The 41,875-nt window shown below is 72.3% G+C and carries 27 protein-coding genes and 3 pseudogenes; 11 read left to right on the forward strand and 19 right to left on the reverse strand.

The window, feature by feature from the left end:
- The 4 genes from VR45_RS10825 to VR45_RS10840 form a co-directional block, all read right to left on the reverse strand.
- Nucleotides 1-1,509: polyketide synthase (locus VR45_RS10825; protein ID WP_234325928.1), on the reverse strand; the 1,509-nt coding region annotated here is incomplete at its 3' end.
- The gene (locus tag VR45_RS10830) at nucleotides 1,502-4,762 is read right to left on the reverse strand and encodes a non-ribosomal peptide synthetase (protein WP_045939488.1); all 3,261 of its coding nucleotides are present in this window, start codon (nucleotides 4,760-4,762) and stop codon (nucleotides 1,502-1,504) included. The genes VR45_RS10825 and VR45_RS10830, both read right to left, overlap by 8 nt.
- The gene (locus tag VR45_RS10835) at nucleotides 4,759-6,030 is read right to left on the reverse strand and encodes an MFS transporter (protein WP_045939489.1); all 1,272 of its coding nucleotides are present in this window, start codon (nucleotides 6,028-6,030) and stop codon (nucleotides 4,759-4,761) included. The genes VR45_RS10830 and VR45_RS10835 overlap by 4 nt, the downstream gene beginning before the upstream one ends.
- A 1-nt stretch (nucleotide 6,031) precedes the next feature.
- Complete coding sequence (locus tag VR45_RS10840; RefSeq protein ID WP_159394175.1) at nucleotides 6,032-6,814, reverse strand: aminoglycoside phosphotransferase family protein; 783 nt, start codon at nucleotides 6,812-6,814, stop codon at nucleotides 6,032-6,034.
- Between the two features lie 327 nt (nucleotides 6,815-7,141).
- Here VR45_RS10840 and VR45_RS43925 point away from each other — a divergent pair.
- Together VR45_RS43925 and VR45_RS50535 are read left to right on the forward strand one after the other, a co-directional pair.
- Nucleotides 7,142-9,775 (forward strand): annotated as a pseudogene (locus VR45_RS43925) (BTAD domain-containing putative transcriptional regulator); the annotation flags it as partial.
- Between the two features lie 100 nt (nucleotides 9,776-9,875).
- The gene (locus VR45_RS50535) at nucleotides 9,876-10,157 is read left to right on the forward strand and encodes a hypothetical protein (protein ID WP_353612678.1); all 282 of its coding nucleotides are present in this window, start codon (nucleotides 9,876-9,878) and stop codon (nucleotides 10,155-10,157) included.
- Between the two features lie 112 nt (nucleotides 10,158-10,269).
- Here VR45_RS50535 and VR45_RS10850 read toward each other — a convergent pair whose 3' ends face one another.
- The 4 genes from VR45_RS10850 to VR45_RS10865 form a co-directional block, all read right to left on the reverse strand.
- Complete coding sequence (locus tag VR45_RS10850; RefSeq protein ID WP_159394177.1) at nucleotides 10,270-12,444, reverse strand: amino acid adenylation domain-containing protein; 2,175 nt, start codon at nucleotides 12,442-12,444, stop codon at nucleotides 10,270-10,272.
- A 358-nt stretch (nucleotides 12,445-12,802) separates the two neighbouring features.
- Nucleotides 12,803-17,782 carry an HYD1 signature containing ADP-ribosyltransferase family protein gene (locus VR45_RS50025; RefSeq protein ID WP_045939491.1) on the reverse strand — a complete coding sequence of 1,660 codons (4,980 nt, stop codon included), beginning with the start codon at nucleotides 17,780-17,782 and terminating at the stop codon, nucleotides 12,803-12,805.
- A 113-nt stretch (nucleotides 17,783-17,895) separates the two neighbouring features.
- Entirely contained in the window at nucleotides 17,896-19,929 is a 2,034-nt protein-coding gene (locus VR45_RS10860; protein ID WP_052709000.1) for an alkaline phosphatase family protein, read from the reverse strand.
- Nucleotides 19,926-20,408 carry a hypothetical protein gene (locus VR45_RS10865; protein WP_045939492.1) on the reverse strand — a complete coding sequence of 161 codons (483 nt, stop codon included), beginning with the start codon at nucleotides 20,406-20,408 and terminating at the stop codon, nucleotides 19,926-19,928. Before VR45_RS10865 ends, VR45_RS10860 begins: the two co-directional genes overlap by 4 nt.
- A gap of 275 nt (nucleotides 20,409-20,683) precedes the next feature.
- Here VR45_RS10865 and VR45_RS10870 point away from each other — a divergent pair, with 275 nt between their 5' ends.
- Complete coding sequence (locus VR45_RS10870) at nucleotides 20,684-21,097, forward strand: hypothetical protein (protein WP_045939493.1); 414 nt, start codon at nucleotides 20,684-20,686, stop codon at nucleotides 21,095-21,097.
- A gap of 120 nt (nucleotides 21,098-21,217) precedes the next feature.
- On the opposite strand, the gene VR45_RS10875 is transcribed toward VR45_RS10870, so the two are convergent.
- The 4 genes and pseudogenes from VR45_RS10875 to VR45_RS43930 form a co-directional block, all read right to left on the reverse strand.
- On the reverse strand, nucleotides 21,218-21,664 hold the full coding sequence (locus VR45_RS10875) for a hypothetical protein (protein ID WP_045939494.1): 447 nt from the start codon (nucleotides 21,662-21,664) through the stop codon (nucleotides 21,218-21,220).
- 157 nt (nucleotides 21,665-21,821) lie between these two features.
- Complete coding sequence (locus VR45_RS10880; RefSeq protein ID WP_045939495.1) at nucleotides 21,822-22,232, reverse strand: hypothetical protein; 411 nt, start codon at nucleotides 22,230-22,232, stop codon at nucleotides 21,822-21,824.
- Between the two features lie 587 nt (nucleotides 22,233-22,819).
- Nucleotides 22,820-23,524, reverse strand: coding sequence for an NUDIX domain-containing protein (locus VR45_RS42220; RefSeq protein ID WP_052709001.1), 705 nt, complete (start codon nucleotides 23,522-23,524; stop codon nucleotides 22,820-22,822).
- A 99-nt stretch (nucleotides 23,525-23,623) separates the two neighbouring features.
- Nucleotides 23,624-24,161: pseudogene (locus tag VR45_RS43930) on the reverse strand (helix-turn-helix domain-containing protein); the annotation flags it as partial.
- Nucleotides 24,162-24,377: 216 nt separating this feature from the next.
- On the opposite strand from VR45_RS43930, the gene VR45_RS10890 reads away from it, so the two are divergent.
- A complete protein-coding gene (locus VR45_RS10890; protein ID WP_078896411.1) occupies nucleotides 24,378-26,888 on the forward strand; it encodes an FtsX-like permease family protein in 2,511 nt (836 codons plus the stop codon).
- Between the two features lie 566 nt (nucleotides 26,889-27,454).
- Here the strand turns inward: VR45_RS10890 and VR45_RS10895 are convergent.
- The gene (locus VR45_RS10895; RefSeq protein WP_045939497.1) at nucleotides 27,455-27,886 is read right to left on the reverse strand and encodes an arsenate reductase ArsC; all 432 of its coding nucleotides are present in this window, start codon (nucleotides 27,884-27,886) and stop codon (nucleotides 27,455-27,457) included.
- A 125-nt stretch (nucleotides 27,887-28,011) separates the two neighbouring features.
- On the opposite strand from VR45_RS10895, the gene VR45_RS10900 reads away from it, so the two are divergent.
- Both VR45_RS10900 and VR45_RS10905 read left to right on the forward strand, forming a co-directional pair.
- Entirely contained in the window at nucleotides 28,012-28,356 is a 345-nt protein-coding gene (locus VR45_RS10900; RefSeq protein WP_045939498.1) for a metalloregulator ArsR/SmtB family transcription factor, read from the forward strand.
- A gap of 85 nt (nucleotides 28,357-28,441) precedes the next feature.
- Nucleotides 28,442-29,209 (forward strand): aquaporin, encoded by a 768-nt coding sequence (locus tag VR45_RS10905; protein ID WP_234325929.1) that lies wholly within the window; start codon nucleotides 28,442-28,444, stop codon nucleotides 29,207-29,209.
- Between the two features lie 81 nt (nucleotides 29,210-29,290).
- Here VR45_RS10905 and VR45_RS10910 read toward each other — a convergent pair whose 3' ends face one another.
- On the reverse strand, nucleotides 29,291-31,561 hold the full coding sequence (locus tag VR45_RS10910) for an FG-GAP-like repeat-containing protein (RefSeq protein WP_052709002.1): 2,271 nt from the start codon (nucleotides 31,559-31,561) through the stop codon (nucleotides 29,291-29,293).
- A gap of 582 nt (nucleotides 31,562-32,143) precedes the next feature.
- Between VR45_RS10910 and VR45_RS10915 the strand changes: the two genes are divergently transcribed.
- Entirely contained in the window at nucleotides 32,144-32,506 is a 363-nt protein-coding gene (locus VR45_RS10915) for a hypothetical protein (RefSeq protein ID WP_045939499.1), read from the forward strand.
- 425 nt (nucleotides 32,507-32,931) lie between these two features.
- Here VR45_RS10915 and VR45_RS10920 read toward each other — a convergent pair.
- A pseudogene (locus tag VR45_RS10920) lies at nucleotides 32,932-33,736 on the reverse strand (class I SAM-dependent methyltransferase).
- A gap of 442 nt (nucleotides 33,737-34,178) precedes the next feature.
- On the opposite strand from VR45_RS10920, the gene VR45_RS46835 reads away from it, so the two are divergent.
- Both VR45_RS46835 and VR45_RS10925 read left to right on the forward strand, forming a co-directional pair.
- Nucleotides 34,179-34,346: a hypothetical protein gene (locus tag VR45_RS46835; protein ID WP_159394178.1), complete on the forward strand. Its 168-nt coding sequence runs from the start codon at nucleotides 34,179-34,181 to the stop codon at nucleotides 34,344-34,346.
- 312 nt (nucleotides 34,347-34,658) lie between these two features.
- The gene (locus VR45_RS10925; protein WP_045939510.1) at nucleotides 34,659-35,036 is read left to right on the forward strand and encodes a VOC family protein; all 378 of its coding nucleotides are present in this window, start codon (nucleotides 34,659-34,661) and stop codon (nucleotides 35,034-35,036) included.
- 70 nt (nucleotides 35,037-35,106) lie between these two features.
- Here the strand turns inward: VR45_RS10925 and VR45_RS10930 are convergent, their stop codons facing one another.
- Nucleotides 35,107-35,838, reverse strand: a complete 732-nt coding sequence (locus VR45_RS10930) for a helix-turn-helix domain-containing protein (protein ID WP_045939500.1) — start codon at nucleotides 35,836-35,838, stop codon at nucleotides 35,107-35,109.
- 223 nt (nucleotides 35,839-36,061) lie between these two features.
- Between VR45_RS10930 and VR45_RS10935 the strand changes: the two genes are divergently transcribed.
- Nucleotides 36,062-36,727: a DUF4097 family beta strand repeat-containing protein gene (locus VR45_RS10935; protein ID WP_045939501.1), complete on the forward strand. Its 666-nt coding sequence runs from the start codon at nucleotides 36,062-36,064 to the stop codon at nucleotides 36,725-36,727.
- 47 nt (nucleotides 36,728-36,774) lie between these two features.
- Nucleotides 36,775-38,280: a DPP IV N-terminal domain-containing protein gene (locus VR45_RS10940; RefSeq protein WP_107084158.1), complete on the forward strand. Its 1,506-nt coding sequence runs from the start codon at nucleotides 36,775-36,777 to the stop codon at nucleotides 38,278-38,280.
- 27 nt (nucleotides 38,281-38,307) lie between these two features.
- On the opposite strand, the gene VR45_RS10945 is transcribed toward VR45_RS10940, so the two are convergent.
- The 3 genes from VR45_RS10945 to VR45_RS10955 form a co-directional block, all read right to left on the reverse strand.
- Nucleotides 38,308-39,177 (reverse strand): haloalkane dehalogenase, encoded by an 870-nt coding sequence (locus VR45_RS10945; protein WP_045939502.1) that lies wholly within the window; start codon nucleotides 39,175-39,177, stop codon nucleotides 38,308-38,310.
- A gap of 382 nt (nucleotides 39,178-39,559) precedes the next feature.
- Nucleotides 39,560-40,441, reverse strand: coding sequence for a LysR family transcriptional regulator (locus VR45_RS10950; protein ID WP_045939503.1), 882 nt, complete (start codon nucleotides 40,439-40,441; stop codon nucleotides 39,560-39,562).
- Nucleotides 40,442-40,731: 290 nt separating this feature from the next.
- Nucleotides 40,732-41,875, reverse strand: a 1,144-nt coding sequence (locus tag VR45_RS10955; protein WP_052709003.1) for an alpha/beta fold hydrolase, incomplete at its 5' end; no start/stop codon positions are given.

Raw genomic sequence — 41,875 nt, forward strand, 5'->3', positions numbered from 1 at the left:
GGTGCGCAGCGTGTAGGCGACGTCGCCGAGTTCGGCCGGCGGCAGGTCGGCGAGGAAGGCGTCCACCCGGGCCAGGCTCTCGGTGGCCGCCTCCTCCGTCCTGGCCGAGACCAGCAGCAGTTCGCTCGCCGGGCGGCGGGGCCGCGGGCGGGTGGCCGGCGGGGCCTCCTCCAGGACGATGTGGGTGTTGGTGCCGCCGATGCCGAAGGAGCTGACGCCGGCCCGGCGCACGCCGTCGATGGCCGGCCACTCGGTGGCGGTGGCGGGCACCCAGAAGACCGACTTCTCCAGTTCGAGGGCCGGGTTCGGCGCGGTGAACAGGCCCACCGGTGGGATGGTGCGGTGCTTCAGGGCGAGCACGGTCTTGATCACGGCGGCGACCCCGGCGGCGGTGTCCAGGTGGCCCATGATGGACTTGAGGGCGCCCAGGGCGGCCTTCGGGCGGTCGCCCCGGTCGGTGCCGAACACCGAGCGCAGCGCGGCGAGTTCGATCGGGTCGCCGAGCGGGGTCGCGGTGCCGTGGGTCTCGATCAGCCCGATGGTGTCGGGGTCGATGCCGCCGGCCGCGAGCGCGGTGCGGATGGTGGTGGCCTGGCCCTCGACGCCGGGCGCGGTGAACCCGGCCTTGCGGGCGCCGTCGTTGACGGCGGCGGTTCCGGCGATCACCGCGTGGACGGTGTCGTTGTCCCGGATCGCGTCCTCCAGGCGCTTGAGCACCAGCACGCCGCCGCCGTCGGCGTCCGCGGTGCCGTCGGCGGCGACGTCGAAGGTGCGGCAGTGGCCGTCGCGGGAGAAGGTGCCGCCGGGGGCGTAGAAGTGGCCGCGCCGGGTGGGCGGGCCGGAGGAGGCGGCGCCGGCGAGCACCATGTCGGCCTCGTAGGTGAGCAGGCTCTGCACCGCCAGGTGGATGGCGACCAGCGAGGTGGAGCACGCGGTCTGCACGGAGAAGGCCGCGCCCTGGAGGTTGAGCTTGTAGGCGATCCTGGTGGCGGCGTAGTCCTTGTCGCTGGAGGTCAGCACGCCCAGTCCGCCGGCCGATTTCACCGCGCGGGCGTTCGGCCACAGGATGTCGAGCAGGTAGACGTTCATCCCGGTGCCGACATACACCGCGGTGCGGTTGCCGTCCGCGCCGATCGGCGGGTAGCCCGCGTGCTCCAGCGCGCCCCAGGCGCATTCGAGCAGGATCCGCTGCTGCGGGTCCATCAGCACGGCGTCCTGCGGCGAGTAGCCGAACAGCCGGTGGTCGAAGTGGTCGTAGTCGTCCAGGACGGCGCGGGCCGGGATGAAGTTGGGGTTGTCGGCGACCTCCTCCGGGACGCCCCAGCCGAGGAGTTGCTCGCGCGAGAAGAAGGAGATCGACTCGACGCCGTTCTCGATGTCGTGCCAGTAGCGGTCGAGGTCGCGTCCGGCGCCGGGGAGCCTGATCCCCATGCCGATGATCGCGATCCGGTCCTGCCCCTGTTCCTGTCCCGACCCCTGTCCCTGTTCCTGTCCCTGTTCGTCAGACATGCTCGTGCCCCCTGTTGAGTCGGCGCCGTCGGGCGAGTTCGTCACGGCCGCGCTTGCGCAGCGCGGTCCGGTCGTCGGCGGGCACGGCGGTCCGTGCCTGCCGGAAGTGCGCGGCGCAGGCGGCGACCGTGCCGTGCCGGAACAGGTCGGTGACCGAGAGCTCCAGCCCGGTCTCCGCCATCCGCTCCCGCACGGTGATCAGCGCGAAGCTGCTGCCGCCCACGTCGAAGAAGTTGTCGGTCGGTTCGAGGTCGGGCCGGCGCAGCACGTCGGCCCAGATCGCGCGGATCCGCGCGGTGAGCGAGTCGCCGTTCGCCGGCCCCGGGTCGACGGTGACGCGCTCGGCATTGGCGGCCCCGGCGGTGGTGTGTTCGGCATTGGCGGCCCCGGCGGTGGCGTGCTCGGCGAGCAGGCGCCGCCGGTCGACCTTCCCGTTGGCGTTCAGCGGGATGCGCTCCACCGACAGGATCCGGGACGGCACCATGTAGCCGGGCAGCTCGTCGCGGACCAGGGCGCGCAGTTCGCGCTCGTCGCCCGCCCCGGGGTCGGCGCAGACGAACGCGATCAGCTCCTCCGCCTCCACCACGGCCACGCACTGGCGCACGCCCGGGCGGCGCAGGAACGCCGCCTCGACGTCCGCGAGTTCGACCCGGTGGCCGCGCACCTTCACCTGGGTGTCCTCGCGGCCGATGTACACCAGCCGGCCGTCGGGGGCCCAGCGGACGATGTCCCCGGTCCGGTAGAGCTCGCCGGGGGCGTACGGGTCCTCGCCGAACCGGGCGGCGGTGAGCCCCGGTTCGCCGATGTAGCCGGCGGCGACCAGCTCGCCGGCCAGGTACAGCTCACCGGGCACGTTGACGCCGGTGGGCCGCCGGTCCTCGTCCAGCACGTAGCAGCGGTTCGCCGGCAGCGGCACCCCGATGCTGCCCTCCCGCACCCGGCCCAGTTCCGCGGCCGGCACCTCGATCACGGTGTTCACGATGGTGGCCTCGGTGACCCCGTACATGTTGACGAAGACCGCGGGCAGTCGCCGCGGGTCGACCAGCGCGGCCAGCCGGGACCAGCTCAGCGCCTCGCCCACCAGGACCACGTACCGGACCGGGGAGCGGTCGCCGTCCAGGGTGTCGAAGAACGGCGGCAGTACCCGGTACAGCAGGCTCGGCGTCAGGTTGACCACCGTGACCCGTTGCGCGTGGATCAGCCGGGCCAGCCGCTCGGGGTCGAGCACGTCCTCCTGGTCGGCGATGACCAGCCGGCTGCCGGTGGTCAGGGCGCCGAGGATCTCCAGGACCGACACGTCGAAGGAGAAGTTGTGCGCGGCCAGCCAGCTGTCGCCGCCGTCGGTGGCCAGGCCGCACGGGCGCGGGCCGAACAGGGCGTTCAGGCCGCGGTGGCGGACCATCACTCCCTTGGGCACCCCGGTGGAGCCGGAGGTGTACATCACGTAGGCGACGTCCGACGGTTCGGGCCACCGGACCGGGTGCTCCGGCGCGCCGTCGCCGAGGTGGGCGTCCAACCGGACCGTGTCCCGGCCCTCGGTGAGCTGCCGGGCGAGGTCGGCGGTCTCCTCCTCCACCAGCACGACGGCCGGTTCGGAGCTGTCCAGGATGTGCTCCAGGCGCCGGCGCGGGTGCGCGGGGTCGAGCGGCACGTAGGCACCGCCGGCCTTCCACGTCCCGAGGATCGCCGCGAGCATCGCCGGGGAGCGGCCGAGCAGCAGCCCGACCCGGGTACCGGTGCGCACACCGGCCCGGCGCAGCGCGGCGGCGATCCGGGCCGACCACTCGTCCAGTTCCCGGTAGCTGGTCGTCCGCCCTCGGTGCACCAGCGCCACGTCCTGCGGGGCCGCGGCGGCGTGCTCGCAGAACAGCCGGAGCACGGACGGGCGCAGCGCAGACGGCCGGTCGCCCGCCGCCGGCTCGACCGGCGGGTTCCAGCCCTCGGTGAGCAGCCGGTGCTCCCGCGCGTCCACCATGGCGGGCTCGCCGCCCGGGTCGTCGACCAGGGACTCCAGCAGGGCGTGGAAGTGCGCCACCAACCCGTCGACGGTCGCCTCGTCGAACAGCTCGGTGCTGAAGTCGGCGCGCAGGAAGGGCGACCGGGTGGAGACGTCCAGGGTCAGTCCGAGGTCGAAGCGGGCCGCCTCGATCTCGACGTCGACCTCGGACACCGTCAGCCCGGTGAAGTCCGGCACGGTGAACGTGAAGTTCTGCACCGTCAGCATGGTCTGGAAGACCGGGGCGTGGCTGAGCTGGCGCTCCTCGCCGACCGCCTGGACGATCCGCTCGAACGGCACGTCCTGGTCGCCGAGCGCAGTCAGCGCCGTCCGCCAGGTCCTGGTGACCAGGTCGGCGAAGTCGGGCTCGCCGCTCAGGTCGACGCGGACCGGCAGCGTGTTGACCAGGCAGCCGACCAGTTGCTCCTCCGCCTCGTCCAGCCGGTTGGCGACCGGGACCCCGATCACCACCTCCGGCTGGCGGGCGTGCCGGGAGAGCACCCGGGCGTAGGCGGCCAGCGCCACCGCGAACAGGGTGACCCCGTGCTCCTTGGCCCAGTCGGTGAGCCGTTGGACCAGCTCGGGATCGACCGGCCGGCGCAGCACCGCACCGCGGTGGGTGAGCACGCCGGGCCTGGGCCGGTCGCTGTGCAGGGCGAGCTTCGGGGCGCCGGACAGCAGTTCGCGCCAGTGCTCCAGGCGCCGGGTGTGCTTCTCCCACAGGGTGCGCTGCGCCTCGGCGTACTCCAGGTAGGAGGAGCTCGGCGCGGCCGTCGCCCGGCCGTTGTACTGCGCCGCGATGTCGTCCAGCAGCAGCCCGACCGCCCATCCGTCGCAGGCGATGTGGTGCACCAGCACCACCAGCGCGTGCTGGTCGGCGCCCCAGGACAAAAAAAAGGCCCGCAGCACCCGGCCGTCGGCCAGCGCGAACGGCACGGCGGCCTCGGCGGCCACCAGCTCGCGGAGGTGGCGGTCCTGGGTCGGCCGGTCGGCCGGCGGCTGGGCGACGGCAGTGACGTCGGGCTCCGCCGTGTCGTGCACCAGCTGTGTCAACTCGCCGTCCCGCACGGCGAACCCGGTGCGCAGCACCGCGTGCCGGGCGGTGACCGCGCGGACCGCCGCGGCCAGCCGGTCGCGGTCCAGTGCGCCGGTCATGCGCAGCGCGAACGCCACCACGTAGGCGGGGTTGCCCGGTTGCAGCTCGTTGAGGAAGTAGAAGCGCTCCTGGGTGAACGAAGCCCTGCCGCTGTCGGTCATACCGCCCCTCCGGTGTCCATGACGGCCTCCGGGCGGGCGGTGCCCGCCATCGCGTCGGCGCTGCGCCGCGCGGCGGGCCCGATCAGCGCGGCCGCGGCGAGCATCAGCCCGGCGATCGCGATCCAGCCCCAGAAGCCTGCCGAGATGACCAGGCCGGAGAAGAGCGCCGGCCCGGCGATGTTCTGGGTCGCCACGTGCAGGTCGAACGCGCCGAGGTACTCGCCCTCGGCGTGCTTGGGCGCCAGCCCGAAGGCGAGGCCCCAGGCCGAGGCGGACTGCATGACCTCGGCCACGGACAGCATCAGGGCGGTCACGACGATGGCCGCGGTGGCCGGCGCCGTCGCGTGCCACAGGTCGGTGACCGAGGCCGCCGCGCAGCCCGCCGCGATCCACAGCCCGGCCCGGCGGGCCGTCGCCGCGGCGCCCGCGACCGTCTCGGCGCCCTTGCTCGCCCGTACCTGGAACAGGATGACGAAGACGGTGTTGACCACCAGGAGCAGTGGCACCAGGAAAGGCCGGACGGCGGCGCGTTCCAGGGCCCACAGCGGCAGTACCACCATGAGCAGGCTGATGTGCGAGGCGAGCACGGTCGACAGGCCGACCACGCCGAGGAAGCGCAGGTCGCGCACCGCGCCGAAGGGCCGGGGCCGCTGTTCCGGATCACCCGGCGGCCCCTCCGGCAGGCGGGTCACCAGCAGGGCCGCGAGACCGAGCAGGACCGCCGCCACCGCGGGGATCAGCACCAGCAGCCGGGTGCTCAGCGCGGCCGCGGCGGCGACGCCGATGCCCGCGCTGAAGCCGACGTTGAACACCGTGCGCATGGTCGCGTTGAGCCGGACCCGCTCGCCCTCCGGGATCACGGTGGCCAGCAGCGCGTTCTCGGTCGGTCCGATCCCGTAGTCCAGGAAGCCGACCAGGGTCACCAGGACGTAGAACTGGATCGCGTCGTCCACCGCGGAGTACAGCCCGAAGCCGACGGCGACCGCCGCGAACAGCAGGAACAGCAGGGTGCGCTTGCGCATCCGGTCGGCGATCATGCCGAAGAGCACCGAGGAGAGCAGGCCGGCGAAGCCCGCCAGCGACAGGCCGATGCCCACCTCGGCGGCGGTCAGCCCGACGTGCAGGGTGAAGTAGACGATGCTGCCGGAGAGGAAGACGCCCTTGCCGGTCGCCTCGGCGAACCGGATCGCCAGCAGTCGCCGGCGCAGCGCGTCGGCGGGGATCAGCCGGCCGATCAGGCCTGCGGTGTTGCCCGTGGATCCGGCCACCTCAGTACTCACCCCGTCCGTACGCGAGGAGCGTGGCGACCCGCTCCGGCTGGGGTGCGCGCGCGGCCCCGAGCGGGGCCAGCACCCGGGCCCAGCCGTCCAGCCGCTCGGCGTCGAGTCCGGCGGCGGCCGCCAGGCCGTCCCGGCGGCCCACCATGTCGGCGAGGTCCGTGCCCTCGAGCACGTAGTCGGCCGCGTCGAAGCAGCGTTCGCCGATGCAGGCGATCGGGCTGCGGGCCACCAGGCCCCTGCGGTCCGAGGTGAGCACATTGCCCAGGTGCAGGTCGCCGTGGAGCAGCACCCGCTCGGGTTCGGTGGCCAGCAGCCGGTCGGCGATCCGCCTCGCCTGCGCCAGCTCGGCACCGCCCTGCTCGGCCCAGCCGAGCATCATGCCGAGCCAGTCGGCGGCCTGCCGGGGCGCGCTCGCCGGGTCGCCGACGGTGTGCAGGTCGTCCAGGAACCGCGCGTAGTCGGCGGGGGACGGCGGCTGCGGCAGGTCCTCCACCGGTGTGCCGGGCCGGACCGCCTCCAGCAGCGCCGCGCCCCGGCTGCTCGCGTGCACCTGGGGCACCCGGCCGCCGGGCGCGAACTGCCGCAGCATCGCCACCTCCTCGGCGAGGGCGTAGGCGTCCGGCGCGAGCTTCAGCTCGGCCTCACCCATCGGCCCCGTGCAGGAGACCAGCACGGAGGTCACGGCCGACGAGAAGTCGACGCCGACCACCTCCCCGATGTCGAGTTCCCACTCCCTGGCCAGGGCCGCCACCTGTTCCGGCAGCGAGCCCACCCAGCGATGGTTCACCTTTCCCCGGCGCATGAAGTCGGCGATCGCCTGCAATCGCCCGGCTATCAACTCCAAATCCAGCAAAGGGGACACCCCTTCCATGAGTCGCTTCGTGGTTGGTCGGACGGGTGGGGACGGCCGAGCGGTCCCGCCCCGCTGGCCATCGCCACGGGAGGAGACTCCGGCAGGGCCGTGCAAGGCCGATGGAATGGCTGTGCAAGACCTGTTGAATACGCGTGGCCGGGGTTTCGACGCGGATCAACGACCCTTGACGCTGACCGTTCACGTAGGTTCAATTTCCCAGCGGCCACCGGCCTTTCGGGGGAAGAAATGACAGAAACCAACGTCTTTTTCGGGGTGCTAGGCCCCGTCGAAGTCCGTGTCGACAGCGCAACCGTCGCGCTGCCGTCGCGGGTCAGAGTCCTGCTCGCGGCGCTCCTGTGCCGTCCCAACCGGACGGTCAGCGTCGACGAGCTCACCGACATCGTGTGGAGCAACGAACCGCCCGCCGCGCCGGCCACCCTGCGCAGCCATGTGCTGCGCCTGCGGCGCCTGTTGGGCGAAGGATCGGACCGGGTGGTGACCACCGGTCCCGGGTACCGGATCGAGGTCGGAGCACGGACCGAGCTCGACACCCTGGTCTTCGGCGAGCACTGCGAATCGGCCCGCGACGCCGCGCGGTCGAGCGACTGGCCCGCCGTCTGGACGGCGGCCTCCGCGGCCCTGGGCCTGTGGCGCGGCGCGCCGCTGGCCGACGTCAACTGCGACCGGCTGCACCGGGACGAGACTCCGGGCTGGGCCCAGTCCCGGGTGGAGGTCACCGAGTTGGCCGCCCGGGCCGGCCTGGAACTGGGACGCGCGGCCGAATCCGTGCTGCTGCTCACCCGCCTCGCCGCGGAGGAGCCGCACCAGGAAGGCGTGCACGCCCTGCTGATCGAGGCCCTCGCGGTCGCGGGCCGGCGGGCCGAGGCGCTGGCCGTCTACCGGCGGCTGCGCACCGCGCTCGCCCGCGACCTGGGCATCGAACCGGGTGCCCGGATCGCGGCCGCCCACCAACGGGTGCTGCGTTCCGGCGGCAACTCCGCTGCCCCGCACGATGGTTCGCAGCGGACGGCCGCACCGGACCGGGACCTGCCGGCCGGGCCCGACCCCGCCACCCTCGCCCTCCCCACCGGGCCCGTCGAGGTGGACGGGACCGGCGCGGCGCTCCGGGGAGCGCGTCCCGCGCCGACCGAGCCGGTCACCGCGTGGCGCCGGCTCCCGGCGGAACCGGTCACCGTGCTCCGCCAGCTCCCGGCCGACCTGCCCTTCTTCAGCGGCCGCACCGAGGAGCTGCGGACCCTGCTGGCGGCCCCGGCCGCCGGACCGGCCGGGGTCGCGACCACCGTGCTGGTCACCGCGATCGAGGGCATGGCCGGGGTGGGCAAGACCCAGCTGGCCGTGCACGCGGCGCACGAGCTGGTCCGCGCCGGCCGGTTCGGCACCCTGCAGCTGTACGTGAACCTGCGCGGCTTCGATCCGGACCGGCCCCCGGCCGACCCCTCCGACGTCCTGGCGGGCCTGCTGCACGCACTCGGCGTGGACCGGTCGCTGATGCCCGAGGGCCTGGACGCGCGCGCCGCCCTGTTCCGCGACCGCCTGCACGGCCGCGAGGCGCTGCTGCTGCTCGACGACGCGGCCGACGCGCACCAGGTCCGCCCGCTGATCCCGGCCGACCCCGGCTGCCTGGTGCTGATCACCAGCCGGCGCAGCCTGGCCGGGCTGGACGGTGCCCGCTCCCTGCCGCTCGCCGCCCTGGCCCCGGCGGAGGCGCTTCAGCTCCTGGCCGCGGTCGCCGGCGCCGAGCGGGTCGCCGACTCCCCCGGGGCCGCGGCCCAGGTCGTCCACGCCTGCGGGCACCTGCCGCTGGCGCTGATGCTCGCCGCGGCGCGCCTGCGGGCCCGCCCGGCCTGGCGGCTCGCGGACCTCGTCGAGTACCTGAGACCGGGCGGCATCAGCGCCCTGACCACCGGCGGCCGCTCGCTGCGCGCCAGCTTCGACCTCTCCTACCGGGGCCTGCCCGAGGAGGCCCGGCGGGTCTTCCGGCTGCTGGCCGTCCATCCGGGGCGCGAGTACACCGCGCACGCGATCGCCACGCTGGCCGGTGTCGACCCGGCGGCCGCGCGCGAGACATTGGAACTCCTGGTGGACGAGCACCTGCTGATCCAGGACACCCCGGCCCGGTACCGCCTGCACGACCTGCTGCACGCCTTCGCCGCCGAACTCACGGAGGGCGGGACCGCCGACCGCCTGGCCCTCTACCGGCTGACGGTGTGGTACTGCCACACCGCCCGCGCGGCGGACGAACTGCTGCGCCCCGCTCGTCGGTGGTCCGCCCCGCTACTCCCCGCCGCTGCCCCGCCGGTGCTGCCGCCCCTGCGCTTCCCGGACCACGACCGGACGCTGGCCTGGCTGGACGTGGAGCGCGCCAACCTCACCGCGGTGCTCTCCCGCGCCGCCGAACAGGGCCTGGGCCCGCTGGTCGCCGCGCTGGCGCTCTCGCTCAGCTGGTACCTGCACACCCGCGGCCCGGCGTCGAGCCTGCTGTCGGTACTGCGCACCACCCAGGCCACGGTCAGCCCGGAGGCGGACCCGGTACTCGCCGCCCGGGTGCTCACCGAACTCGGCGACTACCACGCGCTCACCCGCCGGTACCAGGACGCCGTCCGGCACCACGAGCGGGCCCTGGAACTGCACCGGGCCAACCACGACCGGGACGGCGAGGCCGCCACACTGCTCGGCCTGGGCAGCGCGCACGACCGGCTGAACCGGCCGCAGGAGGCCGTCCGGTGCTGGCGGCAGGCCCGGGTGATCTTCGCGGAGCTGGGCAACCGGCTCGGCGCGGCCACCTGCCTGGTGAACCTGGCCCGGTCGTACCGGGCGCTGGAGCGGTTCGACGAGGCCGTCGAGCACGTTCGACGAGGCCGTCGAGCACGACCGCGACGCGCTGGCGGCCTTCCGCGGCCTCGACGACGAGCACGGGCAGGCGCAGGCGCTGGCCGGGCTGGGCGAGCTCCACCAACTGCTGGACCGCGACACCGAGGCCGTCGGCTACCGGCGCCAGGCCCTGCTGCTGTACCGGCGGGCCGGCGACCGCTACGCCGAGGCGGACGTACTGGACGGGCTGGGAACCTCGTACTCCCGGCTCGGCCGGCCCGAGCAGGCGGTGCGGGCCTGGCGCGGTGCCCACTCGATCCTGACGGACATCGCGCACCCGCGGGCCGCGGAGATCGAGCGCCACCTGGCCGGGGCGGCCGGGCACGCCGGGAACCGTCCGGAGCACCGGTCGTACGCACGGTCGCGGTAGCGGACCGCGTTACCGGCGGGGCCGGCAATCGGGCGGGTCGTTCCGGGAGCATCACGTTCCCGGAACGACCCGCCCGACCTCGTTCAGGCCTCGCGCGGCGTCACCGCCGGGCTCACCTCCGGCGTCGCGCCGGCGGCTTCGGCAGCGCCGCCCGGTCCAGCTTGCCGTTCCGGGTCAGCGGCATGGCCGCCAGCACGACCGTGCGCGCCGGCAGCATGTAGCGGGGCAGCACCTCGGCCAGGTGCGCCGCCAGGTCGGCCGGTTCCTCCCGATCCTCGGTCACCAGGTAGGCCACCAGGGCCGGGACCGTGCCCAGGTCCTCGCGCAGCAGCACCACCGCCTCCGACACCGCCGGGTGGCCGCACAGCACCGCCTCGATCTCGCCCAGTTCGATCCGCAGGCCGCGCAGCTTCACCTGGTGGTCGAGCCGGCCGAGGAACTCCAGCCGCCCGCCGGCCGTCCACCGCACCAGGTCGCCCGTGCGGTACAGCCGGGCGTCCGGCCCGAAACCGAAGGGGTCCGGCACGAACCGCTCGGCGGTGAGGTCCGGCCGGCCGACGTAGCCCCGGGCCAGCCCCACGCCGCCCAGGTACAGCTCGCCCGGGGTGCCGATCGGCACCGGCTCGCGCGCGTCGTCCAGGACGTGGGCCGTGGTGTTGGCGATCGGCACGCCGATCGGGACCCCGCCCTCGGGGTCGTCGTCCCGGCAGGTCCAGTGCGTGACGTCGACCGACACCTCGGTCGGTCCGTAGAGGTTGTGCACCTCGGCCCGGCTGCGCTCCCGGAACCGCCGTACGACGGCCGAGGTCAGCGCCTCACCGCTGCACACCACCCGGCGCAGCGCCGTGCACCCCGAGACTCCTGGTTCCTCCGCGAAGACCGCCAGCATCGACGGCACGAAGTGGGCGGTGGTGACCCCCTGCTCCGCCATCACCCCGGCCAGGTAGGCCGGGTCCCGGTGCCCGTCGGGCCGCGCCATGACCAGCCGGGCGCCGGCCAGCAGCGGCCAGAAGAACTCCCAGACCGACACGTCGAAGGTGTAGGGCGTCTTCTGCAGCACCACGTCCTCCGGGGTCAGCCGGTACTGGCGCTGCATCCAGAGCAGCCGGTTGACGATGCCGCGGTGCGGGATCGCCACGCCCTTGGGGCGCCCGGTCGAGCCGGAGGTGTAGATGATGTACGCCAGGTCGGCGTCCGAGGGTTCACGGGCGGGCGGCGGGGCCTGAACCGTGGGCCGGGTGCCCCCGTCGAGCGGCAGCAGCACGGAGCCGGCGAACAGCGGGGCGAACGACTCGTCCGCGAGCACCACCGCCGGGCGGGCCTCGTCCAGGACGGTCCGGATCCGCGCCGCCGGATGCTCGCAGTCCAGCGGCAGATAGGCGCCGTCCGCCAGCAGCACGCCCAACAGGGCCACCACCAGGGCGACCGACCGCTCGGCGCAGACGGCCACCGCCTCGTCCGGTCCGACCCCGTGCGCCCGCAGGCGCTCCGCCAGGGCCCCGGCCCTGGTGACGAGTTCGGCGTAGTCGATCTCCTCGGACTCGTCGCTGACCGCGAGGATGTACTCGTGCAGCCGGCGCGGCTCACCGTGGTCGACGGACGTCTCGTTGAAGCCGAGCAGCCGCGCGCGCTCGGCCTCGGGCAGCAGCTCCAGCCGGCCGACCGGGCGGCCGGGGTCCGCGAGGGCGGCCTCGGCGAGCCGCCCCAGCCGCAGTCCGGCCGCGACGACCGTCTCCCGGTCGTGACGGTCGGCCCGGTAGCGCAGCGCCCCGGCCGGGTCGGGCGCGAGGTGCAGTTCGAGGTCGTACCGGACGCCGTCCCCGAGGTCGACCGGCTCCGGCTCGCCGGGACGACCCACCAGCACCTGGCAGGGCGACAGCGGCCCGGCCCCGCCGGAGAACCCGGCCAACGCCAGGATCCGGTCCGACGGCACGTCCTGGTACCGCTCCGCCTGCCGCAAGGCGCTGGCGGTGGAGCGCAGTTGGTCGAGGAAGGTGGTGCCGGAAGTGAAGACGGCCCGCAGCGGGAGGGCCCCGACGCCGCTGCCCCCGGTGCGCGGCACGGCGATCACCACATCGTCCTGTGCGCAGCAGCGGTGCAACAGGACCTGCACCAGGGTGACCAGGACGTCGAACGGACGGCAGCCCTCGGCGGCGGCCAGCTTGTCGACACCGTCCAGCAGCGACGCGGACAGGGCGAACGGCACCGTCCCGGTGTCCCCCGCCGCACCCGCTCCACCCGCGGCCCCGTAGAGGCCCGGCAGGCTCGACCGCGCGGGCGCACCCACGAGGTGTTCCGCCCAGAAGCACTCTCCCGCGCCGTTCGGGCCGTCGGGACCAGTGGTTCCGGCCGGATCGGCCGGAGCATTCGAATCGTTCGGAAACGCGCGTGCATTCTCCAGGCTCATGAGGCCCCCATGTCGGACGAACACGACTGAGCAGACAGGGAATTCACAAGGCGGGAAGACGGGAATCGGGCTCCGGGGCGGACCGGACGACAGATCCGACGACGGTCGGCTGACGATTCCCCCATGCCCTTTCACCCTAGCGCCGGGCCGAGCCCGTGCGAACAGGAAGACCTCGACTGTGACCTGCGTCACGTAACAGTCGTCGGCGGAGTCCGAGGTCCACCCCGCACCGGAGGCGTCAGGCGAGTCCCGGCAGTTCCCATCCACTCAGGATGCGGCCAGTCAGGTCGAGATCACCCTCGTTCCTGATGACGAACACGTGCTCCCGCCCGCGCAGGACCTCCAGCCCTCTCGCGTCAATCCTCACACAGTGGGTGAACTTGTCCGCATAGCCAGGGTGGTTCACAAAGGTGTCCGAGAGCTGCTCCAAGGCACGGGGTCCCGGCTCGAGATCTGTCAGATACTGCCCATCGCCGTAACGTGCATCGCCTGCTTCGACTGTCCACCTGGACGGCCGAAGGCTCGAACTTTCCATGATTCCGTTGTACCCGGTCTCGTTCGTGTAGTGATACATCGGCTGAAGATGTTCCGGAGTTGGGCCGCCCAGTGGCTTGTGGCTCACAGGGCCGACCCTGGGTCGCCGTTGGAATGTCGGTCGGCCTCGGCCTCGCGCCGCTCTGCTTCCCGATCCGCGCGGTCCACCCCGTCCACCGAACTCGTTCTCCGGGAGCGAGTTGAGGTACCGCCTGTAGGCGGCTCCGCCCTGTTTGAATGCGGCCGCCTCTTCCGCCGACATCGCATATTCTCCGCTCCGTGCGGCGAGTCGGGACAGGCCGCGTGCGGCGGCGGCGCCGATCTTTCCGCCGAGGCTTGCGCCGCCGCTGACGATGCCGGTGCCGAGGGAGACGTAGCCGAGGATGCCGGAGGCCTTGGGGGCGGCCTCTTCGAGGGAGCCGCTGACGATCGCGGTGACTCCGGAGACAACTCCGAAGGCGACTTCGGTGGCGGTGGTGGCGGCCATCACCGCGCCGTAGGCGGCGATGGAGGCGCCGCCGGTGAACACGGCTGCGCCGATGGCCAGGATGCCGAAGCCGATATTGAGCCAGGCGCCCCAGCTGAGGTGGCCGGTGGGGTCGGTGCGGTTGATCGGGTCGCCCAGGCAGTAGGCGTAGGGGTTGATGCCGCCCGCACCGAAGGGGCTGAGGCTGTCGGGCGCGGTGAAGCGCATCAGGACGGGGCTGTAGGCCCGGTAGCCGTTGCCGAGGTGGTACCAGCCGGTCGCGGGGTCGGTGCGCTCGCCGTCGTGGCCCAGCACGCTCACGGCCTCGGCGGGGCGGCGGTCGCCGTAGGGCATGTAGGAGTACTCCTCGGCCTGCTGTCCCTCGGCGGCCAGCAGCACCGTCTGCTTGCCGTCGGTGCCCAGCAGCCGGGTCGACGTCTGGGCGCCCTCGCGGCGCTGGGCCACACAGGCGTCCGCGAGCCGGATCAGGCGGGTGCGCCGGTCGCCTTCGGTGATCGAGGCGAGGGCCTGCCGGTGGTAGGAGAGGACGCTGGTGCGGCCGCCGCCCGCCTGGGTGAGGAGGCGGTTGCCCGGGTCGTACCCGTAGGTGGCGGCCGTGCCGGCCGAGACGAGGCGGCCGAGGTCGTCGTAGGCGAGGACGCGGCCGGCCTCGTCGGCGATGAGGCGTCCGGCCGCGTCGTAGTGCAGGTCGATGTGGGACTTCGGGTTGTCGTGGTCGATGCCGGTCAGCTGGCACGGGTCGGCCGCGTTGCCGAAGAGGTAGGTCGCGGTGTCGCTGCCACCGGTGAAGTCGGTGCGGCACGTCCTGACGTTGCCGTAGGCGTCGTAGATGAAGGTCTGCCCGGTGATCGCGCGGCCCTGCTCGTCCCGCGGGGGCGTCTGCCCGGTACAGGTGTACGCGGTGAGCTGGTTGCGGCCGCTGTAGGCGAAGGTCTCCTCGCGCAGCACGGTCGTGCCGCGCTTCAGGGTGCGTCGGCCGAGGAGGTCGTTGGGCTGCCACTGCTGGGTGAGAACCCAGGTGGCTCCCTGGCCGTCGGTGAGCGTGCGGGTCACCTCGCGGCCGAACTCGTCCAGGACCAGGTCCGTCCGCAGGGTGTTCCTGGCCTCGTCCTGGGTGGTCCAGCCGATGACCCGGCCCGCGGTGTCGTAGCGCAGTGTCACCGATGCGGCCGGGTCGACGACGGAGAGGAGGCGGCCGAAGGCGTCCCAGCCGGTCCGCCGGACCGATCCGTCGACGCCGGTGTACCGGTGTTCGAGGCCGTTGACCGTGTAGGTCGTGCGGGCGGTGGCTTCGGGGTGGCCGGTGAGGTTGGTGGTGTCGGTGCAGGGTCGGCCCGAGGGGTAGTAGGCGTGGGTGAGGGTGACCCCGCCTTCCTCTGCCGTGGTCACGGCCGCCGAGACCGGGTCCCGGGTGAACTTCTGGGTGATCGTGACCACGCCTTCCGGGCCCGCGTCCACCTGTGAGAGGGCGTCGGCGAGCTGCGGGACGTACTGGTAGGCGCGCTTCTTCCCGTCCGGCCCCGTGGAGGTGGCGGGACGGGGGCCGGCGTCCGTCGCGTAGGTGGAGGACCACGTGCGCCCGCCCGAGGTGCTGTGTTTCAGCCGGCCCAGCCCGTCGAAGTCCTGCGTGCCGTAGGACGCCTCGCCCACCTTGAGCTCCGTGACCAGCGCCTGGGCCGAGAACGGGGCGTAGGCGCGCGAGACCCGGGTGGTGTCCGGCAGGGTGGTGAGCCGCACCCGGTCGTGGGCGTCGTAGTCGTAGGTGGTGGTGTGGCGCAGGTCGTCGGTGTCGCCGAGGACGTCGGTCTCGGTGCGCAGCCGTCCCAGGCCGTCGTACTGGAACTCGCGGCTGCCGCAGGGCGTGCCGTTGCGGTCGAGGCGGGTGACGCTCTTCGGCGTGCCGCGCTTGTCGTAACCGGTCACCGTCCTTGCGGGCAGTGGCTTGCCGGCGGCGAGGGTCTGGTGGGTGGTGGTGCGGTTGACCGGGTCGTGCAGGGTGAGTGTGCCCGAACCGTCGCCGAGGGTCGTGGTCGAGTGCTGTCCCCAGTCGTCGTAGGCGTAGGTGCTGGTGAGCGTGATCTCGGTGCCGCCGTCGCCGCGGGTGTGGTCGTGGGCCGTGGTGGAGGCCGTGCGGCCCTGTTCGTCGTAGCCCTGCGTGCAGGTGGTGTACCAGGCGCCGCTGCCGCGGGCCTCGCAATCGCCGTGGGCGTCGTCGATGTCCTGGCGTTCGCGGCGGATCGGGCGGCCGGCGCCGTCGAAGCTCTCGCGGACCCGGTTGCCCAGCGCGTCGGTGGCCGTCGCGACGAACGGCGCGCTGGTGCCGGTCTCGTAGGTGCGGGTCTCGACGGCCTTGTACTCGGTGTCCGGGTTCACGGTGCGGGTGAGCAGGCGGCCCAGCCGGTCGTACTCCAGGGTCGTGCGGTTGCCCTGCCCGTCGGTGGCGGACCGCAGGCGTCCGGTGAACCGGGAGAGGGTCTGCGAGCTCTTCACGGTCAGGGGGCCGTGGGTCGTCACCGTGTGGGCCTGGACCAGGGTGTCGTCCTGCACCGAGCAGTGGTTGGTGTCCACCGACTCGTAGGAGTCGGTGCCCTCGGGGTACTCGGTGGTGGCCAGGCGGACGGGGCGGCCGAACTCCGAGCTGTCGGAGGTGTTGTAGGTGAAGAGCTGCTTCCGCAGGAGCCGGTCGCCGACCCGGTGGCTCTCCTCGGACTTCAGCACGACGGTGGGCACCTTCGGGTCGGGCAGGCCGTAGCGGTAGGCCGTCGAGTGGACGGGCGCGTCGAAGCCGGTGTCCGGGGGCGTGCGGGTGACGCCCTTGAGCAGGCGGGTGAACCCGTTGGGCTCGGGCGGGCAGTCGTCGCCGCTGCCGCCGGCCGGGTAGTACTCCCACACTGTGTGCGTGCCGTCGGGGTCGTCCTGGCTCGACGGGTTGCCGAACTCGTCGAAGAGCGTCCTGGTGGTCTCCTGGTAGGTCTTGGCCGGGCCGGAGGACTCGGAGTCTGTCCAGGTCACTGTTTTCTTCTTCGGGAGCTGGAACTGCGCCGGCTGGTCCTCGAACGGCTTGCCGGTCACCGCGCAGTACTGGGTTTCCACGAGCCGCGAGCAGTGGTTCTGCTGCGTCCGCTCGGTCGTCTGCAGGTGGAACCTGTTGTACGTCCGGGTGACCCTGGCGGTCCGGCCCGCGCAGGTCCGCGACTCCGTGGAGCCGTAGGAGTATTCCGTCAGGACGTCGTACAGGCAGTCCCGACTGCTGTCCCAGTCCACTTCGGAATGGCCGCCGAGGAAGTTCGTGTCCGTGTAGTCGTAGGACGCCTCGATCGGGAGCTGTCCGCCGCCCGGCGTCCGGACGAACCGGTACACGCGGGGAAGCGCCGGCAGGCCCGCGGTGACGGGGAACCGGTGCCCGTCGTCCTCGTACCAGGCGCTCTCGTCCATCCCGCCCGGCATCGTCACGCCGGTGATCCAGGAGCCCCACTCCCCCTGCTGCCCGACAGCGGTGTGGGTGAAGTCCCACACCAGTGGCTTGTCCGCCCCGAGCCCGAAGTGGTGCACGCTCCCGAGGAGGCCGTTGTGCAGGCGCAGGTCGACGTCGTAGCCCTCGTCCCGCCCGGGCAGGACGCGCAGAGTGGTCCTGGACTCTCCGGTGCGGACCACCTTCAGGAGGATGTCCTGCTCGTCCTTGACCTCGGCCAGAAGCGGCTGCGGACCGGCGGTGAAGTCCCAACGCAGCTCCAGGCGGTGACCGGTGGGCGTCAGCAAACAGGTCGGCACCTTGAGATCGAAGGCGTTCCGGGGCCCCGTCAGGAGCTCCACCTCCCCGGACTTGTGCACGATCCGGTAGCAGTCCTTCTCCTGGTCCCGGGTGATGTGCACGGTGTCGAGCTTGTGCTGCAGCAGGACGACCTTGGTGCCGGTCTCCTCGACGCGGTACTGCTCGCCGCTGGACAGGACCAGTAGCCGCTCGTTGACGTCGTACGTCGTCATCGGCACCGACACGCCCTGCCCCAGGCCGATGTCGGTACTGGTGAGCGGCGAGTACGACAGGGTGAGCGGCAGCGACGGGCCGAGGGCACGATTGCCGACGAGCCCGCCCAGCGCGATCTGGACGTTGAACAGCCCCGTGCGGGGGTCGACGCCACCGGACACCGCACTGGAGAAGTTGGTCGCATGCGTGAACAACGCGGAGGTCGAGGCCATGGCTGGATGCTCCTCCAGGGGAGTGCTTCGTCGGCGATGGGACGGGCCGCCCGCCCGCCCCTTGTCGAGGGCCCTCCCCGCGACGGGAAGGACCCCACGTCCGTGTCGGCCCGTCAGCCGCTGATGCTCGGCAGGCCGTTCTCGACATGGCCCATCAGGCGGCGGCGGAAGGACTGGTCCTCCGCGACGGACAGGTCCAGGTCGTACCAGCCCTGCGCGTCCTCGGTGACCCAGGTGAGGACGAGGGGGGTGCCCGCGGTCGCGGTTCCCCGGAGGGGGGCGGCGGTGCTGTAGTACCGCGGCTTCACGGTGACGGTCTGCGGCCCGGCTCCGGTGACGGTGATCGTGAAGGTGAGAGTGCGCTGCGGACCCGGGGCGACGGCGGTGGCGACGTCGGTCCCGGCGGCGGCTCCGGCGGCCTTCCCGGCGAACTCGCGCCGGAAGCCGTTGGGGCCGGTGACGTAGAAGTCGTAGGCCCCGTCCTTCAGTTGCACCTCGGCGGAGGCCGCCCCGGCGCCGAGCACGTCGAAGTGGCGCGGGACCTCGGGCTCGGCGGCGCCGTACGCGTACAGGGTCAGGTGCGAGGACACGGCACCGGTGTTGGACATCCGCAGCAGGAACGCCGTCGGACCGTTCAGGGCACCGTGGGCGTCCGGCTGGTACGGCAGGGGTCGGGCCAGGCGCCGGGTCGGGTCGGTGGGCTGCTTCGGCGGCTCGTCGGTGCGGTCGAAGTCGAAGAGCGAGGTGAGGTCACCGGCGACGGTGCGCCGCCAGCGGCTGATCGCGGGCTGCCGGACGCCCAGCCACTCCTCCAGGAACCGGACCTGCGAAGTGTGGTCGAACATCTGCGAGTTGACGTAGCCACCGACGGTCCACGGGGAGACCGCGATCATCGGGACGCGGATGCCCAGGCCGATGGGCTGGTCGCCGACGTGCTCGTCCGTGGCGGCTGCCGGTGGGACCGGCGGCGGCACGTGGTCGAAGAACCCGTCGTTCTCGTCGTAGCTGATGAACAGCACGGTGGAGTCCCACATGTCGCCGTTGGACGCGATGGCGTCCAGGACCTGGTAGACGATCTTCTGGCCGTCCGCAGGGGTCGAGCTTCCCGGGTGCTCCGAGTCCGCCTGCGCGGGCACCAGGTAGGACACCCGCGGTGCGCGCCCGGTGGAGATGTCCTGGGCGAACGCGTACACGAAGTCCTTGTAGTTCTTCGGGTTTGCCGCCGCGTCCGGTGCGGGTGGACAGCGGAAGAGTCCGCGGTCGTAGAGGCTCCGGTCGGCGGGCGGCAGTTCGGCGACCGCCTTGGCGAGCGCCTCCACGTCCTTCGGCTGCAGCTCCTGCCCGTAGAGGTCGTACAGACTCACGGCCGTGAGACCGGCCTTCTTCAGCACCAATTGGAAGATCCGCTTGAACTCGGCATGAAATTCCAGGTTGTTGTCGTAGAAGTTGTCCCAGCCCTGGTAGACCCGCCAGCTGATCCCGTCGGCACCGAAGGGATCGTTGTTGACTTCCAGGATCTCGGGATAGCTGGGCCAGTTGTAGCCGGCCGACCGGTCGCCCTGGTAGTGCGCCTTGGGATCCTCACGGTCGTGCGCCGTAGCTCCGGTGACGCGCTCGCCGGTGGGCTCCCAGCCGCCGAAGCCACTGAAGAGATAGTTGCGGTTGCTGGTGGTCTCGGCCAGGACCGAGCAGTGGTAGGAGTCGCACACGGTGAAACGATCGGCCAGCGCCCGGTAGGTTCCGACGACCTCCGGCTGGTCGAAGTAGCCCATGGTGACGCCGCTCTTGTACTTGACCCACTGGTCGTGGAAGCCGTTGTTCCACGCCGCATGGCCGGTGTCCCAGCCGTGGTCGGCCGGCGCGGTCCTCCCGCTCCCCTTGTCGAGCCGGTACGGGCGGTAGACGACGGGGACCGCGCTGTCCTGGTCGGGTTGGTCGAGGACGGTACGCGGTCGGTCCGTCTCGGGCAGCGTGACGAGGTTGCGGTCCTGGAACCCGCGGACCCCACCGAAGCCGCTGCCGAAGTAGTGGTCGAAGGAGCGGTTCTCCTGCATGAGGAAGACCACGTGCCGGATGGCCTTCAGCCCGCCGGGACGGGGCTTGCGCTGCATGGCCTTCAGCAGCGAGGGGGGCAGAAAGTCGTTCACGCGTGCTCCTGGGACTTCGTGGCCGGCCGGTAGTCGAGGAAGATGTAGTCGCCGCCCGCGTCGCGGTTCAGGTCGATGTCGGTGCCGCCCGCCTGAACGCGGCGGTAGCCCTCCTTCGGAGGAATGCGGACGTCGGGGTCCGCCCAGTGGGTGACGGCGAGGTCGGTGATCGGCGTCCCCGCCTCGCGGCTCACCGCCAGGAACAGGGCGGTCTTCTCGTTCCTGACGCCCTTGTTGAGGTCGACCGGCAGCTTCTGGTAGCCCGCGGGCGGCTTCTCGTCGTTCACCAGGACGCGGAGGCCGGTGACGGGTCGGTCCTGGGGCTGCTTCTCGAGGACGAGGTACAGGAACGCGCCACCCGCGCCCCGGTTCAGATCGACGTCGATCCCCTCCCACCCGGTGGGCACACGGAGCGGGGTCTGCGGTGACGGCTTGTCATAGGGAACCAGAACGTCGATATCGGTGATGAATCGGTCCATGGGCATGTCTCCCCTCGCGGGACGGTGGACGCGGGACAGCAGGGAGAGTCGCCTCACCTGTGGCGCCACGGCCCAGTGTCGCGCCGTCATCAGCGGTCGACGAGTGCGACACTCTGCCTACGATCCATTTAGTTCGTAGGCAATGAAACAAGCTGGCTCATGGCCCTTCCGGGCCGGAGGGCTGTCGCGGCGGCAGCCGCGCCGGTCGTGCCGACCGGGCGGACACGGCGCACCGAGCCACCGATCCCGATCAACCGCAGACCCTGGAGGTACCCATGGCCGTGACGGACATCGACATCCTGGACGGGAGCCAGTCCGCCAAGGAGGGCTGGGAGAAGGACAAGCACGACCTCAACAAGGAGGCGAAGGGCGACTACCTCTACCTGACCTGGGAGAGGGACGGCACCAAGAAGCCCGTCACCGACCTCTGTGTCGTCGCGGGCAAGGACAAGCAACCCCCGCCCGGCTACTACCGGATCGGCACGGACCTCAACCAGGGGACCCCGCACGGCGAACACCTCTACCTGTGCTTCTCGAGGGAGGGAACGAAGCCCATCCTGGAACTCGCCGTGGTGCTCTCCGGCGACCAGTACGCGCCCGCCCCGGAGGGCTTCACGCGCTACGAGAAGGACCTCAACAAGGGGGCCGACGGGGAGTACGTCTACCTCTGTTACCGACGGCAGGAGTGACGGAGCCTCCGCGGCGTTCCGGCCCACCACGCGACCCGGTTCACCGGCCCGGCCGACCGGGGCGGCATTGGACCGGTGTTGGGCCGGCGGCACCTCGCCGCCGGTCCAACGGTCGTCGCCTCAGGTCTTATCGGTGATCTGCACCGAGCTGTGGTACGTCCCGTTCAACGAGCTGAAGACGAGAGTGCCGGACTCGGTCCCCACCAGAACTCCGATCGACTTGGAGCGTGGTTTCGGCGCACCGCTGTGGGCGACGTAGTACTTGATCTGCGGAGTCCGGCCTTTCCGCCATGTGATCCCTTTCGTCTTCTCGTAGCACCAATTCACCACCGTGCCACTGGGATCCTTCACGGGGATGTCCGACTCGTCGATGTAGTCGATCAGCGAAATGCTTTCGCACAACCTGTCGACCGATACCTCGACGGGATTCCCATCGTCATCGGTCGGCTGGACGGTGATCACCACGCCGATTCTGTCGTCCGGATAGACGTGGCCGGTCTCACGCCGCTGCTCCCCGGTCTCGAGCACCACCGAGAGCTTCGACACAGAGGTCCACTTGTTCGCCATCCGCCATCTCCTCACCTTGCGCCGAATGGACTGCCGAGTCGGCCCAGAATATTTCCGGCGCAGTTCGACTCCCGACTACGCCATTTCTCCGACGACAACAGGGAACGGGGCGCCCTCGGAAAGCAGAGGGCACCCCGTCTACTGTGCGGAACAGCCGTCACGCCTGCTGCTTGTAGCAGATGTAGATGAACTTCCCCTTGGCCCCCGCATTGAGGTCCTGGTCGTAGCGCGTGAAGCCCGCCGGAGCGGGCACCTTTTCGCTGTCGCCGGCGACTACGGCGAGATCCGTGATGGGCTTCGTCCCCTCCCTCGAGAAGGACAGGTAGAGGTACTTACCGCCGGCCCCCTTGTTGAGGTCCGTGCTGATCTTGTAGTAGCCGCGCGGGGGCTCCTCACTCTCGCCCTCGACGATGTAGAGGTCGGTGACGGGCTTCTTGGTACCGTTCAGCTCCCAGGCCAGGTAGAGGAATTCACCGCCGGCCCCCTCGTTGAGGTCGTGCTTGTCCTTCTCCCAGCCCTCCTTGGGGGACTGACTCCCCACCAGAATGTCGATGTCCGTCACAGCCATGCCGTACCTCCCGAAGTGCGATCGATCGGAGAAACCGGGGCGCATGCCACCAGAGCGGCCAGATGACACCACCACGCGCCGACGACCCGGAGGTCGCCAGCGCGGACGAGCCTATGCATGACCGATGCGAATAGTCTGTATACGAAATCAATTCTCGTCGACGTTCACTCGATCCGGTGAGCACCTGCCCGTTCCATCACGCCGGCCCACGCGGAGCCGAGGGTGGCGGGGTCGGGCCGGACCGCCACTCAGGGACGGCGGCGGCGGGGCATGAGGCTGTCCGGCGCAGTGTCGGGGGCAGGGCGGGTGGCGGGTGGTGAGCATGGGTGGGAAGCCGGGCTGTCGGGCCCGGCCGTTCCTGTTCGGGAAAGGGCTTGTGCTGTGCGTGGAGCAGAGAATCCTTCGGTGCGGGGCCAGTTGCGTTGGTCCGGGGGCCGGCGCGGGACGCGTGGTTCGCGGTGACGCGTGGGACGGTACTGACGGTCGATGTCGGCGGATCGGCGGGCAACGGCTCCGCCGGGAACGCCGGTGGGGGTGATCTCTCTCGTGACCGGCTGAACGGGCCGAGCAGCGCGACGAGTTCCCCCCTATTCGCCGTCGACGCCGGACGAGTCCTGCTCGACAAGGTGGTCCGACAGAAGCGTGGCCGCGTCCGGCGTCGTCGCGCGCAGCGCGACCATGCCGGCCACGATCGCCTCGCACAGCCTGGCCCGAAGTTCCCCCGTGCGCCCGGCGTCCGGCTCGGCGGCCACCAGCGCACTTGCCTGCGCACCGGCTTCCGCCAGCAGGCGGAGCCCGCTCTCGACGGCGGACTCGCCGGAGATCGCGCAGCGGTCGGCCAGCCGCGCGTGGATGCGGTCGATCTGCGCCCACACGCGGGGCTTCCCGACCCGGAGGTGGCCCTCCAACTGCCGGACGTAGTCCTTGAGACGAGGCGGGACCTTCATACCCTGCACATCGGGGATCGGCACCAGGCGCAGCTCCTGGCCCTCGCCGAGCACGAGCCGGGTGGGGTCTACGTCGACGATCGCGTGGAAGTAGCGGATGGTGCCACTGTCCCCCTCCGCACGGACGGGGTCGAAGGGCAGGAGGGCTTCGATGTCCAGCCCGGTCTCCTCGCGAAGTTCCCTACGGGCGGTCTCGTACGGTGTTTCCCCGGTCTCCGCACGGCCTCCGGGCACGACCCAGTGGGCCGGCCAGCGGATGTCCGGAAGGTCGTCCCTCAGCTGGAGCAGGATCTCGCCCCCGGGGGTGGTGATCATCGCGTCCGCACTGGTGAATTCGGCACTCATCGGTCGGGGCGTCCTCTCGGTCACGGGGCTCTTCGGCCCGCCTGGATCAACCGCACACGGTCCGGCCTACCCCGTCGATCCCCACGAAGGACCACGTGCCCGGGTCTGGACGGTGTGGTTGGGGTGGTTGGAGTTGGCGAGGGTGAACTGCCGCAGTGGTCCGAAGTGGGCCTCGATCGGGTTGGCCCAGGAGGCGTTGGTCGGAGTGAAGCACAGGTGGACGTTGTTGTGCTCCGCCCAGCGGCGGATCTTCTTGCCGTTGTGGGCGGACAGGTTGTCCAGGGTCGGGGAAGCGCTCCAGGACGTGCTCGATCCGGTCGAGTTCGGCGTCCCGTTCCGGATCGGTGGACTCCTTCCACTTCTTCGTCCGCTGAAAGGTGACGCCTCGTCCGGCGAGCAGGCAGCGCAGGGCCTCCCGGCCGATCCGGATCACCCGGCCGTGAACCTTGCGCAGGTGGGCGGTGAGCTTGCGGATCGACCAGCGGGTGAAGGGCTGCCCGAGCTCGGCGGGTCGGATGGTGGCCGTCCGGACGACGAAGTCCTCGTCGTCAGGACCGAGCAGGCGGGGACGGCCCCCCGCCCACCGAGGGTCCAGGCGGGCCAGACCGACCTCGTTGAACCGGTGGATCACATCCAACCGGCTCGGACTCCGTCACCGCCGACCCGGCCAACGAATACGGTCAGAGCACTAGGCGGCGTACCTCCCGAGGAGGACGGGCGGGCGGAGGGGCTCAGACCTCGGAGTGATCAAGGATGCGACGTCGTGCTGACGGGGGCGGGGGCCGGCCGACCTAGGCTCTACCATGATCCTGACAGCGCATCACGGCTGGTCAGGCGGTTGAGCCGAGGGACGATGACGACATACCGATACACCCTGGCCGAGCTGCGAGGGCAGCTCCGGCAGTTGGTCCTCACCGGGGCGGCGATCGCACTGGGGGTGGCCTTCCTGATCACCTCGGTCAGCGGCAGCGGGGCGCTGGTCGACTCGTTCAGCCAGACCGCCGCCGCCGAGGTCGGGCCGGCCGACATCCAGGTGACCGGGGCGCAGGCACAGGGCCCGCTGGAGCCCGGGACGGCCGACCGGGCGCGGCAGGTGCCCGGCGTGGCCGCGGTGTCGGCGCGGCTGGTCGGCCGTGGCGGGGTGCTGGCCTCCGCCGGGCGGCCGCTGGACGAGCCGGCCGTGGTCAGCTCGATCGCGGCCGACCCGGCGCTGCGCTGGCAGCTGCTCAAGGACGGCCGGTGGCCGGCTGGCCCCGGCGAGGTCCTGCTCGACGCCGACACCGCCCGGCGGGTCGACGCCCGGCCCGGCTCCGACGTCCGGCTGACCCGTGCCGACGGCACCACCGGCACCGTCCGCCTGGCCGGCACCCTGGACGGCCGCGGCGCGCCCAGCCTCGCCGGGAGCCCGGTCGTCGCGGTGCCGGACGACGCCGTGGCGCAGTACGCGACCGGCGTCGGCACCGCCCGGCTCGACCTGCGCCTCGCCCCCGGCGCCTCGCGCTCGCAGACCGCCGAGGCGCTGCGGCAGGCCCTCGGCGGCGGGGCCGAGGTCCGCACCCACGACGCCTCCGTCGCCGAGGCGACCCGGCAGAGCAGGACGCTCTACGGGGTGGTGCTGATCGCGGCGCTGTCGTTCGTGCTGATCGCCCTCGCCGTGGCCCGCATGGTCGTCGGCAACACCTTCTCCGTCGTCCTCGCCCAGCGGGCCCGCCAGCTGGCCCTGCTGCGGTGTGTGGGCGCCGACCGGGCGCAGGTCCGGCGGCTGATCCGCCGCCAGGGGCTGCTGCTCGGCACGGGCGCGTCGGTCGCCGGGGTGCTGCTCGGGACGGGGCTCTGCGCCGTCGGCACCGTGCTGGCCGGCACCGCCGACCTCGGACCGGTCCGCCTCTCCCTCACGCCGTCCCCGCTCACCTGCGTGGCGGCCGGGATGTTCGGCGTCCTGCTCACGGTGCTCGCCGTGCGCGGACCGGCGAAGGCCGCCTCGGCGGTGCCGCCCGTCGCGGCGCTCGGTGGTGCCGCCGGCGGCACCACCGGCGGCGCTGGGCTGCGCGCGGCGGCGCTGTCCGTGCTGCTCCTGGTGGCGGGCACCGCGCTGCTGGTGGCCGGGGTGGTGGCAGGGCCGCCGCTGTCGCTGCTGGCCGTCACGCTGGGCGCGATCAGCAGCTTCTTCGGGGTCCTGCGGCTCTGCCACCGTCTGCTGCCGGCGGTCGTCGCGGGGCTGGGCGTACCGGTGCGGCGGCTCTGCGGCACGGCGGGCAGGCTCGCCACCCAGCAGCTGCGGCTGAACCCGGCCCGCACCGGCGCCACCGGATCGGCCCTGCTGCTCGGCGTGACGGTGATGGTGAGCGCCGTCACCGCGCTGGAGATCACCTCCGACTCCCTCGTCCCGGCGGTCTCCGCCCGCCAGCCCGGCGTCTTCTCGGTGACCGCCCCCGGTGGCGCCCCGCTGCCGGCCGGGGCGCTGACCGTGCTCGGACGGGAGCGGACGCTCGGCGTCACGCCCGTCCGCTCGGCCACGCTGGAGATCGACGGCCGCAGCACGCTGGTGGCGGCGGCCGACCCGGCGCTGCTCGGCCCGGCCACCGACGGGGCCGACCGGGCCCGGGCGCTGGCCGACGGCACGGCCCTCAGCGGCTTCGGCGACGACGGACCGGCCGGCCCCGGCGGGAACGGTGAGCACGTGGTCGCCGGCCGGGCGGGAGCGCCCGCCGCCACCCTGCGGATCGAGCCCGGCCGCAGCGCGCTGCCGTTCGTGCTCCAGAGCGGGGCCGTCCTCTTCGTCACCCCGGCCACCCTGGAGCGGCTCGCCCCGGGGGCGGCCGTCACCACGGCCTGGATAAGCCCCGCCGCCGGGGCCGACCGGCTCGCCGCCCGCCAGGCGATGGACAGGGCCCTGGACGGGCAGCCCCGGCTCACCGTCACCGACACGGCCGCGCAGGCCGAGGGCCTGCGGTCGCTGCTGGGCCGGATGATGCTGATCAGCATGGCCCTGCTCGGCTTCTCCGTGGTGATCGCCGGCCTCGGCGTCGCCGCCACCCTGATGCTCAGCGTCAGCGAGCGCTCCCGGGAGATCGGCATGCTGCGGGCGATCGGGATGTCCCGGCAGCAGCTGCGCCGGATGCTCACCCTGGAGGCGGTCCTGCTGGCGCTGGCCGGCGCCCTGGTCGGCACCGGCCTGGGCCTGGCGTACGGCTGGGCGGCCGCCCGGTCCGTCACCTCGACCGTGGGCACGGTCGGCGGGCCGCCCGTCCTCCTGGTGCTCGCGGCCCTGGTGCTCACCGTGCTGACCGGCCTCGCCGCGGCCGTCCTCCCGGCCCGCCGGGTGGGGCGGATGACGGTGGTGGACGCGTTGCACACGGCGTGACTTCGCGGGCTCCGGGGTTCCACGGGCCCCGACGGTGGCGGTGGCGCACAGTGGCGGCGAACCGCCGCGGCCGGGCGCCCCGGCCTCCCCAGTGCTGGGACCGCGAACCTTTGCCGGGTTGCTCGTTGTGTCGGTCGGAAGGGCGGCACGGCCCCGGCTGCCGGGGCGGTGACGTACTGTCACCGCCCCAGCAGCCCAAGGGGCCCGGTCGTGGGGGCGGGTCAGTCAGGCAGTCGTAGACCCGCGGCATGACGGCGTCGGCGTCGAGCTTGGGCCACTTGCCGTCGGCGCAGCTCGTGAAGTTCTGGGTGTGGGCCCACTCGGTGCCGTTCATCGGGTCGGTGCAGCAGCTGTCGTGCGTGCCGGGGACGGTCAGCTGGGTCAACGCGAGTCCGTTGGGCAGTGCGGCCATCCAGGTGCGGCTGTTCCGCGAAGCGGTCGCCACCGTTACCGCGGACTACGGCGGACCCGCGCGCCCGGGTTCGGCCCGCCCGGTGGCGTGGCCCCAGCCCCGGCGGGCCACCGTCGAGGACCTCGCGCACGCCCCTGTCCGCGGGTCGTGGTGGTCAGCGTTCCTGGCCGGTGGCGGGCCTGGCGTCGATCTCGGCGATCAGGCCCTCGACGAGGGTCTTGATCCCGTCGCGGATCGGGCGGACGGCCTCGACGCCCTGGCCGGCCGGGTCCTCCAGCCTCCAGTCGAGGTACTTCTTGCCGGGGAAGTACGGGCAGGCGTCGCCGCATCCCATGGTGATGACGTAGTCGGAGGCCCGGACGGCCCCGGTGGTGAGCACCTTCGGCTTCTGGTCGGAGATGTCGATGCCGAGCTCGGCCATCGCCGCGACCGCGGCGGGGTTGATCCGGTCGCCGGGGAGGGAGCCGGCGGAGCGGACCTCGATCCGGTCGCCGGCGAGGTGGCGCAGGAACCCGGCGGCCATCTGGGAGCGGCCGGCGTTGTGGACGCAGACGAACAGCACGGACGCGGCGGGTGCGGTGGTCAACGTGTGAGTTCCTTCGGTGCGCGGGGCAGGCCGTGCCCGGTGCGGGCGGGCACTGGGAGGCGGCGAGGGGCCGGGGGGGAACCGGGGCTCGCTTCGCGGGCCCGGCACCGGTAACGTATCAGCCCATGGTGACGTCAGTCGATGGTGATACGAAGAGGGCTCCGGCCGCCGACCCGACCCTGGTCCTCAAGGCCCTGGCCGACCCACTGCGGATGCGCATCGTCTCCCTGCTCTCCCGGGAGGCCCTGTGCACCACGCACCTGGTCGAGGAGACCGGCGCCAAGCAGACCAACCTCTCGAACCACCTGAGGATCCTGCGCGAAGCCGGACTGGTGGACACCGAGCCCTGCGGACGCTTCACCTACTACGCGCTCCGCCCCGACGCCCTGACCGGCCTGGCGGCGGAGTTCGCCACGCTCGCCTCCGCCGCCCGCCTGACCGCCGAGGCCGGCTTCAAGCGGTCCTGCTGACCCGCGGTCCTACTGACCCGCCCCCGGCACCACCCGCAGCATCGCCGTTCCGGCCCGCCCGGCCCCGCACGAGGAGCACGATCCGTTGAACACCATGGGCGGGGCCAGACCCGCCGCCGCCGTCGACGCAACCCCTCCCCCAGTCCTCGACCAGGGCCCAGTCCTCGACCAGGGGGACCCCCTTGCCGCCGAGCCCGCGGCCGCGCCCTTGCTGAACCGCGCGGCGGCCGAGCTGATCGGCACCGCCGCCCTGGTGGCCGTCGTGGTCGGCTCCGGCATCCAGGCCGCCGGGCTCACGGAGGACGTCGGGCTGCAACTGCTGGCCAACTCGCTGGCCACCGTCCTCGGCCTCGGCGTGCTGATCCTGCTGCTCGGCCCCGTCTCCGGCGCGCACTTCAACCCCGTCGTCACCGTCGCCGAGTGGTGGACCGGCCGCCACGACCCCCTGGGCCTGCGCCCGCGCGAGGTCGCCGCGTACGTGGCCGCGCAGACCGTGGGGTCCACCCACGACCGCTCCGCCGGACACCTGCTGCTCGGCGAGGTCGTCGCCACCGCCGGACTGCTCTTCCTGATCCTCGGCCTCGCCAGGAGCGACCGGCTCCGCTTCGCCCCCGTCGCGGTCGCCTCCTACATCGGCGCCGCGTACTGGTTCACCTCCTCCACCTCCTTCGCGAACCCGGCGGTCACCGTCGGCCGGGCCTTCACCGACACCTTCGCCGGCATCGCCCCCGCCTCGGTGCCCGGCTTCGTCGGCGCCCAACTCGTCGGCGCCGTCCTCGGGCCGGCGCTGGTCGCACTCGTCTTCGACCACCACCGCCGCCGCCAACGCCACCGCACGGCCGGTACGACGTGAGCGGGGCCCGGCCCGCTCGACCTTCCGCCCCGTCGAGGCAGAGCGCGACACCCGCCGCGTTCCGCCCCGACGGGGAGCCGCCTACCCGACCTGGTTCAGCCAGGCGTCCACCGCCGTATCCGGCGCGACCATCAGGTAGTCGGCCCGGCGGTCGCCGTTGACGTCGGCGAAGCGGAGCTTGTCCCGGGTGGCGCCGCCGACTCCGGAGGCGAACACCCCCTGATTGATCCAGCCGCCGAACCCGGTGCCACCGGCGTTGGCCCAGGCCAGAACGGCTCCGTTGTCCTGGACCACGAGGTAGTCGACCCGGCCGTCCCCGTTGATGTCGGCGAAGCGGAGCTTGTCCCGGGTGGCGCCGTCCACGCCCTCCGCGAACAGGCCGCGCGGCTGCCAGGACGGGACGCCGTTGTCGCCGGGGGTGTTGCGCCAGGCGTGCACTCGCCCGGTGGAGTCGACCACAAGGTAGTCGTCGCGGCCGTCGCCGTCGTAGTCGGCGAACCTGACCAGGTCCCCGGTGACGCCCGGTACTCCCGGTGCGACCAGGCCCAGGCTGCGCCAGGACGGGACACCGCCGGTGCCCGGGGTGTTCAGCCAGGCGAACACCGCCGCGTTGTCCTGCACCACGAGGTAGTCGTCGCGGCCGTCGCCGTTGACGTCGGCGAACTGCACATGGTCCCCGGGTGCACCCGTCCCGGGCGCGATGACCCCGAGGCTGGTCCAGGAGGGCCTGCCGCCGTCCCCGGGGGTGTTCAGCCAGGCGCGGACGGCACCGTTGTCCTGCACGACCAGGTAGTCCGCGCGGTTGTCGCCGTTGATCTCCGCGAACCGGACCTGGGCACCGGACACGGCCGTGCCGGCCCCGTCGGCGCCGGGTACGTTCGATCCGGCGCCGGTGGCGATCCGGCCCCAGTTCTTCCACACCACGGGCACCACCGGCGGGGCGCACGGGTTCCCTCCCTCCTGTCCGCCGGCCACCGGCGCGAGCAGGCCCTCGGCCGCCGCGTGCGCGATGGCCTCGGTGAACGCCCGGCCCATCTTGCGGTAGCCGGTGTCGTTGGGGTGCAGCTGGTCGTACAGGTCGGCGGTGGTCACGGCGCTCATGTCGACCAGCCGCACCCGCTTGCCCTGTGCGGCCATCCGCTGGACGAGCGGGACGATGCTCCGGTTGTACTCCTGGATGCGCGCGCCCACGTCCGGCTTGGTGGAGGGCACCAGCGTCGCGACCAGCACGGTCACGCCGGGCAACAGGTGGAGCGTCCGGTCCACCAGGGCGTCCAGGCGCACCGGCGCCGAGTCGACGAGGTAGTTCTGGTTCATGTCGTTCGTGCCGGCGTGCAGAGTGACGATGTTCGGCCGGTAGTACGGCAGCGAGCACTCGGCGAGGTCCGCGATCTGGTCGATGCGCCAGCCGGAGTGGCCTTCGTGGTCGTCGTCGGGCAGGAGGCCGGCGGACTGCGAGCCGACGAAGTCCACCTCGTCGTTCTGCGACTTCAGCGCGTCCCACAACTCGGCCCGGTAGCTGGACGTCGTCCTGCTGCCGGTGCCCAGCGTGATCGAGTCGCCGAGCGGCATCACCCGCACCTGGGCGAGGGACAGCGGGACGCCCCGGCGGTTCGCCTCGGCGACGACCGCCGCCCAGATCCGCGCCGACAGGGTCGTGAACATGGCGCCGCCGGCGGCGACGAGGTCGCTGATGGTCTCGCCTGCCCACGAGCGGATGGACGTGGCCAGGCTCTGCAGCCCGCGGCCGACGGTCGCCGCCGCCCCGGCCAGGTTCTTGACCATCCAGGGCTTGCCCACGTCCCATCCGGCACCGGGGAGCAGCGCTCCGACCAGCCCGAACGCGAGCGCCTCAGCCCACAGCTGGGGGTCGGTGGCAGCGCGGCCCTGGAAGTAGGCGGTCATCATGTAGCCGGTGAAGGTCCCGAAGCCCTGGGAGGCGGCCGAGCAGAAGTCGACGAACAGGGCTTCGGCGGGCGGAGGGGCGAAGGAGATGCAGAGCCCGAAGACGGCCGCGCGGACCGCGGTCGCCGTCACGAGGACGGCGACCGCCCTGAGCCATGTCCCCCAGGACGCCTGGCCGACCTCCGAACGCGGGACGACCACCGCGATGCCGTGGTCCGTCGCCCGGAGCGTGCCGTCGAAGGAGAAGTCGTCGACCGAGTCGATGTCGACCAGGTCGAGCGGCGCGCCCTGGAAGTACTGCCGCTGACTTCTCATCAGGTCCAGCGCCTGGTTGCTCAGCCGCACCCCCGGGCGGTGCACCCGGTCGATCGCGTCCTGCATCATCGCCTGGTTCACGCCGTCGAAGACGTAGTCGATCACTACGTCATCGGCGGCGACGTTCAACATCGGGTGCGCGGCCCGTGCCTCGTCGCCGCAGGTGACGCGCGACCCGCCCGCCCGCAGTGACGCCGGCGGCCACCGGCAGCCCGCAGGCGGAGTGGACGTCCCGCGCGGACGGGGCCGGTGTGATCCCCTTGGCCAGACCCAACGCCAGGACCACGGCCAGCCCCAGCGCGAGCAGGGAGAACGACGGACGCGGCACCCGCCCGCGTGCGCGGGGTCCCGCGCGGTGGCTTCTCATGTGAACTCACTTCCGTGGCCCGGCCGCTCGGAGCGGGCGATCGTCGCTCGGAGCGGGGCGGTCGTCCTGGGACGCGGGGTGCGTCCGCGACCGCATCGTGGCGCATCCCGCCCCGCCCCAGGCGCGGGGCGCCACATCATCAGCCACTGTTCACCGTCCGTACGACGACCCGGCCGACCCGCGCCCGGGAGTCGCCCGGCCCACCTGCAAGCCGTCGTTCTCCGGTGTCCTCACCACAGCCGGGTCCCGAGGTCCCGGCCGTGAAGCGGGCGGCAGGCCCCGGTCCGCCATGGCCAATGTCCCCGGGCGCGTGGGCGCCGCGGCGGCCGTGTCCTATTCTGGGGGTCATGTCGAACACTGACAGGCTGCTCGTCGACATCGCCGCGATGGTCGAGTCCGAGCACAGCAACCAGATGTCCCTGACCGTGGTGGTCCCCGGAGCGGTGATCACCGGCAGGCTCGCGCCGGTGGCCCTGTGGCTGGAGCGGGTGGCAGAGGTCCTCCACGCCTCGGAACATCTGAAGCCGTTCGCCGTCCTCTTCGCCCCTCCCTCCGACGCCCCGCCCGAGCGGCCCACCCACCTCCACCTCCACCGGGCAAAGATCCTCCAGGGCGACTTCGGACTCCCTCACACCGGAGGCATGTACCGCATCGCTATCGAAGACATCAGCAGCTGGACCATCGGCGACCTCAGCTACTCCGACAGCTGACAGTCGACCGAGGTCCTACCGATCTTGGCGGATCCGGGCGTCGAACAGGCCGAGTCGATCAAGGAGCACCAAGCCCCCGCTCGCTGTCCGTCCTGACCCGGCCAAGGGATTCCGAAAGGATTCCGTAGACAACGCATTGAAGTCCGGAAGTTCTCGATCTTGCGGTGTTCACTTCCCTTGGCTCTGTTGATCAAGTGATATGGACACCCAGGAAGGCAGTACCGGCCCGGATCGCAGCCGTTCTCACGGCTGTCGTACTGGGCGCCTCGTTGCTCAGCGCAGCGGAGGTGATGGTCCCCACCAAGGCGGCCGCCTTGGTGGGGGCCACGCAGGAACCGGCGGCCAGGACCCCCGACCAGGTCGCCCACGACTGCGACCACCCGGTTCCGGTCGCCCCCGTACGGTCAAGGCGAGCGGCGGCTGCTTCACGATCCGCAACAAGAACGGCCGGTGCCTGACCGCCCCCTGGAACAGCGGAAGACGTACGCCGTCATCGGGGCGGTGACCGGCCCCGGGCCCAAGCGGGCCGTCATCTCCTCGATGACGGTTGCCCGGACAGCCGGTCCGTCACCGCGCTCCTCGACGGCCGCGCGCACTGGTGTCCCGGTGAGGTAGCCGGTGGCAAGGTCGGCGGTCGACGCGGCCCGGCCCTGAAGCGTCAGCTCCTGCTCCTCCTCGACGGTGAAACCGGCAGCCGCCAGATCAGCGACCACGACAGCGGGGTCGGCGTAGCCGTGCGGAACCTTAGCGAAGAATCGCGGTGGGTCGACCGGAAGAGCCCGCTCCAACCCTGCCTGCAGCGCGACTTCGAAGGCGTGCGTCCCGAGTGGGCCCCAGGTGTTGAACAGGAACCGGCCGCCCGGGGCCAGCACCCGCCGAACCTCCGTGAAGGCCGCTACCCGGTCGGGAAAGAACATCACGCCGAACTGGCAGACCACCAGGTCAAAGCCTCCGTTCGGGAACGGCACCCGCTGCGCGTCGGCCTGCCGCCACACCGCTCCCGGCGCCCGGCGCCCGGGCCGACCCGAAAGCGACCATGGCCTCGTTCAGGTCGGTGGCCGTCACTTCGGCCGAGGGTGCCGCTACGAGCAAACTCGATGTCAACACGCCGGTCCCCGCAGCCAGTTCGAGGATCCGCCGAGGACGGAGTGCCGCCGCCCTCGCGGTCAGCTCTTCGGCGAAAGGCCGGAAGACCACCGGCACAAGGTACTGCTCATAGGCCGCCGGCATCGACTCGGACCACCGCTGGTCGGCATTGATTCCCGTCACCCTCATGACGGTAGTGCCGTGCCCGGACACCTCTGCCCTGCCGCGCCGCCGTGCAGCCTGGAGACGGCTCTGCCTGACAACGCGGCAGGGCGGACGTTCTCCGACACGGCACTGGTCGGGAACCTTTCCCGACCCTGTCTCTTTTCCCGACCAGTGCCGGGAGAAGGTGCGGCCGACGCCGGGAGCGGTCATCGGGCGTGCGGAACCGATCGCACCGACCGGGACGGTGGAGCACTGTGCCGACCCGGCGCAGGCGGTCCGGCCCTCCGGGAGCGCGCCCCCACCGCGCCCGCTCCTGGACCGAGGCCGCCATCAGCCGGCCGCCGACCCGCAGGCCGTGATCTCGCGGTGCGCCGCTCGTTGGTACAGGTGCCCCTGACACCCCCCGAGAGAGGACAGCCCCGTGCCCGAGACCGACGAGTACGCCGACGAGCAGCCCGAACTGGTCGTCCGCAGGGTCGCAGACCCGCAGGCCGACAGCGCGGACCCCGCCGAGAACGCGGACGGCCAGGACTCCGGACCGCAGGCGCAGACGCGCAGCGGCACCATGATGGACCAGGGCCAGATGTAGCCCGCCGCCGGGGGAGGGCGGGGCCGCCTCCTGGCGCCCCGCCCTCCCCCGGCCGCTGCGTCACATGCCCAGTTCGGCAGCGTCGACGCACCCGGCCCGGGCAAGGTCGCGCTCGGGACCGGGCTGTCGGGCTGTACGGACACCGGGCTGTTCCCCGGCGCGGGTTCGTCAACTGCTGGGTTAACGACCGTTGCGGTCTCGGCCGTTGTTCCTCCCGTTGGCATGACGGGATGCTTGATCCGTTCGCAGGACAGACAGGCGAAGGAGCAATGCAGACATGCCCGTTCCCACTCTCGGGGGGTGCCGCTCACGATGAATGTCGTCGCTTCCACCGTGACGCTGAGCGTCATCGATCCGGGTGCCTCCAGCCGGTTCTTCACCACGCATCTCGGCTATCGGGAGCTGCTGGCGGACGGGGAGTCGGTGGTTCTCGGCCGGGACGATGGCGCCCCGGATGTGCTGTTACGGCAGCGGGACCTCGAACTGCCGCCCGGGCCGGGGCCGGTCGGGGTGCTGGTCTCGTTCGCCGTGACCGGCCTCGCCGCCGAGCACGAACGGCTGCGGCGGGAGGGCGCCAACATCACCGTCCCGCTGCACCGCGAGCCGTGGGGTGAGCAGTTGCTGGAACTCACCGATCCCAACGGCATCGTGGTCCAGCTGACGGAGTGGATTCCCCCCGCCGGCACCTGACCTGCCGCCGGCTGACCCGATACGTGACCCGACAACTGACCCGACACCCGCCCCGCCGCCGGGATCGTCATCACGTGCCGCCCGAGGTCGCCCCGGAGCTCGCGGCGAGCATCTCACGGGCCTGCGTCGCGGTGCGGCTGAGGCTCTCGGAGACGAAGTCGAGGACGCGGACGATGTTCTCCAGGCGCGCGGCGGCGGGGCTGTGGGAACCGAGGACGCCGATGCCTTGGCGCGCGGTCTCGACGAGGTGGGCGGTGGAGCGGGCGGCCGCCATCATCGTCCGGTACCAGACGTCGTCGTCGACGGTGTAGCGCTCGCGGCGCCGTTCGCCGCGATCCCGGCGGACGAGGCCCTGGCCGTCGAGGAATGCGACCGCTTTGGAGACGGATGCCGGGCTGACCTGGAGGTGCCGGGCGAGTTCGGCCGCGGTGAGGCTGCCGGACTCGGCGAGGGTGAGGCAGGCCAGGACGCGGGCCATCATCGCGGGCAGGCCCGAGGCCACGAGGACGCCGGCGAGCGTCTCCTCGTACGCCCGTACGGCTTCGGGGTCGCGTCCGCGGGCGGGCGGGCGCGGCTGCGGCCTTCGGGGGGTGACCCGGCCGCGGCGGCGGGCCCGGCGTTCGGTGGCGCTGTGGGCCAGGTCGGCGCGGTAGCCGGTGGGGCCTCCGTTGCGCATCACCTCACGGGTGACGGTCGAGGTCGGACGGTCGAGACGCCTGGCGATCTCCGCGTAGGCGAGGCCGTCGGCCAGCCCCAGCGCGATCCGTCGCCGTTCCTGCTGAGTGAGTCTGCTTCCCGGCATCGCCGTCCCCCTTCACGTTCCCCGAGGGGTCGAAAGTAGCGCCCACCGCCCATCCAGTGCAACGATCGGCAACATCTTCGTTGCATTAGATGCATACTTGTTGCAACGATAAATGCGCTTTCACCTGCACAGATGCAGACAGTAAGCAGCGGGCAGATTGCATGATTTACGAAGGCAACGTAGCGTTTCCGTAGTCAGAAACACGAAACCACAGGAGAGCACCATGCAGAAGTTCGACACCCCCGCCCCGGTCTCCGTCGTCCTCGACGTCCCCGCCGGGCGGCTCCGGTTCACCGCCACCGACCGCTCCGACACCACGGTCGAGGTCCTGCCCCTGGACGCCTCGAAGAGCCGCGACGTCAAGGCGGCGGAGCAGACCGGGATCACCTACGCCGACGGCGTCCTGCGGATCGAAGCGCCGCAGGCGAACCGGGTCCTCGGCTCCGTCGGGTCGGTCGAGGTGACGGTCGGACTGCCCGCCGGCTCGCACCTTCGGGCAAAGGCGGCCAGCGCCGAACTCCTCGGAGACGGACGGCTCGGCGACGTCACCTTCGAAAGCTCGAACGGCACCGTCGAGCTCGACGAGACCGCGAGCGCCCGTCTCGCCCTCCTCGCCGGGGACATCACGGTCGGCCGCCTCGGCGGCCCCGGCGAGATCAGCACCGAGAAGGGCGACATCCGCATCACCGAAGCCGTGCACGGCGTGGTGACGCTGCGCACCGTGTCCGGCGACCTGACCGTCGGCGCCGCCCGCGGAGTCTCCGCCGCCCTGGACGCCGGCACCACGTCGGGCCGGATCCACAACAGCCTCCGCAACACCGACGGCACCCCCGCCCTGGCCATCCGCGCCACCACCGCCCACGGCGACATCACCGCCCGCAGCCTCTGACGCACCGTCGCCGCACCCGGACAGCGCACCCAGTAAGGACCACACCCATGAGCACCGCCCAGGACTACCAGGCCGCGGAGCAGTTCCTCCACCGCCCTGCCCGCCCCGGCGAACTCGTCGGCGGCGACAAGGTCAGGCCGCAGTGGATCGACGGCGGCGCACGGTTCTGGTACTCGGTGAGCGACGGCGGCGGCCAGTGCGGCGGCGGCCGGCGGTTCGTCCTGGTCGACCCGGCAGCGGGCACCCGTGAGCCGGCCTTCGACCACGCCCGGCTCGCCGCCGCACTGGCCACCGCCTCCGGGCAGCCGGTCGACCCCGGGGCCCTGCCGCTCATGGCGGTCCGACCGACCGGGAACGTCGTGGAGTTCGCCGCCCTCGGCGGGTACTGGCGCTGCCGCCTCGACGACTACACCTGCGAGCCGGCGGAGTCCACGCCGCCGGGCAGCCCCCTGGAGGTGCCGTCCCCCGATGGGAAGCTCACAGTCGCCCGGCGGGGACACGACCTGTGGGCGCGCTCACTGTCCGACGGCCGCGAGTGGGCACTGACCACCGACGGCGCGCCCGACCACCAGTACGGCACCGGCCCGGCGAGCACCGCCAACACCACTCTGCTGCGCAGGATCGGCCTGCCGTACCTGCCGCCCGCGGTGGCCTGGTCGCCCGACTCGACGCGGGTGCTGACGCACCGGACGGACGAACGCGGCGTCCGGCGGACCCACCCGGTGGCGGCACGGCCCGCCGACGGCNCCCAGCGGAACGCCCACCCCGGGGACGAGACCGTGCCGCAGGCCGAACTGGTCGTGCTGGACGTCGCCGCGGGCACGGTGGTCCGAGCGCGGACCGAGCCGCTGCCCATGCCGCAGGTGTCGCCGATCGCCACCAAGTGGGCGTGGTGGGCCGAGGACGGCTCGGCGGTGTACTACCTGGCCCGCCCCCGCGGCCCGCGCGCGCTCTCCCTGCACCGGCTGGACCCGGCGACCGGCGAGGTCACCACCGTGCTCAGCGAGAGCGACGACACCCGGGCCGAGCCCAACCAGTGGCTGTACGAGCCGCCGATCGTGCGGGTGCTCGCCGACGAGGTGCTCTGGTACTCGCGGCGGGACGGCTGGGGCCACCTCTACCGGTACGACCTGCACACCGGCGCGCTGCTCGGCCAGGTCACCTCCGGGCCGTGGACGGTGCGACAGATCCTGCGCGTCGACGAGGCCGAGCGGGTCGTGTACTTCACCGCTACCGGACGGGTCGAGGAGGACCCGCACCGCCGCACGGTGTGCCGGGCCGCGCTGGACGGCCCCCGCTTCGGCTCCGGGGCCGGCTTCGGCTTCAGTCTCGCCTTCGGCTTCGGTTTCGGCTCGGGCTTGGGCCCCGGCTCCGGCCTCGGCCCGGGCTCCGGCTTCGGCTTCGCCGAACTCACGGACGACGAGCTGGACCACGCCGTCACCGTGGCGGACGGCCAGGAGTACTTCATCGACTCCGCGTCCACCGTCGACACCCCGCCGGTGACCCGCGTCCGCGACTGGACCGGGCGGGTACTGGTCGAGCTGTTCGGCTGAGCGCCGCGGCACTGAACCGACGGCCGGTCAGCCCCGGCGGAGCTTGTGCCGATCGGCCCAGGCGGCGATGGCGGCGCCGATCGCGAGGGGGTGGTCCTCCGGGGTGTGGTGGCCGGCGACCACGTCGTGGTGCTCGATCTCCAGGCCGGCGATGTTCTCCGCGCACCAGTCGACGATCGCCGGGCCCATCATGGCGCCGGGGCCGGCCGCGAAGGTGAGGAGCAGCTTGGGCACCTCCGCGCTGGCCGCCAGCCACCGGTCGTAGGCCTCGATCCTGGCGACGACATCGGCGGGTTCGCCTCCCAGCGGCATCGAGCGCGGCCACTGCAGCAGCGGGCGGCGGCTCTCCCTGGTGGGGTACGGGGCCCGGTAGACGTCCAGGTCGGCCGGGGCGAGCGGGGTGGCGACGGTGCCGGGCAGCGCCTGCTCGATGAAGGCGTTGTCGTCCAGGATCAGGGCCTCGCCGACCTCGGGCGTCTTGATCGCCTCGAACAGCGGGCGGCCGCCCTCGGGGAACTCCTCCCAGGTCATCGGCTTGACGATGGTCTCGGTGAACGCGATGCCGCGCACGCGTCCGGGGTGCCGGGCGGCCCAGTCGAAGGCGAGGGCGCCGCCCCAGTCGTGTCCGACCAGCACCACCTCGTCCAGGCCGAGCAGGTCGAACCAGGCGTCCAGGTAACGGGCGTGGTCGGCAAAGGTGTAGGCGAGGTCCGGCTTGCCCGACTCCCCCATGCCGATCAGGTCCGGGGCCAGCAGCCGGCCCGGTCCGCCGACGGCGGGGAGGACGTCCCGCCACAGGTGGGAGGAAGTGGGGTTGCCGTGCAGGAAGACCATCGGCGAACCGGCGCCGAACTCCCGGTGGAACATGGTGGAGTCGAGTACGGGCTGGACGGGCATGAGGGCGGAGCCTTTCGAGCGTGCGACTGTCGGCGGGAGTTCGCCGGAAATGCGGGGGCGGCAGGGCTCTGCGGGTCGGCGGATCGACGGATCGGCGAGGTCCCGTTGCTGGAGGAACGGCCCGGCATTCCAACGTGGGGAAGGCTATGTTTCGTCCAGGTGCGGGTCAATCAATTCGAGGCCACGACCGGCCGATTCCCCAGGTCAGCGCCGTGCAATTGTTGCAATGGGAATGCCGGCGAATGCACGGCCGGGGTTGCGGACTCGGCCGTTGATTCTCGAAGTACTTCTCCGCTGTACATCTCCGCCGTACGTCTCCCCTGTACTTCTCCGCCGTAGTCCTCCGCCGCGGGCAGTGGCGTACCGGGCTTTCCCTCCGGCGTCAGAGTGTGCCGAGGTCGCGGACGACCTGCGCGAAGGCGCGGATGAGGTCGTTCTCCGATTCGCCGTGCCACACCAGCCCGTAGTCCAGCGCGTCCATGTCGTGGACGGGCAGCCACTCGATGTCCGGTCGGGCCCAGTAGCGGCTCACGTGGACGGGGAAGGTGTTCACGACCTCGCCGGCGCTGATGAGGGTGAAGATGTCGTCGATGCTGTCGACCTCCGGGCCCCGCTCGATCACCCGGCCCTTGGGGGTGTGCGGCGGCGTGTAGCTGTCGGCCCAGTAGTCGGGGAGGGTCTGGTTGGAAGTGGTGCGGAAGTCGCCGAGCATCTCCAGGCTTGCCGAGGCGCGTCCGGCCAGCTCGTGGTCGAGGGACACCGCCAGCACTCTGGTCTCGGCGAACATCTTCGGGCCGGTGACCAGGTCGGGTTCCAGGACGGGGAGCCAGGAGACCAGGATGTCGATGTCCCCGCGGCGCAGTCCCGCGAAAGGCTCGACGAACGGGGCGTGCCGCAGCTTGAGCCCCCATTGGGGGTGGCGGGTGCGGAAGGTCTCCCAGTAGTGGCGCAGCTCGTGGGCGTTGGCGGGGATCATGCCGATCCGCAGCGAGTCGGTCTTGCCCTGGGCGGCCAGCCGGGCCCGCTCCAGGCTCTCCTTCAGGCCCCGGTAGATCGGCACCAGGTCCTTCCGCAGCTGTTCGCCGGCGGGCGTCAGCCGCACGTTGCGGCTGTCGCGCTGGAACAACTCGGCGCCGATGCTGCGTTCCTGCTGCTTGATGGCCTGACTGACGCGCGCGGTCGACACGTAGAGCCGTTGGGCGGTCCGTCCGAAGTGCAGTTCCTCGGCCAGCGTCAGAAATATCTCGATGTCCCGCAGTTCCATGGCTTCCCGCCCCCGATGACCAGGCACTCGACCCCGACGAGCGCGAGCAAGAGTGGCATGCCGGCGCCCTCGGCCGCAACGCCGGAACGATCTTCGGCGGGCCGCCCTCGGCGGTGAACCCGCAGTTCAGAGGGGCGGGGAGAGGAGTCGGGCGCCCCGAGTGGACGGCCGGTCGACCTGTTGAGCGGCAGGTCAACAGGCCTTCGCTCGCGGTGATCTGACGTATCGACATCCGGCCCCCGGCGCGGGGAGCCGGCGTTCCCTTGGCAGACCCCCTCCTCGGCCCCTGGTCAGGTGTGCTGTGCGAGGAAGGCGGCGAGTTCCTTGTCGTAGGCGTCGGGATCGGCGTTCCAGGCGCCGGTGTGACTCGCTCCTTCGACGGTGACGAGGGTGACCTTGTCGGGCCAGTCACGGGCGAACTCGGCGCTGGTGGCGTACGGCACGACGGTGTCGCCGGTGCCGTGGAAGAGCAGGACGGGCTGTTCGGGGCCGCCGGTGCGGCGGTTGGCCGCCAGGGCGTCGACGTCGTCGAAGTCCACGTCGGCGCGCAGGCCGACGATCCCGGCTTCGAGGGCGGCGACGGGTGCGGGCACGCCGAGGCCGGCGGCGACGGTGTCGAGGGCCGCGCGGTAGTCCAGGGCGGGCGAGTCCAGGACGACGGCGCTCACGGCGCCGGTGTCGGCGGCGCGCTGAAGGTAGGTCTCGACGATGCCCCCACCCATCGAGTGGCCGAACAGGACGACGCCGGTGGCCCCGTGGTCGCGGGCGTACCGCACGGCGGCGTCGAGGTCGCGCCACTCGGTGTCGCCGAAGTGGCGCTTGCCGCTGCTGTCCCGGGGGGCGCCGGGGTCGTTGCGGTAGGTGATGTCGAGGACGGGGTGGCCGAGTTCGTGCAGTGCGGGCATGGTGCGCAGTCCGGCGGCGCGGCCGGCGCCGAGGCCGTGGACCTGGACGACCCAGGTCGTGTCGGTGCCGGGGAGGAACCAGGCGGGCATCGGACCGAGTTCGCCGGGGTAGGTGACGTCCTGGTAATCGAGACCGAGGGCCTGCCGGGGGTCGCAGGCCCAGACGGTGACGACCACCTTGGCCTTGGCCCCCGGCGTGGGCGGCGTTCCGGTGGCGAGTTCGCGGGTGACGGTGTCGCCGTTGGAGGCAAGGACGGCACCGAGGATGCCCTGGCGGCGCCGGTCGCTCCCCTTGTCCTGCCAGATCAGGCCGTAGGTGCCGCGGTAGCGGCTGTCGTCGGTGGCGGGGAGGGTCACCGTTCCCAGGGCGGAGGCGATGATGCGGGTGTTGAGCGGGGTGTCGTCCATGGGCCGGACGAACCGGCCCGCGGCCAGCCAGAACAGACCGGCGGTGGCGCCGAGGGCGAGGAGAAGGACGCCCGCCAGGCCGGCGAGCAGACGCCGGCGCAGCCGGGAGCGGCGGCTCCGG

It is taken from the genome of Streptomyces sp. NRRL S-495, from assembly GCF_000966955.1.
GTDB classification, from domain to species: Bacteria; Actinomycetota; Actinomycetes; order Streptomycetales; family Streptomycetaceae; genus Kitasatospora; species Kitasatospora purpeofusca.

Excerpts from the sequence above, each read along its gene's own strand:
- VR45_RS10830 (WP_045939488.1), bottom strand. The coding sequence starts at position 4,762 with ATGACCGACAGCGGCAGGGCTTCGTTCACCCAGGAGCGCTTCTACTTC.
- VR45_RS50025 (WP_045939491.1), bottom strand. The coding sequence starts at position 17,782 with ATGGCCTCGACCTCCGCGTTGTTCACGCATGCGACCAACTTCTCCAGT.
- VR45_RS10865 (WP_045939492.1), bottom strand. The coding sequence starts at position 20,408 with ATGGACCGATTCATCACCGATATCGACGTTCTGGTTCCCTATGACAAG.
- VR45_RS10870 (WP_045939493.1), top strand. The coding sequence starts at position 20,684 with ATGGCCGTGACGGACATCGACATCCTGGACGGGAGCCAGTCCGCCAAG.
- VR45_RS10875 (WP_045939494.1), bottom strand. The coding sequence starts at position 21,664 with ATGGCGAACAAGTGGACCTCTGTGTCGAAGCTCTCGGTGGTGCTCGAG.
- VR45_RS10880 (WP_045939495.1), bottom strand. The coding sequence starts at position 22,232 with ATGGCTGTGACGGACATCGACATTCTGGTGGGGAGTCAGTCCCCCAAG.
- VR45_RS42220 (WP_052709001.1), bottom strand. The coding sequence starts at position 23,524 with ATGAGTGCCGAATTCACCAGTGCGGACGCGATGATCACCACCCCCGGG.
- VR45_RS10890 (WP_078896411.1), top strand. The coding sequence starts at position 24,378 with ATGACGACATACCGATACACCCTGGCCGAGCTGCGAGGGCAGCTCCGG.
- VR45_RS10900 (WP_045939498.1), top strand. The coding sequence starts at position 28,012 with ATGGTGACGTCAGTCGATGGTGATACGAAGAGGGCTCCGGCCGCCGAC.
- VR45_RS10910 (WP_052709002.1), bottom strand. The coding sequence starts at position 31,561 with ATGTTGAACGTCGCCGCCGATGACGTAGTGATCGACTACGTCTTCGAC.
- VR45_RS10915 (WP_045939499.1), top strand. The coding sequence starts at position 32,144 with ATGTCGAACACTGACAGGCTGCTCGTCGACATCGCCGCGATGGTCGAG.
- VR45_RS10925 (WP_045939510.1), top strand. The coding sequence starts at position 34,659 with ATGAATGTCGTCGCTTCCACCGTGACGCTGAGCGTCATCGATCCGGGT.
- VR45_RS10930 (WP_045939500.1), bottom strand. The coding sequence starts at position 35,838 with ATGCCGGGAAGCAGACTCACTCAGCAGGAACGGCGACGGATCGCGCTG.
- VR45_RS10935 (WP_045939501.1), top strand. The coding sequence starts at position 36,062 with ATGCAGAAGTTCGACACCCCCGCCCCGGTCTCCGTCGTCCTCGACGTC.
- VR45_RS10945 (WP_045939502.1), bottom strand. The coding sequence starts at position 39,177 with ATGCCCGTCCAGCCCGTACTCGACTCCACCATGTTCCACCGGGAGTTC.
- VR45_RS10950 (WP_045939503.1), bottom strand. The coding sequence starts at position 40,441 with ATGGAACTGCGGGACATCGAGATATTTCTGACGCTGGCCGAGGAACTG.